This window comes from Candidatus Enterococcus moelleringii, assembly GCF_017377575.1.
In the GTDB taxonomy this organism is placed as follows: domain Bacteria; phylum Bacillota; class Bacilli; order Lactobacillales; family Enterococcaceae; genus Enterococcus_A; species Enterococcus_A moelleringii.
The window spans coordinates 57672-114581 of the sequence record NZ_JAFREM010000031.1 but is presented as its reverse complement, the minus strand read 5'-3'; the positions used below and the strand labels follow the sequence as shown (position 1 = coordinate 114581).

General features: G+C 40.4%; 64 protein-coding genes and 1 other annotated feature (2 of these 65 running past the window's edge). Of the genes, 53 read left to right on the top strand and 11 right to left on the bottom strand.

Annotated features, from left to right (window positions below):
- Window positions 1–185: the 3' portion of a QueT transporter family protein gene (locus JZO70_RS19265; RefSeq protein ID WP_207675315.1), read on the top strand. It extends 292 nt beyond the left edge of the window; 185 of the gene's 477 nt are visible here — the last part of the coding sequence; its start codon lies beyond the left edge, outside the window; the stop codon is at window positions 183–185.
- A 44-nt stretch (window positions 186–229) separates the two neighbouring features.
- Here JZO70_RS19265 and JZO70_RS19260 read toward each other — a convergent pair whose 3' ends face one another.
- Window positions 230–733 (bottom strand): GNAT family N-acetyltransferase, encoded by a 504-nt coding sequence (locus tag JZO70_RS19260; RefSeq protein ID WP_430748904.1) that lies wholly within the window; start codon window positions 731–733, stop codon window positions 230–232.
- Between the two features lie 63 nt (window positions 734–796).
- The gene (gene cbpA, locus JZO70_RS19255) at window positions 797–1435 is read right to left on the bottom strand and encodes a cyclic di-AMP binding protein CbpA (RefSeq protein WP_207675314.1); all 639 of its coding nucleotides are present in this window, start codon (window positions 1433–1435) and stop codon (window positions 797–799) included.
- A gap of 141 nt (window positions 1436–1576) precedes the next feature.
- On the opposite strand from cbpA, the gene rpmG reads away from it, so the two are divergent.
- The 5 genes from rpmG to JZO70_RS19230 all read left to right on the top strand — a co-directional run bounded on the left by rpmG (window position 1577) and on the right by JZO70_RS19230 (window position 4792).
- Window positions 1577–1729, top strand: a complete 153-nt coding sequence (gene rpmG / locus JZO70_RS19250) for a 50S ribosomal protein L33 (RefSeq protein ID WP_207675313.1) — start codon at window positions 1577–1579, stop codon at window positions 1727–1729.
- An 11-nt stretch (window positions 1730–1740) separates the two neighbouring features.
- Window positions 1741–1911, top strand: coding sequence for a preprotein translocase subunit SecE (secE, locus tag JZO70_RS19245; protein WP_207675312.1), 171 nt, complete (start codon window positions 1741–1743; stop codon window positions 1909–1911).
- Between the two features lie 96 nt (window positions 1912–2007).
- Complete coding sequence (gene nusG / locus JZO70_RS19240; protein ID WP_207675311.1) at window positions 2008–2550, top strand: transcription termination/antitermination protein NusG; 543 nt, start codon at window positions 2008–2010, stop codon at window positions 2548–2550.
- Between the two features lie 48 nt (window positions 2551–2598).
- Window positions 2599–3468 (top strand): alpha/beta hydrolase, encoded by an 870-nt coding sequence (locus tag JZO70_RS19235; RefSeq protein ID WP_207675310.1) that lies wholly within the window; start codon window positions 2599–2601, stop codon window positions 3466–3468.
- Window positions 3469–3694: 226 nt separating this feature from the next.
- Window positions 3695–4792 (top strand): lactate oxidase, encoded by a 1098-nt coding sequence (locus JZO70_RS19230; protein ID WP_207675309.1) that lies wholly within the window; start codon window positions 3695–3697, stop codon window positions 4790–4792.
- 56 nt (window positions 4793–4848) lie between these two features.
- On the opposite strand, the gene sdaAA is transcribed toward JZO70_RS19230, so the two are convergent.
- Together sdaAA and sdaAB are read right to left on the bottom strand one after the other, a co-directional pair.
- Entirely contained in the window at window positions 4849–5739 is an 891-nt protein-coding gene (sdaAA, locus tag JZO70_RS19225) for an L-serine ammonia-lyase, iron-sulfur-dependent, subunit alpha (protein ID WP_207675308.1), read from the bottom strand.
- Window positions 5740–5802: 63 nt separating this feature from the next.
- Complete coding sequence (sdaAB, locus tag JZO70_RS19220) at window positions 5803–6474, bottom strand: L-serine ammonia-lyase, iron-sulfur-dependent subunit beta (RefSeq protein WP_207675307.1); 672 nt, start codon at window positions 6472–6474, stop codon at window positions 5803–5805.
- 286 nt (window positions 6475–6760) lie between these two features.
- Between sdaAB and rplK the strand changes: the two genes are divergently transcribed.
- The 4 genes from rplK (at window position 6761) to rplL (ending at window position 9114) form a co-directional block, all read left to right on the top strand.
- Window positions 6761–7183 (top strand): 50S ribosomal protein L11, encoded by a 423-nt coding sequence (gene rplK / locus JZO70_RS19215; RefSeq protein ID WP_207675306.1) that lies wholly within the window; start codon window positions 6761–6763, stop codon window positions 7181–7183.
- 93 nt (window positions 7184–7276) lie between these two features.
- Window positions 7277–7966 carry a 50S ribosomal protein L1 gene (gene rplA, locus JZO70_RS19210; RefSeq protein ID WP_207675305.1) on the top strand — a complete coding sequence of 230 codons (690 nt, stop codon included), beginning with the start codon at window positions 7277–7279 and terminating at the stop codon, window positions 7964–7966.
- Window positions 7967–8020: 54 nt separating this feature from the next.
- Window positions 8021–8148: a sequence feature (ribosomal protein L10 leader region), on the top strand.
- Between the two features lie 43 nt (window positions 8149–8191).
- Window positions 8192–8692 (top strand): 50S ribosomal protein L10, encoded by a 501-nt coding sequence (rplJ, locus tag JZO70_RS19205; protein WP_207675304.1) that lies wholly within the window; start codon window positions 8192–8194, stop codon window positions 8690–8692.
- Between the two features lie 53 nt (window positions 8693–8745).
- Window positions 8746–9114: a 50S ribosomal protein L7/L12 gene (gene rplL / locus JZO70_RS19200; protein WP_207675303.1), complete on the top strand. Its 369-nt coding sequence runs from the start codon at window positions 8746–8748 to the stop codon at window positions 9112–9114.
- A gap of 60 nt (window positions 9115–9174) precedes the next feature.
- Here rplL and JZO70_RS19195 read toward each other — a convergent pair whose 3' ends face one another.
- Window positions 9175–9819 carry a hypothetical protein gene (locus tag JZO70_RS19195; RefSeq protein ID WP_207675302.1) on the bottom strand — a complete coding sequence of 215 codons (645 nt, stop codon included), beginning with the start codon at window positions 9817–9819 and terminating at the stop codon, window positions 9175–9177.
- A gap of 169 nt (window positions 9820–9988) precedes the next feature.
- On the opposite strand from JZO70_RS19195, the gene JZO70_RS19190 reads away from it, so the two are divergent.
- A complete protein-coding gene (locus JZO70_RS19190; RefSeq protein WP_207675301.1) occupies window positions 9989–10390 on the top strand; it encodes an organic hydroperoxide resistance protein in 402 nt (133 codons plus the stop codon).
- 147 nt (window positions 10391–10537) lie between these two features.
- Here the strand turns inward: JZO70_RS19190 and JZO70_RS19185 are convergent, their stop codons facing one another.
- On the bottom strand, window positions 10538–11872 hold the full coding sequence (locus tag JZO70_RS19185; RefSeq protein WP_207675300.1) for an amino acid permease: 1335 nt from the start codon (window positions 11870–11872) through the stop codon (window positions 10538–10540).
- Window positions 11873–12192: 320 nt separating this feature from the next.
- Between JZO70_RS19185 and JZO70_RS19180 the strand changes: the two genes are divergently transcribed.
- From JZO70_RS19180 to JZO70_RS19160, 5 genes are all read left to right on the top strand, one after another.
- The gene (locus tag JZO70_RS19180; protein WP_207675299.1) at window positions 12193–12441 is read left to right on the top strand and encodes a GlsB/YeaQ/YmgE family stress response membrane protein; all 249 of its coding nucleotides are present in this window, start codon (window positions 12193–12195) and stop codon (window positions 12439–12441) included.
- A gap of 169 nt (window positions 12442–12610) precedes the next feature.
- The gene (locus JZO70_RS19175) at window positions 12611–12958 is read left to right on the top strand and encodes a hypothetical protein (protein WP_207675298.1); all 348 of its coding nucleotides are present in this window, start codon (window positions 12611–12613) and stop codon (window positions 12956–12958) included.
- Between the two features lie 152 nt (window positions 12959–13110).
- Window positions 13111–14163, top strand: coding sequence for a DUF871 domain-containing protein (locus JZO70_RS19170; RefSeq protein ID WP_207675297.1), 1053 nt, complete (start codon window positions 13111–13113; stop codon window positions 14161–14163).
- Window positions 14156–15052: an N-acetylmuramic acid 6-phosphate etherase gene (gene murQ, locus JZO70_RS19165; protein WP_207675296.1), complete on the top strand. Its 897-nt coding sequence runs from the start codon at window positions 14156–14158 to the stop codon at window positions 15050–15052. Before JZO70_RS19170 ends, murQ begins: the two co-directional genes overlap by 8 nt.
- A gap of 12 nt (window positions 15053–15064) precedes the next feature.
- Window positions 15065–16990, top strand: a complete 1926-nt coding sequence (locus tag JZO70_RS19160) for a glucose PTS transporter subunit IIA (protein WP_207675295.1) — start codon at window positions 15065–15067, stop codon at window positions 16988–16990.
- A 39-nt stretch (window positions 16991–17029) separates the two neighbouring features.
- On the opposite strand, the gene JZO70_RS19155 is transcribed toward JZO70_RS19160, so the two are convergent.
- Complete coding sequence (locus JZO70_RS19155; protein WP_207675294.1) at window positions 17030–17593, bottom strand: HD domain-containing protein; 564 nt, start codon at window positions 17591–17593, stop codon at window positions 17030–17032.
- A 217-nt stretch (window positions 17594–17810) separates the two neighbouring features.
- Between JZO70_RS19155 and proB the strand changes: the two genes are divergently transcribed.
- The 6 genes from proB to JZO70_RS19125 all read left to right on the top strand — a co-directional run bounded on the left by proB (window position 17811) and on the right by JZO70_RS19125 (window position 25038).
- On the top strand, window positions 17811–18608 hold the full coding sequence (gene proB / locus JZO70_RS19150; RefSeq protein ID WP_207675293.1) for a glutamate 5-kinase: 798 nt from the start codon (window positions 17811–17813) through the stop codon (window positions 18606–18608).
- Window positions 18609–18635: 27 nt separating this feature from the next.
- Complete coding sequence (locus JZO70_RS19145; RefSeq protein WP_207675292.1) at window positions 18636–21881, top strand: M14 family metallopeptidase; 3246 nt, start codon at window positions 18636–18638, stop codon at window positions 21879–21881.
- A gap of 47 nt (window positions 21882–21928) precedes the next feature.
- A complete protein-coding gene (locus JZO70_RS19140; RefSeq protein WP_207675291.1) occupies window positions 21929–22609 on the top strand; it encodes a DUF969 domain-containing protein in 681 nt (226 codons plus the stop codon).
- 12 nt (window positions 22610–22621) lie between these two features.
- Window positions 22622–23566 carry a DUF979 domain-containing protein gene (locus tag JZO70_RS19135; protein ID WP_207675290.1) on the top strand — a complete coding sequence of 315 codons (945 nt, stop codon included), beginning with the start codon at window positions 22622–22624 and terminating at the stop codon, window positions 23564–23566.
- A gap of 11 nt (window positions 23567–23577) precedes the next feature.
- On the top strand, window positions 23578–24225 hold the full coding sequence (pcp, locus tag JZO70_RS19130; RefSeq protein WP_207675289.1) for a pyroglutamyl-peptidase I: 648 nt from the start codon (window positions 23578–23580) through the stop codon (window positions 24223–24225).
- Between the two features lie 114 nt (window positions 24226–24339).
- Window positions 24340–25038 (top strand): LCP family glycopolymer transferase, encoded by a 699-nt coding sequence (locus JZO70_RS19125; RefSeq protein ID WP_207675288.1) that lies wholly within the window; start codon window positions 24340–24342, stop codon window positions 25036–25038.
- An 85-nt stretch (window positions 25039–25123) separates the two neighbouring features.
- On the opposite strand, the gene JZO70_RS19120 is transcribed toward JZO70_RS19125, so the two are convergent.
- Both JZO70_RS19120 and JZO70_RS19115 read right to left on the bottom strand, forming a co-directional pair.
- Window positions 25124–25660 carry a DUF2922 domain-containing protein gene (locus tag JZO70_RS19120; RefSeq protein WP_207675287.1) on the bottom strand — a complete coding sequence of 179 codons (537 nt, stop codon included), beginning with the start codon at window positions 25658–25660 and terminating at the stop codon, window positions 25124–25126.
- Between the two features lie 58 nt (window positions 25661–25718).
- Entirely contained in the window at window positions 25719–26102 is a 384-nt protein-coding gene (locus JZO70_RS19115) for a hypothetical protein (RefSeq protein WP_207675286.1), read from the bottom strand.
- Window positions 26103–26515: 413 nt separating this feature from the next.
- Here JZO70_RS19115 and JZO70_RS19110 point away from each other — a divergent pair, with 413 nt between their 5' ends.
- From JZO70_RS19110 to recN, 14 genes are all read left to right on the top strand, one after another.
- On the top strand, window positions 26516–27787 hold the full coding sequence (locus JZO70_RS19110; protein WP_207675285.1) for a M20/M25/M40 family metallo-hydrolase: 1272 nt from the start codon (window positions 26516–26518) through the stop codon (window positions 27785–27787).
- Window positions 27784–28590: a DUF3100 domain-containing protein gene (locus tag JZO70_RS19105; RefSeq protein ID WP_207675284.1), complete on the top strand. Its 807-nt coding sequence runs from the start codon at window positions 27784–27786 to the stop codon at window positions 28588–28590. The genes JZO70_RS19110 and JZO70_RS19105 overlap by 4 nt, the downstream gene beginning before the upstream one ends.
- Window positions 28571–29059: a hypothetical protein gene (locus JZO70_RS19100; RefSeq protein WP_207675283.1), complete on the top strand. Its 489-nt coding sequence runs from the start codon at window positions 28571–28573 to the stop codon at window positions 29057–29059. Before JZO70_RS19105 ends, JZO70_RS19100 begins: the two co-directional genes overlap by 20 nt.
- Before the next feature lie 163 nt (window positions 29060–29222).
- Complete coding sequence (locus JZO70_RS19095) at window positions 29223–30287, top strand: M24 family metallopeptidase (protein ID WP_207675346.1); 1065 nt, start codon at window positions 29223–29225, stop codon at window positions 30285–30287.
- 77 nt (window positions 30288–30364) lie between these two features.
- Complete coding sequence (gene efp, locus JZO70_RS19090) at window positions 30365–30922, top strand: elongation factor P (protein ID WP_207675282.1); 558 nt, start codon at window positions 30365–30367, stop codon at window positions 30920–30922.
- A 14-nt stretch (window positions 30923–30936) separates the two neighbouring features.
- Window positions 30937–31362 (top strand): Asp23/Gls24 family envelope stress response protein, encoded by a 426-nt coding sequence (locus tag JZO70_RS19085; protein WP_207675281.1) that lies wholly within the window; start codon window positions 30937–30939, stop codon window positions 31360–31362.
- Entirely contained in the window at window positions 31355–31813 is a 459-nt protein-coding gene (gene nusB / locus JZO70_RS19080) for a transcription antitermination factor NusB (protein ID WP_207675280.1), read from the top strand. The genes JZO70_RS19085 and nusB overlap by 8 nt, the downstream gene beginning before the upstream one ends.
- Before the next feature lie 56 nt (window positions 31814–31869).
- Window positions 31870–32724 (top strand): bifunctional methylenetetrahydrofolate dehydrogenase/methenyltetrahydrofolate cyclohydrolase, encoded by an 855-nt coding sequence (locus JZO70_RS19075; protein WP_207675279.1) that lies wholly within the window; start codon window positions 31870–31872, stop codon window positions 32722–32724.
- Window position 32725: 1 nt separating this feature from the next.
- Window positions 32726–34063, top strand: coding sequence for an exodeoxyribonuclease VII large subunit (xseA, locus tag JZO70_RS19070; RefSeq protein WP_207675278.1), 1338 nt, complete (start codon window positions 32726–32728; stop codon window positions 34061–34063).
- Window positions 34063–34287: an exodeoxyribonuclease VII small subunit gene (locus JZO70_RS19065; protein ID WP_207675277.1), complete on the top strand. Its 225-nt coding sequence runs from the start codon at window positions 34063–34065 to the stop codon at window positions 34285–34287. The genes xseA and JZO70_RS19065 overlap by 1 nt, the downstream gene beginning before the upstream one ends.
- A gap of 2 nt (window positions 34288–34289) precedes the next feature.
- Window positions 34290–35168, top strand: coding sequence for a polyprenyl synthetase family protein (locus JZO70_RS19060; RefSeq protein ID WP_207675276.1), 879 nt, complete (start codon window positions 34290–34292; stop codon window positions 35166–35168).
- Between the two features lie 11 nt (window positions 35169–35179).
- Window positions 35180–35992 (top strand): TlyA family RNA methyltransferase, encoded by an 813-nt coding sequence (locus JZO70_RS19055; protein ID WP_207675275.1) that lies wholly within the window; start codon window positions 35180–35182, stop codon window positions 35990–35992.
- 10 nt (window positions 35993–36002) lie between these two features.
- Window positions 36003–36461 carry an arginine repressor gene (locus JZO70_RS19050; protein WP_207675274.1) on the top strand — a complete coding sequence of 153 codons (459 nt, stop codon included), beginning with the start codon at window positions 36003–36005 and terminating at the stop codon, window positions 36459–36461.
- An 11-nt stretch (window positions 36462–36472) separates the two neighbouring features.
- Window positions 36473–38143 carry a DNA repair protein RecN gene (gene recN, locus JZO70_RS19045; protein WP_207675273.1) on the top strand — a complete coding sequence of 557 codons (1671 nt, stop codon included), beginning with the start codon at window positions 36473–36475 and terminating at the stop codon, window positions 38141–38143.
- Between the two features lie 167 nt (window positions 38144–38310).
- Here the strand turns inward: recN and JZO70_RS19040 are convergent, their stop codons facing one another.
- The gene (locus JZO70_RS19040) at window positions 38311–38427 is read right to left on the bottom strand and encodes a DUF4044 domain-containing protein (protein ID WP_207675272.1); all 117 of its coding nucleotides are present in this window, start codon (window positions 38425–38427) and stop codon (window positions 38311–38313) included.
- Window positions 38428–38650: 223 nt separating this feature from the next.
- Between JZO70_RS19040 and JZO70_RS19035 the strand changes: the two genes are divergently transcribed.
- The 17 genes from JZO70_RS19035 to ileS all read left to right on the top strand — a co-directional run bounded on the left by JZO70_RS19035 (window position 38651) and on the right by ileS (window position 56675).
- Window positions 38651–39034, top strand: a complete 384-nt coding sequence (locus JZO70_RS19035) for a DUF3397 domain-containing protein (protein WP_207675271.1) — start codon at window positions 38651–38653, stop codon at window positions 39032–39034.
- Between the two features lie 161 nt (window positions 39035–39195).
- A complete protein-coding gene (mraZ, locus tag JZO70_RS19030; RefSeq protein WP_207675270.1) occupies window positions 39196–39627 on the top strand; it encodes a division/cell wall cluster transcriptional repressor MraZ in 432 nt (143 codons plus the stop codon).
- A gap of 15 nt (window positions 39628–39642) precedes the next feature.
- Entirely contained in the window at window positions 39643–40599 is a 957-nt protein-coding gene (gene rsmH, locus JZO70_RS19025) for a 16S rRNA (cytosine(1402)-N(4))-methyltransferase RsmH (protein WP_207675269.1), read from the top strand.
- Window positions 40600–40604: 5 nt separating this feature from the next.
- Window positions 40605–40985: a cell division protein FtsL gene (gene ftsL / locus JZO70_RS19020; protein WP_207675268.1), complete on the top strand. Its 381-nt coding sequence runs from the start codon at window positions 40605–40607 to the stop codon at window positions 40983–40985.
- The gene (locus JZO70_RS19015) at window positions 40986–43163 is read left to right on the top strand and encodes a penicillin-binding transpeptidase domain-containing protein (protein WP_207675267.1); all 2178 of its coding nucleotides are present in this window, start codon (window positions 40986–40988) and stop codon (window positions 43161–43163) included. It abuts the gene before it with no gap.
- 16 nt (window positions 43164–43179) lie between these two features.
- The gene (mraY, locus tag JZO70_RS19010) at window positions 43180–44142 is read left to right on the top strand and encodes a phospho-N-acetylmuramoyl-pentapeptide-transferase (protein ID WP_207675266.1); all 963 of its coding nucleotides are present in this window, start codon (window positions 43180–43182) and stop codon (window positions 44140–44142) included.
- A 13-nt stretch (window positions 44143–44155) separates the two neighbouring features.
- Complete coding sequence (gene murD, locus JZO70_RS19005; RefSeq protein WP_207675265.1) at window positions 44156–45523, top strand: UDP-N-acetylmuramoyl-L-alanine--D-glutamate ligase; 1368 nt, start codon at window positions 44156–44158, stop codon at window positions 45521–45523.
- Between the two features lie 8 nt (window positions 45524–45531).
- The gene (gene murG / locus JZO70_RS19000; RefSeq protein WP_207675264.1) at window positions 45532–46623 is read left to right on the top strand and encodes an undecaprenyldiphospho-muramoylpentapeptide beta-N-acetylglucosaminyltransferase; all 1092 of its coding nucleotides are present in this window, start codon (window positions 45532–45534) and stop codon (window positions 46621–46623) included.
- Between the two features lie 22 nt (window positions 46624–46645).
- On the top strand, window positions 46646–47725 hold the full coding sequence (locus JZO70_RS18995; protein ID WP_207675263.1) for a cell division protein FtsQ/DivIB: 1080 nt from the start codon (window positions 46646–46648) through the stop codon (window positions 47723–47725).
- Window positions 47726–47885: 160 nt separating this feature from the next.
- Window positions 47886–49205 carry a cell division protein FtsA gene (gene ftsA / locus JZO70_RS18990; protein WP_207675262.1) on the top strand — a complete coding sequence of 440 codons (1320 nt, stop codon included), beginning with the start codon at window positions 47886–47888 and terminating at the stop codon, window positions 49203–49205.
- A 21-nt stretch (window positions 49206–49226) separates the two neighbouring features.
- On the top strand, window positions 49227–50468 hold the full coding sequence (gene ftsZ, locus JZO70_RS18985; protein ID WP_207675261.1) for a cell division protein FtsZ: 1242 nt from the start codon (window positions 49227–49229) through the stop codon (window positions 50466–50468).
- Between the two features lie 15 nt (window positions 50469–50483).
- Window positions 50484–51161, top strand: coding sequence for a YggS family pyridoxal phosphate-dependent enzyme (locus tag JZO70_RS18980; protein ID WP_207675260.1), 678 nt, complete (start codon window positions 50484–50486; stop codon window positions 51159–51161).
- Between the two features lie 10 nt (window positions 51162–51171).
- On the top strand, window positions 51172–51822 hold the full coding sequence (locus JZO70_RS18975; protein ID WP_207675259.1) for a cell division protein SepF: 651 nt from the start codon (window positions 51172–51174) through the stop codon (window positions 51820–51822).
- A gap of 13 nt (window positions 51823–51835) precedes the next feature.
- Window positions 51836–52108 carry a YggT family protein gene (locus JZO70_RS18970; RefSeq protein WP_207675258.1) on the top strand — a complete coding sequence of 91 codons (273 nt, stop codon included), beginning with the start codon at window positions 51836–51838 and terminating at the stop codon, window positions 52106–52108.
- 13 nt (window positions 52109–52121) lie between these two features.
- Window positions 52122–52904 carry a YlmH family RNA-binding protein gene (locus JZO70_RS18965; protein ID WP_207675257.1) on the top strand — a complete coding sequence of 261 codons (783 nt, stop codon included), beginning with the start codon at window positions 52122–52124 and terminating at the stop codon, window positions 52902–52904.
- 18 nt (window positions 52905–52922) lie between these two features.
- Complete coding sequence (locus tag JZO70_RS18960; RefSeq protein WP_207675256.1) at window positions 52923–53633, top strand: DivIVA domain-containing protein; 711 nt, start codon at window positions 52923–52925, stop codon at window positions 53631–53633.
- 252 nt (window positions 53634–53885) lie between these two features.
- Window positions 53886–56675, top strand: coding sequence for an isoleucine--tRNA ligase (gene ileS / locus JZO70_RS18955; RefSeq protein ID WP_207675255.1), 2790 nt, complete (start codon window positions 53886–53888; stop codon window positions 56673–56675).
- Window positions 56676–56723: 48 nt separating this feature from the next.
- On the opposite strand, the gene zwf is transcribed toward ileS, so the two are convergent.
- Window positions 56724–56910, bottom strand: partial view of a glucose-6-phosphate dehydrogenase gene (zwf, locus tag JZO70_RS18950; protein ID WP_207675254.1) — the 3' end only. It continues 1325 nt past the right edge of the window; only the last 187 of its 1512 coding nucleotides appear in the window; the start codon falls outside the window, past its right edge; the stop codon is at window positions 56724–56726.

Sequence of the window (56910 nt, the reverse complement as noted above, 5' to 3'; positions counted from 1 at the left end):
TATTGAATACTTTATTTTTTAGTGTGAGTATGGCACTTATTGCAGCAATGCTTTATTTAACAGCAGGACTGCCTTTCTGGGTAACTTATGGCTGGTTGGCAGTTAGTGAAGCAATCATTATGACTGTTTCTGCACCGCTGATGTATTATTTGGATCAACGTCTGAATTTCAACAAAACACTTTAGTGAGATTGCCCCCGGCCTGATTTGACCGGGGGATTTTTGTATAGTTATTCCTTAATTAAGGAATACATTTGCTGATCCTTGAATTCGCCGTTCTTAAAGACACTTTTTCTTAAAGACCCTTCTAGTTGGAAGCCAGCTTTTTCTAATATGCGGCAGGAGCTGATATTATCAGAAAATGGTTCAGCGAAGAGTCGAACAATATCAGTCGTTTCAAAAATATACTGGCAGATTTGTTTCAAAGCAGCGGTCCCCAAACCTTTTCCCCAATAAGGCTCTCCAAGATAATAGCCGATTTCAGCCGTGCGAACATGAATATTCTCCTGGCGAAAGACACCGATACTTCCAATGACTCTATCTTCAACCACAATTGCTAAAGAAAGTTCCCGATTGGTAAGTAAAGTGGTCAAAATAAATTCCTCAGCATCCGTCTTGCGATAAGGGTAGGGCAGGCCATCTCGCAAATTTGCTTGAATTTTTTGATTGTTCAGAAGAGCTGCCAATTCTTTAGCGTCTTCTAAACGCCATTCCCTAAGGGTACATTCCATCATAATACCCGCCTTTCCTTAAATAAAAAGGTACTGAATATGAAATATACTCAGTACCTCTGTTAATTAATGCAAGCTTAGTGTTTCAACTTCTCTTACTTCGAAATTTTTGCGTTCCAGATGTTCAACAATGGCCGCAAGTTTTTGTTCGTCTACCCCGTTCGGCAAAGTAATCAAGGTTCTTCGCCCTTGCAAATCTTTACCAACGTCTAGAGTAATGCAGCTGGCAATGCTGGAGAATTTTGAAATAATTTTGGTCATCACGGCTAATTCGCCTTTTTTGCCTGAAGATACGATGGTTAAAACGTAACTTCCAGCTTTGACACTCCAAGATTGTGACAGCATGCTTAGCAATGTGCTGTGAGTTAAAATGCCATAAAAATGATTGTTTTCATCCAACACCGTGATATACGGCAACTCTTTAATCGTGAAGAAAATTTTGAAAAAAGAAGTATTAATGGAAATAAACTTGGTTGCATTTTTTAATAGATGTGTAACAGGCAAGTGTAAATCTCCGCCATTGGCTTTATGGCGATAAATGTGCATTTTGTAGATGTTTCCCCGAAAGATTTGTTTGCTTTCATCTAGAATCGGAACACAACGATAACCGGTTTCTTCCAAGATGTCTAAAGCTTCTTGCAGTGTCGCCGATTCTGTAATCGTAGTTAAATCCTTCTTGGGATAAACTAGACTTTCTAATAACATTAAAACGCCCTCCAATAATCGATTCGTTCTTTCATTATACTATCATATTCCTTCTCATAAAGGTAATTAATTTTTGTTCGATTGACAGAAATGGGTTTAGATGATAATGTTACGATGTGAGTTTTTGTAAGGAGGTTCGCTATGGCTACGAAGAAAGCGGCTCTAGCCTGTACAGTATGTGGTTCTAGAAACTACAGCAAGTCTGTCAGTGAAGGCAAACGCGGAGAGCGTTTAGAAATTAATAAGTTTTGCAAACATTGTGGTAAATATACGCTGCATAAGGAAACAAAATAGGAGGAAAATTGGTGAAGTTTTTACGTGGTGTCAGAGAAGAGATGAAGTTGGTTACTTGGCCGTCAAAAAAACAGTTGCGTCATGACTCATTAGTAGTCATTGAAACAGCAATTTTATTCGCTGCTATGTTTTTCATTATGGATACAGCGATTCAAGCATTGATTAATTTAGTCATTCGCTAGTAGCCAAGTTTAAAAAAGCATGCTATACTGTCTTTGAGAAAAAACCTTAGGTATCTGAGGTTTTTTTATTTTAGAACGGGGAGCCGATGGACAAAAATGGAATCTTTTGAGAAACAGTGGTATGTACTGCATACGTATTCCGGCTATGAAAACAAGGTAAAAGCAAACATTGAATCTAGAGCACAAAGTATGGGAATGGAAGACTTTATTTTCCGCGTGGTTGTTCCGGAAGAAAAAGAAAAAGAAATCAAGAACGGTAAAGAAAAAGAGATCGTTCACAAAACTTTCCCAGGTTATGTCCTAGTAGAGATGGTGATGACAGATGATTCTTGGTACGTCGTTCGTAATACACCAGGCGTAACAGGCTTTGTTGGTTCTCACGGGGCTGGAAGTAAGCCTGCACCATTGATGCCGGAAGAAATTAATCACATTTTACGTTCATTAGGTATGAGCACGCGTCAACATGAATTAAAAGTTGGTCTTGGCGAAACAGTGAAGATCATCGAGGGGGCTTTTGCTGGCCTTGAGGGTGTTGTTACTGAAATTGACGAAGAGCGTGAAAAAGTTAAAGCCAACATTGATATGTTTGGCCGTGAAACAAGTACGGAATTAGATTTCGATCAAATTGACAAGATTTAAAACCAGCTGAGGCATTTTGCCTTGGCTTTTTTTGATAGGTGGGATAGGATGAAGAAATTTATTGCTGGAGTTATATTGATAATTGGACTGCTTTTAATTAGCGGATGCCAACGGAATGATAGACAAACTACGGTATCCAGCAGAGGTGAACAAACGACTATTTCAACTGAAACTTTAAAAAAGACTGCAACCCCAACTTTATTTATTCATGGTTATAGCGGTACAGTCAATTCCTTTGGCGGGATGATTAGTCGCTTTGAAGGTCAGCAATTGGCAAAAAAGGAATTAGTTATTACCGTTCAAGCAGACGGAACGCTGCAAGTGGATGGTAGTTTCAGTCACTCAAATAGTAATCCGATGGTTCAAGTATTGTTCGCTGACAATACCAATAATGAATGGAACCAAACAGATTGGATTTATACGGTGCTGAAGTATTTGAAAAATCAAGGAGTAGATCAAACTAACATCGTGGGTCATTCGATGGGCGGAGTCAGCTCTTTGCGCTACTTGACCACTTATGGAGAACCCGAGGATGCTGCCAAAGTGGTTAAACTGATTGCAATTGGCTCACCCTTCAATGATCTTGTTGACACCTCGGATGAACAAACCGTAGAAAATCTGCTGGAAAGTGGTCCGACGCAGAAAGCTAGTCGGTATATGGATTATCAGAACGGTGTCTCTAATATACCTGAGAATTTATCGATACTTCTACTAGCTGGTAAGTTGAATGAGACTACTTTGAATGATGAAACTGTTCCGACAACTAGTGCACTTTCCGTTTATTCTTTATTAAAGGAAAACAGCATCCCTGTAGAGCAACAAGTGTACACAGGACCAAAGGCTCAACATAGTCAATTACATGAGAACTTGGCGGTGGATAAAAAAATTGCTGAGGAGTTGTGGGAGCCGAGAAAATGAGTTTATTTGCTTTGATGGCTAACTATCAAAGCAGCGATTGTATGGTAAGGAGGGGGGATTAAAAAGTTCCCCAAGTGTCCTTATTTGAAAATTGCTAATGGGGAGCTGTCGCCGGAAGAAACGGTGGATATTATTTTGGATTAATTCGTCTTCGAGTAAAAATGTTTGCTTACATTTTGTAAGAGTAGTAGTATGTTGTCGTACTAAAAAGAAAGAAGGTCTTACGATGACTTATCAAGCAAGCAACGAAGAACATCCAATCGAGATTGTTAATATCGCTTCATTAGAGGCTCGAGTAAAAGAACGTATGGATAAAGGTGCGTTCGGCTATATTCGCGGCGGGTCCGAAGATGAATGGACAATGAAAGAAAACACTGCTTCTTTCAATAAAAAATCAATTATGCCAAGAGTATTACGTGGAATTGACCATGCTGATTTAAGTACCAAGCTTTGGGATATTGACTTGAAGACACCAATCATTCAAGCTCCTTCAGCTGCTCAAGGTTTGGCACATGAAAAAGGTGAATCAGACACTGCCAAAGGGGTAGCTGCTGCTGGGTCTATTTTCTCCATTAGTACTTATGCCAATACAACAATTGAAGATGCAGCGGCCGCAGCACCAAATGCGCCGCAATTTTTCCAATTATATATGAGTAAAGATGACGGCTTTAATGAATTTATTCTAGAAAAGGCCGTTAAGTCGGGTGCCAAAGCGATCATCTTGACCGCTGATTCTACCTTAGGCGGATATCGTGAAGAAGATATTATTAATCACTTCGAATTCCCACTACCAATGCCTAACTTGGCAGCTTATAGTGAAAAAGACGCTGCCGGCGACGGTGAAGGCAAAGGGATTGCTGAAATTTACGCTGCAGCAAAACAAGGATTAGTGCCTGAAGATATTAAGAAAATCAAAGATCTGACGAACTTGCCAGTTTTTGTAAAAGGAATTCAATCCCCTGAAGATGCGGAAGTCGCTATTAGTGCCGGAGCAGATGGTATTTGGATTTCTAATCACGGGGGTCGTCAATTAGATGGCGGGCCTGCATCCTTTGATGTATTGCCATTAATTGCCGGTGTAGTAAACAAACGTGTGCCAATCGTATTTGATAGTGGTGTACGTCGGGGAGAACATGTCTTTAAAGCTTTAGCCAGCGGCGCAGATTTAGTAGCAATTGGCCGTCCAGTGATTTATGGATTAAATCTTGGCGGAGCCGAAGGGGTTACTTCTGTGTTTGATCACTTAAACAAAGAATTGTCGATTACTATGCAATTAGCGGGGACTCGAACAATTGATGAAGTGAAAAATACGAAACTAATGTAAAAAGTAAATGAACCGTTGATGCAGGCGATTAAGCCGATCAACGGTTCATTTTTTATTTATACAGGCTGTTCTTCAGCAGGAGTCTCGCCATAAACTTCTTTACTTAAACGCAAACCTGTCGGTGTAGTTGCTACGCCGCCTTCAGCGGTTTCCTTGAAAATGGAAGGCATTGCCCGACCAACTTTGTACATTGCTTCAATCACTTCATCAGGCGGAATTACGCTGCGGATACCGGCTAAAGCCATATCGGCTGAGATGAATGCCTGGGAAGACCCCATGGCATTGCGTTTTACACAAGGGACTTCAACCAATCCAGCTACTGGATCACAAATCAAGCCCATCACATTCTTTAAAGTAATGGCAACTGCTTCAGCCGCCATTTGCGGTGTTCCGCCGTTGGCTGCGACTAAGGCTGCCGCCGCCATTGCACTGGCTGAACCAACCTCGGCTTGACAGCCGCCTTCAGCACCTGAAATAGAGGCACTGTTAGCGATGACTAAGCCAAAGGCACCAGCTGTAAACAGAAAGTCTAATTGCTCTTCATGAGTCAGATTCAATTTTTCCCGGGCGGCCATCAGTACGCCCGCTACGACACCGGCGCTACCAGCAGTAGGCGTCGCGCAAATTAGGCCCATCTTAGCATTAACTTCGTTTACGGCCACTGCGTTGCGGACTGCCCGTAAAATCGTGTCGCCGCTTAGGAAATTACCCGAATCGAGATACTCATTCAACCGTTTAGCGTCACCGCCGGTAATTCCAGTCACAGATTTTACACCAGCAATTCCTTCATCAATGGAATCAGCCATGACTTCCAAGTTACGTTCCATCAGTTCAATAATTTCTTCACGACTGCGGCCAGTAAGTTCTTGTTCTGTTGCAATCATTAATTCACCTATCGTAGGATAGCTTTGTGCTTGTTCTACCAATTCTTTTATCGAAAGAAACATATTCTTGCCTCCTTATAATCTAAACTGCCGTTTTCTTTTCAAAATTTTCTAATCGTTTTATCCTTAATCAAAATAGGTCACACCAAATACATGATCCAGCGAGCGTAGTTTTTCTTTGGTGGAGTTATCGGAAGGTTTGTCGTCAACCTCCAAGACTAAAATACCGTTGTCGCCTTTTTTCTGGCGGGTCATAGTCACGGTACCTATATTAATTCCCGCGTCTGAAATTACTGCTGAGACTTGGGCTAATAAACCGCGTACATCCTCATGGACAACAATAAAGGTAGGTGTTCCCATGGATAAGGAAATACTGAAGCCGTCCAATTCCGATATTTGAATATTGCCGCCGCCAATGGATATCCCCGTTACTGACATTTTGTATTTACCTTTTTTCAAATGCATAGTCACCAAATTTGGGTGCTTGGCTTTTTCTTTTTTTGGAACAAACAAGACTTCAATGCCTTCTTCATGAGCCAGCTTCAAGGATTCAGATAGGCGAGGATCATCTGGATTCATTCCTAAAAGTCCACCGACTAAGGCAATATCAGTCCCGTGTCCGCGATAGGTCTTAGCAAATGATTCGTACAGATCAATTTCAACTGAATCTGGTTTTTCGCCAAAGATCATGCGACTGACTTTGCCAATTCGTGCAGCACCTGCGGTATGTGAACTGCTGGGTCCGACCATAACAGGGCCGATGATATCAAAAACGCTACGATACTTTAAGTTTTCCATTATTTAAAACCTCCTTGATTGTCTACTATAAATTCGTTACCAATTCGATTATAGTTTAACACAAAGAGGCCCGGTACATAGGTAAATTAGCATTTTATTCTGTTATTCTAATCGTATAGGAAGTGTTTGTGAAGAAAATATTTATTGTCTGAAAATTGAAAAGTTCTTGAAATTATGCGAGGAGTTTGCTATCATACTCTAGTGTGCCTTTTGCACGCTGTACCAAGTGGGAGGAGAAATCTTTATCTCCAATTAACCACATCACGGACTCAAGGAGGTATGTCTCGTGGCAAAAAAAGTAGAAAAACTAGTTAAATTGCAAATTCCTGCAGGGAAAGCAACACCAGCTCCCCCAGTAGGTCCTGCACTAGGTCAAGCCGGTATCAACATCATGGGCTTTACAAAAGAATTTAATGCCCGTACCGCTGATCAAGCAGGTTTGATCATTCCAGTAGTGATCTCTGTATACGAAGATCGTTCATTCACTTTCGTTACAAAAACACCACCAGCTGCTGTATTATTGAAAAAAGCAGCAAACGTTGAAAAAGGTTCAGGCGAACCAAACAAAACAAAAGTTGCAAAAGTTACTCGCGACCAAGTAAAAGAAATCGCTGAGTTGAAGATGGAAGACCTAAACGCAGCTGATGTAGAAGCAGCAATGCGCATGGTTGAAGGAACTGCAAGAAGCATGGGAATTACTGTCGATTAATTCCTGAACCTACAGCTTCTCAGTCGTCTCTTGATTGAAAGATCAAAACACGTGGGAGGTTCTACCGTTATAACCACATAAGGAGGAAACAAAATGGCTAAAAAAACCAAAAAAATGCAAGAAGCATTAAAAAAAGTTGACAGCTCAAAAGCATATTCTGTAGAAGAAGCAGTAGCTTTGGCTAAAGAAACAAATATCGCAAAATTCGATGCAACTGTTGAAGTAGCATACAAATTAAGCGTTGACCCTAAAAAAGCAGACCAACAAATCCGTGGAGCAGTTGTACTGCCAAACGGAACTGGTAAAACACAATCTGTTTTAGTATTCGCTAAAGGCGAAAAAGCTAAAGAAGCAGAAGCAGCTGGCGCTGATTTTGTCGGTGACGACGACTTGGTACAAAAAATCCAAGGCGGATGGTTCGACTTTGACGTTGTTGTTGCAACACCAGATATGATGGCTACTGTTGGTAAATTAGGACGTGTATTAGGACCTAAAGGCTTAATGCCAAACCCTAAAACAGGTACTGTTACTATGGACGTTACTAAAGCGATTGAAGAAGTAAAAGCTGGTAAAGTAACTTACCGTGTAGACAAAGCTGGAAACATCCATGCACCAATTGGAAAAGTTTCATTTGACGATGCGAAGTTAATCGAAAACTTCAAAACAATCAATGATACTTTAGTAAAAGCTAAGCCTTCAACAGCTAAAGGTCAATACATCAAAAACATCACAGTGACTACTACATTTGGTCCTGGGATCCACGTTGACCAAGCATCTATGTAAAATTTTTTAAATTAATGATTGACTCGACTGCCGAACCTATGGTAAGGTAGTCGAGGTTAATAATTAACTGTACCGAAGACAGTAGGTGACGCAAGTCTTAATTTCCTACCGAGGACATTTATTGGAGAACATTCAATTGTCCCTCTATGTCTACGGTGGCATAGGGTATTTTTTTGTAGTTTTATAAGAAAATCCCTTCCATCAAAATCAGGAGGTGAAATATAAATGAGTGAAGTAGCAATCGCTAAAAAAGCCGCTATCGTTGATGAAGTCACAGAAAAATTCAGCGCAGCAGCTTCAGTCGTTATCGTTGATTACCGTGGTTTAACTGTAGATCAAGTAACTCGTCTACGTAAACAACTACGCGACGCTAACGTTGAAATGAAAGTCATCAAAAACTCTATCCTATCTCGTGCCGCTGAAAAAGCAGGTCTTGAAGGTTTAGGAGAAGTCTTTACTGGTCCTACAGCCGTAGCATTCAGTAATGAAGATGTTGTTGCTCCAGCTAAAATTATCGACGAGTTCGCTAAAGAAGCTGATGCATTAGAAATCAAAGGCGGGATCATTGAAGGCAAGGTAGCTTCTCTTGAAGAAATTACTGCTCTTGCAAAACTTCCAAACCGCGACGGTCTTCTATCTATGCTTTTATCTGTCCTACAAGCGCCAGTCCGCAACGTGGCTTACGCTGTCAAGGCAGTAGCAGAAAAAGAAGAAGAAGTAGCTTAATCGCTGCATAAGAATACAAACTAAAAAAACATACATTATGGAGGAAATTTAAAATGGCATTGAACATTGAAAACATTGTCGAAGAGCTAAAAGGCGCGACAATCCTAGAATTAAACGACTTAGTTAAAGCTATCGAAGACGAATTTGGCGTATCTGCTGCTGCTCCTGTAGCTGCTGCTGGCGCTGCTGCAGGTCCTGCTGCTGAAGAACAAACAGAATTTACTGTTGAGTTAACAGCTGTTGGCGATCAAAAAGTTAAAGTTATCAAAGCAGTTCGTGAAGCAACTGGCCTAGGCTTGAAAGAAGCTAAAGCTGTAGTTGACGGCGCTCCTGCACCAGTTAAAGAAGGCATTTCTAAAGACGAAGCTGAAGAATTAAAAGCATCTCTTGAAGAAGTTGGCGCAACTGTAACTGTTAAATAATTGCGATAATAAAAGAGCTAGTTCCTGTAAAGGTGCTAGCTCTTTTTGTATGCATTCATTTTATTGTAAAACCTCTTGCATGACATCAGTATCCTCAGGCATTACGTTTCCCGCGTAATTTGGAGTGACTAACGAAAGACCGCCGTTTCTGTTGCGGAATAAGTAGAACGTGTCATTGCCAAAATCTCGCTGCCCATCCCCAGATAAGCGCCCGCCGATTTGCAAGGCGGTATTTACACTGACTGTTCTGATTTGATTATTGTCAGCAGAAAAAACGCGAATTTCTCTAGTTGGAACATTTTGTATCGACATACTGTAGCTTGATGCAGTATTACCATTATTAATAGTAACATTGCCTTGAGCTGGATCAACGGTTACTGAATCAGGAACATTCATTCCGCGAAAGCGAAAGACGGTTACTCCTGGTAATTCTGTTTGATAAGGATAAGCATTCGTATTAGCTGCTTCATTGGCGCTTGGTTCAGTCGTGTCTTTTGTTTCTGAAGTTGCAGCGAATGTACTTTCAGAGGTTTCTTTACTGTTTGAAGTAGAAGATGCAGTTGATTGTGTGCGGGTTGAACTGCTTAGTTTGGAACTTTGATTCGTTTCCACTGTTTGTGTACTGTCGGTTGAAGACTCTGTATTACCCCCGCAACCTGCTAGTAAAATAGAAGTAAATAAGAGTAAAGCTATTGTTTTTTTCATTGATTACGCCACCTTTCGATTTTAGTATAACAAACCTTTAAAAATTACAAAAATGATTTCTATCTATCCTCAGCTGTCGTTGGAGGATAAGCTGGTTGTTATTTGTAGGCAAGTTCATTGTATTCTTCATTGAATAGCTATAGACTGAAATTAGAGAGGGAGATGTCAAATGAAAAAATTGTATGAAACAGCTATGATCAATCATGGCGGAAGAAATGGTGATGTTGAGGCTCCGGGCGGAAAAATGCACATGAAAATAGAGCCGCCTTCTATCCATGCTGAAGGGACTAATCCTGAACAATTATTTGCTGCGGGTTATGCTTCTTGTTTTAATGGAGCAGTTCAACACATGTTGGAAGAACATCAGTTGGAATCTGATTCTGAGGTCAAAGCACGGGTATCGCTTTATCAAACAGAAGACGGTGGATTTCAAATTGGTGTGATTTTAGAAGTTTCATTGCCAGGAATTGAAGCAAAACAGGCAGAGACCATTGTAAAAGAAGCCCACGAATTTTGTCCTTACTCAAAAGCCACTCGTGGAAGCATCGAAGTAGAAGTAGAATTGGTTTAAATATATAAAGCGGAAAATCAGTGCTATATTCAACATGCAGCTCTTCCTTTAGAGCAGGTTGCTGATTTACCATAATTAATTGAATAGAGAAGAAGCCTGACAAATGAGTGCTCTTTACGAGCAGTTGGTTGTCAGGCTTCTTTCCTATTATGAGTGATCGGTCTGAGTTCGATAATGTTTTGATTGATAGCTTAACAGAATAATCAAGTAAATTGCCGCGGTCATGAGTGTTACACTGAGCGGGTTGCTTAATAGGATACCCACAAGGATTAACAGCAATACCAATATCGCTAGACCGCTAAAAATAATTTCGGCTTTCGTGCCTTTTTTTCTGGCAAGTACAAAAGCGGCGAAGGTAATCATCAGCCAAGTGAGCAACACAGAATAAGATAATGAACCTACTAAGTAATTGAAAAGTTTATCTCCTAAAAAGTAGGACAGAATTACTCCAATATACAGTGTTCCGGTGCAGAACAGTACTGCTCGTTGCGGAACTTGATGTTTGTTAAGAACGGCTAAACCTTTTGAAACACCCTTAGCATCCTTTAAGCGAAAATAAAGGGTGCGTGATGAAGCATAGACCCCGGAGTTAATGGATGAGAATAGTGCCAAGACAATCACAAAGTTCACAATATCGCTGGCAAAAGGGATATGCAGTTTTTCAAAGACTAAAACAAACGGACTGACATTGCTGTGAGCCAACATATTCCAAGGGTAAATAATCAAAAGCAGCAGCATGGGTATAATGTAAAACGAGATAATTCTACCCATAACCCCTTTAATTGCTTTAGGAATGGCTGTTTTCGGATCTTCTGTTTCACTAACGGTAATTGCAATTAGCTCCGAACCGCCATAAGAGTAAATAACCACTAGTAAAGAACTAACTAATCCCTTAAGGCCATGGGGAGTAAATCCACCGTGGGCATTCATTCTTTGGAAGGTAGGCAAAACACCCACCGCGTGTATTTCTTGTCCGATTAGAAAAAGACCAAAGATAATCAACAAAACAATAACGGTAATTTTAGCAAAAGCCAGCCAATATTCCGTTTCGGCAAAAAGCTTAACTGAATACAAATTGATCAAGGTTGTTAAAATTGCCAGAAAGAAGACAAACAGCCAGGCTGGAACATGCGGAAACCACAATTGCAGGAAGCTGGCTGCCGCGACTGCTTCGGCAATGATATTGATCATCCATAAAGACCAATACAACCAATCAATAAAATCGGCAGATCGTTCACCTAAAAAGGGTTCGATAATTCCTGAGAGACCATGAACATTGTCGTTGGCGATTACCAATCGGCCTAATCCGCTCATTACAATAAATAAGACAAGACCTCCTAAAAGAAAGGCCAGCAAGACAGAAGGTCCGGCGATACCAATCGCTTCACCGCTGCCTTTGAAAAGACCGGCACCGATCGCTCCGCCTAAGGCAAGCATCGTAATATGACGTGAAGTCATTTGTTTTTGTAATTTGTTTTCCATAAAGCATCCTCTTTTCATTGAATATTCGATAGATTTAAAATATTCTGAAAGTTTCACCAATAATAGCAGATCATACAAAATAATCCAGCTCTATGAAATTATTTTTAGAAAATTTTCACACGGTTTTTAAGCAATAATCATTTCTGCAAAAGGCTGTAGAACTTTAGTGTTTTCTAAGTATTTAGGCTTTCAAATCGGCGGATAAAAACGTCAATTTTCTAATAGTATTTTTATTTTCAAGCATATTCTTCGCGCATTTTTGAAAGAGCGAGTAACATAAACAGTGTAATAAATATTAAATAGAGGGAGGTTGAAGAACTATGGGTTGGCTATGGACATTAATCGTAGGTGCTATTATTGGCGTTATTGCAGGTGCTATCACAAATCGCGGCGGCTCGATGGGCTGGATCGCTAACATTGTAGCTGGACTAGTTGGTTCTGCTATCGGCCAAGGACTATTAGGCTCTTGGGGACCTTCACTTGCTGGAATGGCTCTTGTTCCATCCATTATTGGAGCAATCATCGTTGTAGCAGTTGTTTCCTTTTTTCTTGGTAGAAGTAACGCGTAACAAAGAGTACCACTTGAATTGAGATAACAAATCAGCCGGCATGCCCTCAACAGACGTGCCGGCTTTTTATAAAGAAGGGTCATTTGATTCTTCTACTAATCGGAAGATAATCAGCAGAATTTCAAGTAATTATTTTACACGAAATCAGCTTATTGAAGGAGGAACCACCATGTTAGATGAGAATTGGACAGAAGATTTTGAACGACGGAAGGCGAAAGAAGCTGAAGTAGAAAAACGGACACTGGCCTTTCAAGAAAGCTTTGAAAACGGTGATATCACAGAAGAAGAATATCAGGCAAACCTGAATATGGAATACGACCATACTGAACCTAGCCCTGAATGGGTACCGATTGAAGATCCCTTGGACCCTAATAGTGAAGTTGCTCAAGAAGTTGGTAGTGAACTCTCACAAGAATATCAGGAAGTGATTGATACGGAAGTCCAGGAATCTAGTGATCTTGAGGTTTATGAAGAACTAGTAGACATGCACGAACAAACGCAAATAATCGAGGAATAGAAAATGAATCTCTGCAAAGAGGTTCTTTTTTTGTTGTTTAGAGAAATGCAATTTCTTTAAGATGATAAAATTTGTGGAATAGTATTGCGCAAAAAACGAATTAAAGTTATACTATCATCATGAAACGCTTACAGCGGAATTGGAGGGATAGTATGTTTGGCTTTTCTATCTTCCTTACAGAAGAAATGACAGAACAGAAAAGTACTTATATTAAAAAAATGGCATCAATTGGGTTCTCAGGAATATTCACTTCGCTGCATATCCCGGAAGAGAATCCCGAAATGTATCAAGTCAGACTAAAGCAATTAGGCTTAATAGCCAAAGACCTTCAGTTGAATCTGATGGTAGACATTTCAGGAAACGCTTTAGAAGCTGCGGGTTTTTCTTTAGAAAGAATCAATGAATTAAAGGAAATTGGTGTGACTGGTCTAAGGATGGACGATCGAATTACCACTAAACAGATCGCTGAAGCTTCACATCAAGTAACCGTGGCCTTGAATGCATCCACCATATCTGAAAAAGATGTGGAAGAACTACAAAAGTATCAAGCGAATTTTACTAATTTAGAGGCTTGGCACAATTATTACCCGCGACCTGAGACTGGTTTGGATCAAACTTGGTTTGATGAAAAGAATCAATGGTTGAAGCAATGGGGATTTACCATCCAGGCATTTGTTCCTGGCGACGGTGAAAAGCGTGGCCCGCTTTATGAAGGATTGCCAACCTTGGAAAATCATCGTCACCAGCATCCGCTAAGTGCTGCACTAGATTTGAATGTGGATTTAGTCTATATTGGGGACGGTGATTTAGCAGCAGGAACACAAAAGCAGTTTGCTTTGTATAACGAGGAGCAAACAGTTTTATTACAGGTTGAGCCCTACGATGAACAGATTGAGCTGGTTCTTGGCAATCACAAAAATCGAATGGATGAGGCTCGTGATGTCATCCGAAGTGCTGATGCACGTTTTAATCAGCCGTCGTCTGTCCTAGCTTTACCAGCGCAAAAACGCGAGGTTGGCATGGTGACGATAGATAATGTAGAATACCTGAGATACATGGGAGAAATTCAGGTAGTTAAACGTCCATTGTCCGCCGACGAAAAAGTAAACGTGGTAGGACGAGTTATTGAGAAGGATCGCTCACTGTTGTCAGCGATTCAAGCAGGTACGAAATTTATTTTGGAGAGTGTAGAAAATCATGAATAGTTTGAATTTAGATAATTTAACTACAGAACGGAGAAATGAAAAAACCTTTGGCTTGGACGAAATGTCAGTTGCTGAGGCGTTAGATTTAATGAATCAGGAAGACCGGAATGTTCCAGCTGCTGTAGCTGAATCTTTGCCGGAGATTGAAGGCGTGATTGAGCAAACGATCCAATCTTTTAAAAAAGGTGGTCGTCTGATCTATATGGGTGCTGGAACAAGTGGCCGGTTAGGTGTTTTAGACGCTGCTGAATGCGTTCCTACTTTTGGCGTTAGCCCGGAATTAGTTATTGGGTTAATTGCCGGCGGCAGCGAGGCGATGACCGTGGCTGTAGAAGGTGCTGAAGATTCGCTGACACTAGGACAGGAAGATCTGGAGCAATTAGCGTTAAATGAAAATGATATGGTGATCGGTATAGCTGCCAGCGGACGGACGCCGTATGTGATCGGTGGACTAGATTATGCCCGTTCAGTGGGCGCTTCTACGGGCTCAATTTCATGCAATAAGAATGCTGAAGTTAGCCGTCATGCCCAATATCCGATTGAAGTGGATTGTGGACCGGAATTCTTAACCGGTTCTACCCGCTTGAAATCTGGAACAGCGCAAAAACTGATTCTAAATATGATCTCAACCATCAGCATGATTGGTATCGGCAAAGTCTATAACAATTTGATGATTGATGTGAAACCAACCAATGAAAAATTAGTTGAACGTTCTAAACGGATTATTATGGAAGCAACCGAGGTTGACTACGAAACAGCAGCCGCTTATTTTGTTGAAGCGGAGCAAAATGTGAAGTTGGCAATTGTGATGATCTTGACTCAAAGCGACAAAGAAACAGCCCAGCAAAAACTAAACAAAGCAGATGGCTTTGTCAGAAAAACATTATAAGGAGTTAAAACAATGGCCGATTTATCTTTAAATGAATTAGCGAAAGAAATATTTTCCGGTGCAGGCGGCATGGACAACGTCCAAAATGTCGTTCACTGTATGACGCGCGTACGGATGACCATCCGAGACGAGAATAAAGTAAATAAAGAGCAGCTGCAGAAAATCCCTGGTGTCTTAGGCGTGGTGGATGACGAACAGCTGCAAGTAATTATTGGTCCAGGAAAAGTAAATAAAGTTGCCCAAGCAATGGTGGATATAGCTGGTGTAGAGTTAGGTGAAGATCTTCCTGAAGCATCATTTGGTGGTAAAGATAAGGTACAAGCAAAAGCGGAAGAAATGAAGGCGGCACAAAAAGCTAAACAGAAACCATCACGGATGAAGAGAGTTTTAAAGGATATTTCTAATATCTTCGTACCGATGATTCCAGCTTTTGTTGGAACTGGGATTGTAGCTGGTATTGCTTCGGTCATTACGAATATGATCACTGCTGGAACATTAGATGCAGCGGTTTGGCAGCAGTATCTGGATGTAATGAACATCCTGAAAAATGGTTTGTTCAGCTACTTGGTAATTTACACTGGTGTGAATGCGGCACGGGTGTTTGGCGCGAATCCTACAATGGGTGGGGTTATTGGTGCCGTTGTAATGTTAACGGGTATGAATCCCGAGGCGCCCCTAATGAACTTGTTTACCGGCGAACCGTTGTCGGCAGGTCAAGGTGGGATCTTAGGAGTCATTTTCGCCGTTTGGTTATTATCAATTGTCGAAAAGAAATTGCACCAAGTCGTTCCTGATTCTCTTGATATAATTATCACGCCGACCATCTCTTTATTAGTGATTGGTTTAGCTGAAATTTTTCTAATTATGCCGTTGGCGGGTTTTATTTCCAACAACATGGTTAGTGGGATTACTTGGGTGTTGAATATCGGCGGGGCCTTCTCTGGTTTTGTTTTAGGATTGCTGTTCTTACCAATGGTCATGTTTGGTTTGCATCAAATTTTGACACCTATTCATATTCAAATGATTAATGAAACAGGAAGCACGCTGCTGCTGCCAATTTTGGCAATGGCGGGTGCTGGACAAGTCGGAGCCGCTTTAGCTTTGTGGGTTCGTTTGCGCAAAGACAAAGAGCTTTCCGAAATGATTAAAGGTGCTTTGCCGGTGGGGATCTTAGGAATTGGTGAACCTTTAATTTACGGAATCACATTACCGCTGGGTCGTCCGTTTATTACTGCTTGTATTGGCGGAGGTATCGGTGGTGCGGTCATTGGAGCGATCGGCGGAGTAGGATCAATCGCTGTGGGTCCTTCAGGTGCAGCATTAATTCCGTTAATTGCTAACGGTCGCTGGTGGGGCTACGTCTTAGGCTTATTAGCAGCCTATGCCGGTGGTTTTGTCGCAACTTTCTTCTTTGGTATTCCGAAAGAAAAATTAGCAGAAGAAAAAGCTGCTAAAGAAATGACAACGACTGAATCAGTAACAACTGAAATTTTCAGCTCGGTGGCTGCAGGATCAATTCATCCTTTGGAAGAAGCAAGTGATCCGGTATTTGCTGAAAAAATGATGGGTGACGGCTATTTCATCGAACCAAAGGATGGTAAAATTTACTCTCCGGTAAAAGGAAAAGTTTCAACTATCTTCCCGACAAAACATGCGATTGGGATTACCACTGATAGTGGCTTGGAAGTACTTTTGCATATGGGAATTGATACTGTAGATTTAGCAGGAAAACCTTTTGATATCCATGTTCAAGAAGGTCAATCATTGCAAAGCGATACTTTGTTGGCGGACGTTGACTTAGCTGCGATTAAGCAAGCCGGTAAGGGAACTTCGATGCTGGTGATGATTACTAATATGGATCATGTATCTTCACATGCTTTGGAGAAAAAAGGCGAGGTACTTTCTGGCGTAGAAGTCATGAAGGCTACTACAATTTAAAGAACAAGGGACGTAAAATTCGTTTTTACGTCCCTTCTTTTAAATTTTATCCGAAGTAGCCTGATCCAGTATCCTTCGTAAATCTTTTAAGAAAGGATCGGAAAAATATTCTTTTCCATAATCCAGATTGAACTGGTAATTGAAGTCCGGGGGATTTTTGCCTTGAACATGCTGCAAAATGGTTTCAGCCTTATCTAACGCTTTTACTAAGCGAGCTTCTTCGGTTCTTCCTAATTGATAGTCCAAAAAAAGACGATCGTAGTGAGTGGCCATTTCTGCAGGTAAAACAGCTGTCAGACTGTTAAAAGCTAAGGTTTCCTGTTCAGCTTTCTTTTGGGCATCTACTTGATCGATTGCGGGAATATCACCGGTTTTTAATTCGGCTAAATCGTGAATCAAAGCAATCTCTAAAGCTTCAGCCTTATTCAAGTGAGGATAAAAAGAGCAAAACAAAGCGACGAACAGGCTAAGCCGCCAAGTATGTTCAGCTGTCGATTCAGCCTCTCCGTCGGTTTTAAACGCGAAACGTTCGGTCTCTTTTAACTGTTCACTTTCTGAGATGAAATGAAGAATTTGATTGATTATTTCTGCTTGGTTGTCCATAAGTAACCTCCTATTTAGTTTCCATTTTAACATGTTGACGAAAATAGGTATTGATTTGAATGGCCATTTCTAGTAAAATGTTGAAACGCCGTTCTGAAGTTTCAGAAAATTCAATTTTTAAGTGAACTTTGCTTGGGATTTTTGAATCATTTCTTTGGAACTGTCGACTAAAGCAAGAATAAAAGAGGATTTTTCCTTTTAAAAATAAGGTGTGTATATGAGAAAAGATATCCAGAAAGCAACTGTAATTGTGGTAAAGATCGGCACAAGTGCACTAATCTCTGCTGATGGAACCATCAATTATTCGGTTATGCAGCAATTGGTTTTTGTAATCGCAGAACTAATGAGACAAAAAAAGCAGGTCATTCTTGTTTCGTCGGGAGCAGTGGCGATTGGCCGAACACAATTAGGATTCGCCGAAGCACCACTTACCGTTTCTCAACAAAAGGCTAGTGCAGCTGTCGGACAAACATTGCTGATCCAAGCCTACCAAGAAGCTTTTGACGATTATGGTAAACAGGTCGGTCAACTGCTGCTTACACGAGATATTTTAGATTTTTCTGAAAGTCGTCAAACGTTTGCTGAAACGATCAAGCAATTATTGGCTTCCGGAGTGGTGCCCATCATTAACGAAAACGATGCAGTATCAATTGATGAAGTGCATCAGCAACGTCAATTTGAGGATAATGATGAGGTTGCTTTAAATGTGTCACTACTGATGAAGGCAGATTTATTCATCATGCTTTCCGACGTAGAAGGCTTATACTCTGACAACCCAGTACATAACGAAGACGCAGAGCTGCTGCAACATCTTAGAGAAGTGGACAGTCAGTTGCTTGCTTCATCCAGCACACAAAGCGGCCCTTATAGTCGCGGAGGTATCCACAGTAAATTGAAAACAGCTGATGCAGCGTTGTCGGCTGGCTTGTCGATGGTTTTAGCTAATGGCAAGGAGCCGACAGTTATTTTCAACATTCTAAAAGGTGAAGAAGTAGGAACCTTATTTCAAAAGTAGTCATTGAGTATGGAATGGAGGAAGCCCATGTTAAAAGTACCAACAAACACTAGCTGGCAAGAGCAAAAAATGTTGATTCAAGCAGCATTAGTGAAAGGTTTTTCCAGTGAATCAGCAACATTTCCGATAGCTTCTCTGACTGGCGATGAAGAAGTTTCCGCAGACGAGAAAAAGTTGTTCGCTCATTTTTCAGAGTATTCACAGTTGTTGCCTGAAGACTATCAGGCGGCTTCAGATCACGCTCAGCCGATTCCAAGCTTTGATTGGCGCAGCAAAAAGGGCTTAGAAACACTCTTTCAAACGGGAACCTATTTGAAAGATGAAAATCTCGATCAATTGCCAGATAAGCTAGATTTTAAGCTGGTTCTTCCAGTGGCCGCTAGTCCATCGATCTTAATTGCTGCCTGTAATTTTGCTTTTCGTTTTGGCATGGAAACAACTCAGATTGATGATTGGCTGTTAGCTAAAGAGTATACCAGCGGGAACGCACTGGTATTCCGTGAATCAGCGGAGTGTCTGATAAAAGAAGAACCAGGTAGAGATGGAACGATATTAGTTGTTCAGGGACAAGGGACAGACTTAGAAGAATTTTCAGCGCTGGTTTGTGAGCATTTTCCAAAGCTTTCAGCCTTTGAGACTTGGAGCAGTTACCTTCAGTATATTGCCGATGGTTTCTTAATGAAGAATCTTGATGGTCAGCTCAGCTATCTGCACTCACTGTCGTCACAAAAAGCAACTGCTTATTTTTCGCCAGAAATACATTCATGTTTGAAAGAAGTTCAAGCCTATTTTCCAGAGACAACCTTTAAAAATTATAAGGATGTGCAGCCGGTATACGAAAAGAAGTATGAACTTTCTTGGGAGGTAGACGATTTTTGCCAATATCTTGCTAAAGAAGTTTATCCGACTTTGAAACCAGCTGACCAAGTGGAAATAAGCGGCGTACTAAGTGAAGAAAAAGCAGTCCGAAAATCTTTAAAGGAAGAAATCACAGCAGAAGTGGCTGGAAAGGGAGCTCAGTTAACCAATATCCAATTGGTTTGTGCTCATAAGCAAGGTTACTCTTGGATGGACGAATATGTTATTCCGGCACTGAAGGATCAGGCTGTTGAGAAATTAGTCATCGCTTTTAAACCGTTTATGCCTGAAGGTTTTACTGAGTGGACCACAGAATCAGGTGCGGTTCCCAGTTATAACAATTTAGATAGTCAAGACCCTGAAAAATGGAATGATCTGCCAATTCGTTATCTCCAAGAGCTGTATCCGATTCAAGACAGATTAGTCAGTGAATTAGGTCTTAGTGAAGAGCAAGTAGCGTTTACTACTTATGAGGGGGACGAACCGCTTACTTACTTGATTTCCGCGAAGGACCAGCAGGGAGAAGTCATTTTTGAAGATCATTATGCAGCTAGTTACGCCGAGCGGCCCTATTTGGATGCTTATCCGGGTTTAGGGAAAGTTCATCCACCAACCGGTAGACTTCAAGCCAAGGTAAATGGCGAGATCGTTTTGGAAAAGCGAATCGTCACCGATGTCGAAAAAATTTGGGATCTTTATCAGAGTGAAGTGTTGGTTGACTGTAAAGCTTTTGTTTTAGAAAAAGCTGAGGGCGAGTTATCTAAAGAACAACAGCCCTTCTTTGCTCAGTTAAAAATTGAAGTGATTGCAAGCGAACCGGATCATTTGCTGCCTAGCCGCAACGATATGATCTCCAGCTTGAATGCCTTGCACGAAGATCTGTACTTCGCTGGGGCTGACTATTTCAAAAATTTTGGCTATCAAGTGTGCGGAGAAATGTTTGAAGAACCAGGCCTTATCTTACCGGTAATCAAACAAGGAACCGGGAAGCCTACTTTGAAAGTCACTTTGTTGGAACAATTAGCAAATGAGCCGAGGATTTTAAACGAAGGTTCTATTGTCAAGCATCCGAAAAAACGAGAAGAAATTTCTGTCTTTTTACAGGAAATTGGCTACAGCGATCAACGGCTCACCGCAAAAATTGCGGTCGAAGGGGTCGATGATACGGTCCTGCTCGCATACTCGGAATTACTTAATCAGCGGCTGGTAGCCCAAGGATTTGATTTTTCTTTCTTCAAAGAAATTACTTTTATTGGCAGAGAGAATACTTTTGATGCAGAGATACCGGAAAAAGTTCAAATTGAACAAACAAGAAAGATTGAAACCGTCGATTTTTACGAAGATCAAGTGATTGGTTATGAGCAATATCTGGAGATCATCCAACAGCTGAAAGAAGTACCAGAGCTATCCGTTTATCGGATTGCGACTTCTTACTTAGGTCGAGAAATTTATGCAATCGAACTAGCGCCTAAAACCAAAGGCTATCATTCTAGAACCAAACGCTTAACTAATTACCCGTCGTTGATTATTAATGCTCGTCACCATGCCAATGAAGTAGCTGGCACTAACGGTGCTTTCCTATTGATTAAAGAGCTTTTAACGAACAAAAATTATCACGAGACAGCGGAGCAATTAAATCTAGTTGTTGTTCCTTTAGAAAATGTTGACGGTGCAGTGATTCATTACGAATTGCAGCAAGACAATCCACATTGGAAGCTGCACGTTGCTCGCTTTAATGCAGTGGGAAAAGAATTCTATTATGACTACTTCAATTTGGATACAAAGCATCCTGAGGCTTTAGGGATGACTAGACTGTATGAACGCTTTCTGCCGGATATCATGATTGACAATCACGGGGTACCAACCCATGAATGGGAACAACCATTTTCAGGTTACACTTCACCTTCGTATAAAGGATTTTGGCTGCCAAGATCCTTATTATATGGCTATTTTTGGATGGTTTCTGATGAGGAATACCGTTGGAATCGTCCGTTAAATAAAAAGTTGGAGGATGTGATTGCAGAAGCAATTGCGAAACAGCCGGAAATGCGTCGTTGGAACTTAGAATGGGCCAGACAATTTGAAACGTATGCTCATCGATGGCTGCCTGAGATGTTCCCAGCGGAGTATTACAAAGAAATGATTAATTACTGGATTGAGTTTGCAGCCGATCCGACCCATCGATATCCGTCGATTCGCTTTCCGTGGATCACGTCAGCAGCTTATACCAGTGAGGTGGCAGATGAAACAGCTCAAGGAGATTATTTGAAGCTGTGTGCGAATACCCATCTAGTACATGATTTGGCAACAATTGATATGCTTTTAGCTGCGAGGAAGGCCTATCGTCATCAAGCAGCACTCACCAATGATTCATTCGAACTTTGTCACACACGGCTACGGCCGATAATTGCCTAAGCAGGCAGATAAATTTATTAGATTAGGAAAATCATGGAGGAAAACACATGGAATATTTAAAGCTTTTAGGAATACTGATTGTTATTATCGGTTTTGCACTAAAAAAGGATTCAATCTTGATTATTTTAACGGCAGCAATTGTGACAGCGTTAGTTGGCGGTCTGGGAATTGAAGGACTGCTGACAACATTAGGAACAAGCTTTGTTGCTAACCGTGCAATGGCTATTTTTATTATCATCATGCTGATTACTGGAACACTTGAGCGTAATGGTTTGAAAGAATCGGCAGCGGCCTTAATCGGCAAGTTCAAAAACGCCTCTGCTGGGGCGGTAATTGGGGCGTATGGAATTATGCGAGGAATTTTCGCTGCCTTCAACATCAGCTTTGGCGGCGTTGCCGGCTTCGTTCGTCCAATTATCATGCCAATGGCTTTAGGTACAGTCGAATCAAAAGGCAAAGAAGTGGACGAGGATTATGCCGAAGAACTAAAAGGAATGTCTTCTGGTATGGAAAATATTGCTTGGTTTTTCTGCCAAGTGTTGTTTATCGGCGGACCTGGAGCGCTTCTGGTTCAAGCAACTTTGGATGACTTAGGGTACAAAACCAACCTGATTGATTTATCAAAGGTTGAAATTCCGGTAGCGATTTTTGCTGTAGTGTTAGCAATTGTATACTACTTCTTAAAAGACAAACGTTTATTCAAAAAATATTATGGTAACGGAAAATAGGGAGGAAACAGGATGTCATTTTTTACTAGTCCAGAAGTACTGTTAGGCGAAAAATTATTAGAAGTCATCTACATGATTATGGGACTGATTTCCATATATACGGGCATTAAAAATGCGAGAGATAAAGAAAATCCAACCCCAATTGGAACAGCCGTTTTCTGGTGTTCATTAGGTTTGGTGTTGACGTTTGGCCGTTGGATTCCGCCAATGATTAATGGTGTACTGGTTATCATCATGACCTTGCCAGCTATCTTGAAAAAAGTCAGCAAAGGAAAAGATACTACTCCTAGTGTTGAATTTACCCGTAAAATGGCTGATAAAGTTGGGATGAAGATTTTTATTCCTGCCCTTTCTATGGGGATTTGCGCAATTTTGTTTGCTTTGTTTACAACACTGGGTGCTTTAGTAGGTGTTGGCGTCGGCGTGGGTGTTTCAATTATCATTTTAATGCTGTTTTCCAACGAAAACAAACCTCACGTTTTCTTAGATGATGCTGAACGGATGCTGTCGACTGTTGGACCATTGAGTATGTTGCCGATGCTGCTAGCTAGTTTAGGCGCAATCTTTACAGCAGCTGGTGTTGGTGAAGTGATTTCCAGCATGGTAGCAACAGTTATTCCCAAAGGCAACGTCAATGTTGGGATTATCGTGTTTGCCATCGGTATGATGCTGTTCACTATGATTATGGGAAATGCCTTTGCCGCTATTACAGTAATGACGGTAGGTATAGGTGGACCATTCGTTCTAGCTTATGGTGCTGATCCAGTATTAATCGGTATGGTTGCATTAACCTGCGGATATTGTGGTACTTTATGTACACCGATGGCCGCGAACTTCAATATCGTTCCCGTGGCAATGCTGGAAATGAAAGACCGCTTTGGCGTAATTAAAAATCAGGCGTTGTTAGCAGTCGTTTTCCTGGTTTTTCAAATTAGCTATATGATTCTATTTAAATAGGAGGAATTTATATGACGAAAGTATTAATCACCGGATTTGATCCCTTTGGCGGAGCAACTATCAACCCGGCATTTGAAGCAGTGAAACTATTACCAGAAACAATTCAAGATGCTGAGATCATCAAAATTGAAATTCCGACTGTCTTTAAAAAAGACGGAGAAGTGTTAGAAGCTGCAATCAAGGAACACCAGCCCGATATCGTTTTATGTGTTGGACAAGCTGGCGGACGCTCAGGAGTTACGATCGAAAAAGTAGCCATCAACTTGATGGAAGCTCGTATTCCTGACAATGACGGACAGCAACCTTTAAACCAGCCCATCCACGAAGACGGGAAAAATGCCTATTTTGCAACCATCCCTGTAAAGGCAATGGTGAATAGCGTAAAAGCGCAAAATATCCCATCGAGTGTTTCTTACACAGCAGGTACTTTTGTCTGCAATGATATCATGTATCGTTTGCTGTACTTAGCAGAAAAAGAATACCCGGCTATGCGAGGAGGCTTCATTCACGTTCCGTATCTGCCAGAACAAGTGACTGAACTGCCTGAAGGCACACCAAGCATGTCAGCTGACCTTATCAGCCAAGCCCTGGCTGCAGCAATTGAGGCAGCTATCAGCAATACCCAAGATGAAAATATTGCAATGGGAACCATCATGTAAGAAACTTAGACTTTGATCTAATATAGATCAAGGTCTTTTTTTCGGTCTTTTGACGGATAGCTTTTCCAGTAACAATTCTTTATACTGTAAGAATCTTCGAAAGGAAGTGCAGCAATGAACGTTTTATTTATCTTTGACGATAACGAAAAATCCAGCTTCTTTCTCTACAATTTAAAAAAGGGTAATAATCGTTTGGCCCGTTTTTCTCCTGAATTACCTGTAGGAAAGTCTGTACTGGGAAATTTATACATGACAGTACCCATTGAACAGTTTCTTCAATTGTTTTCCGAAGCTTTCTCACTAGATGTCCAAAAATATTTAATTTTGAAGAAAACAGATAGTCTGCGTGCAGTAGCAGAAGCCGGTCTAGAAGCGGATGGGAAAATTCCTGTTACGGTTTATAAAGAATTCACCGCCGCAAAAAACAATCAGCACTTTAACCCTGGACAGCAGCGTCTATCGCTTGAAGAATTAGATGCGTATATTTCTTATCAAGTTGATGACGACGGTCGTTTGGATGTATTTGAACGGCAAGAGGATGTCATTCGTTTAATGAAACAAAAGACAGTTCGTCCTAAATTATCTTCTATCACGAAAAATTATGGCACCGTCAAAGAGTTTTCTGGCAATAACTTGAGCTTAAAAGATATGCTGAAAATGGGAGCTGGCTATCTAGCGAAAGGCAGCGCGCATATGGATAAGCTAACTATTCCAGTACCAGGGACTTATCAGCTGGCAGGTGAATTTCCTTATCAAATAAACAAGGTGAACATGACCGAAAATGTGAAAGAGATACGTCAGAGGCTGCTCTAGAAATAGCCGATGTACAAGAGCATTATCTTGCGACACACACTAGCGAATTATTCAGTTGTCAAGGAACATGACGGGTGTAGGGAAATTAATGAATTGGCGGATCAGGCGGACTCTTGCGTTGACGTTCTTTCAGTGTGCGCCTGATCTTTCGTTGGGCCAGCTCTCTAATACGATTGTAGGATTTTATACGTTTGATAGAGGGCTCGGTTACCTCTACCTGTGGTTCATGACTTGAATATTTTGTCTGTTGTTCTAAAAATGTTCTTTGTTCTGGTAAATTAATTTGAATCAAATAGTTAGCCGGAAGTTCTGCCATCACTGGAGCAGTAGGCAGTTTTTGCCAAGGCAGCTGTAAACTTGCTTGATTGAAAGCAATCGATTCATCTGGTTCCCCAAATAATTTCTCTTCATTAAAAATCGGTGTTTCAATTGTTTCCACGTATTTAGCACTGACGACCTCTTGAAATAAACCAACGCCATCTTTTTCAAATATATCCAAAATTGTCAGCAATTCTAAAGCTTCTTTGATCTCTTCAGGACTCTTCTCAGTATTAGGGTCTTTCACGTTCAATGTGTGTTTGTTCCCCTCGCTATTTAGGAAAGTGCTAACTAGTTTGATCATTTCGATAATCTCCTTTCGTTAAATTATTGTGTAAGTGACAGGTAATAATTGACGTTTCTCAAGGTACAGCCGTTTCAGTCGGCAAAAATTTGGTTATTTGCGACTTGACGATTGATTTGGCTTTCTCAATAAAATTTCTGACAGGGAAGAGCTTCAAGGTCAATTTTTCCCATTCTAAAACTTCAAAGTAATCCACAAAATAGTAGAAAAAGCGCTTCATGCTGCGACTGACTTTGGTACGCGTGAATAAATGATGGACCAGATCTTTTAAGACTAAGTCAAACTCTTCTGCTCCTAATTGATAGCGAACCCGCAAAGCTAAAAGTAGTTGAATAGTCGTTGCGCCATCCTGGGATTCTTCATAATACTCGGTAATTCTTTGTTCTAAAGTTTCAAGTTTTAAGTTAAATAGCATTTGGGGTGAAAAAGGTTGTTTTTCCATAAGTAGTTCCTCCATTTTATTTTATCTTCGGCCGATAGGTAGAATTTACACTAGATTTTTAAAAATGCAAAATTCGCTAAGTTGCAATGGACCCCTCTAACTTGCAAGGTCATTTTTGGGAAATGTTGATTTATCAAGTTTATTACGCTACTGCTCCAAAAAAAGGTGCAAGTTAGCCGGTATGAAATTTTTTTAGAAAAAACTGAATGTTCGAAGGACTTTTTTTATTTATGGTTATTTTAATAGATGATTCTGATTGATTACGTTACTGCTATTCATCCTTTCAAAAAAGTCGGAATATCGCCATCTTTTATGGTTAGTAAACAAAAAGAATTCATCTTTACCTTGAAGTGATTGAAATTTCTCATGGATATCGGTAATATAAAATAGATTCATTTAATAGGAGGTAGAATATGACAACTTTTTCTCAGTACTATGAACAATTATTACCGTTTACCGAAGACTTGTTTTTGCATCCAGAGCTAGGGTACAAGGAACAGCGAACATCTCAAAAAGTTATCGAAGAGTTAAGAAGAATCAATCCAGAGATTGAATTTTCGCAATTTTCAGACACGGGTATTAAGACTTACTTGTCCCAAGGCAAGGAACGAACCATGTGTTTTATCGCGGAATTGGATGCTGTATACGCCCCAACTCATTTTCAGGCTGATCCGGAAACGGGAGCCGCCCACAATTGTGGACACTTCACTCAAGTGGCAATTGCATTAGCGTTATATAATCATTACGTAAAAACTAAAGAGTATGAGCGCTTAGACTTCAATCTCTGTTTCGTTTTTGTACCCGCGGAAGAATATTTAGATTTAGATTTCCGCAAACAACTTCGTGAAGCTGGCAAAATTCAATTTCTTGGTGGAAAGCCCGAAGCAATGTCGTTGGGGATTTTTGATGATATTGATTTTGGTGTATGTGTGCATGCGATTGGTGAATTGTTTGAACGGCCAACCATTGAGGTGAATTGCGATTTAGCTGGATTTTTGTATAAAAAATATTATTTTTCTGGAAAAGCCGTTCATGCCGGGTTTGATCCGTTTTCTGGAATCAATGCATACAGTATCTCAACCTTGTTTAATACTGCAATTGGTTTGAGCCGTCAGCAATTTAAAGACACAGAATCTATTCGTGTGAATCCGATTGTTATGGAAAGCGACATGTCTACGAATGTTATTCCGAATCGGATCACTGTAGGAACTGATTTGCGTTGCAAAACATTAGAATACATGCCAGAAGTTGCTAAAAAATTAGATCACGCGGCTCAAGGAAGCGCCTATGCTTTGGAAGGTGGAGTTTCAATTGAAACGGAAATGGGCTATTTACCATTTGTTCAAGACCGCTATTTGAATACTTTTGTGGAAACGGCTTTTTCAAAATGTGACGCTATTCCAGATATTATTGATGATCGTGGAGGTATAGCTGCGGCTGGCGATATTGGGGATCTTGCTTTTATGCGGCCGTGCATCCAAATCAGCTATGGTGGTTTTGAAGGCACCATTCATGGGGATGATTTTAAGATGATTGATCCAGATTTTGTTTTGAAAACTTTCCCAGAATTTTTAGTAACAGTTTTTGCTGAAATGTCTGGAAATTTGGATTCGACGAAATTCTATCGTCGATCATTTGAGGAGTATAAAAAATTAATTGATTCGATTGATGGGGGAGTTGTATGAAAAAGCAGTTAGTATTTTTAATTGGTTTTGTTGTTGTAGTGGTTACTATTGCCGAGATGATTGGTATGCAATTTATTTCCATCGGTAATACGACTATTACTGTTTTACCTTTAGTTTTCTCCGTGTTAATTGCGATGCTGTTAGGGTTGCCGATGATTCGTAAAGGGCTAATAGCCAAAATATATTCTAAAACTAATATTCAATTTTCGGCCAAATACTTGTTGTACATTATGCTGCCGTTAATGGCTCGCTACGGTGCCGATGTAGCACCTCGGTTGCGGGAAATTTTGAGTGTGGGATGGGTCTTTTTATTCCAAGAATTGGGAAATGTAGGGACAGTTATTTTAGGCTTGCCAGTTGCTTTATTCCTAGGACTTCGTCGGGAAGCAATCGGTGCTACTTTAGGTTTAGGTCGTGAAGGGGAGCTAGCGTATATTTCAGAAAAATACACACTAAATTCTCCTGAAGGAAGAGGCGTATTGTCACTTTATTTGATCGGAACGCTTTTTGGCTCAATTTTCTTTAGTATTTTTGCGCCAATTATGGCAGGTCTTGGTTTGGATTACCGGGCGTTAGCTATGAGTTCGGGGGTTGGTTCTGCAAGTATGATGACTGCGGCATCGTCATCTTTAATTGCTTTGATGCCTGAAAATGAAACAACGATTGCGGCTTATGCGGCTGCCAGCCAGTTGCTGACCAGCTTTTTAGGAACTTATACAATGGTGTTCATTGCCGTTCCTTTGCAGCGCTTTATGTACAATTTATTAACAGGAGGATCACGTCGTGGAAAAGAAACAAACTAATGAATACATCAAAATTTCTTTTGTTTTACTATTGAGTGTTAGTCTGATTTTGTTTACGCAGGCTGTGAAGCTAGTCAAAAATCCAGATTCAACTCCAATCAACATGCAAACCATTCAAGGGTTAGTTGTACTTTGGGTATTTTCCATGATTGGTGTTTTCGTTTCAGCAATGGTGAAGAAAACGGGAATTAAGATACTAGCTGATTTTCCCATTTTAGGTTGGGTTTCTTTAGTGTCATTATTCTTTTGCTTAATGTCAGACTTTTTTGTTCAAGCGATTGCCGGGGTTGATTTCTTGTCGATCACAACACCTATTTTAGCTTTTGCGGGATTGTCAGTGGCAGATAGTCTGATGGATTTGAGAAAAACTTCATGGAAAGTGGCCATTGTTGCTATCTTTGTCTTCATCGGAACGTATTTAGGAAGTGCTATTATTGCTCAAATTGGGCTAATCCTTTCTGGAAGGTAGCAGTATAATTGCTTTCTATAGAGAGTAAATTAGCTGTTTGCAAATATTTTAGTATTGTTATCAATTTCCATAAATCGTCACTGAAACAGGAGTTTTTGCTCCTGTTTCTTTTTGTGTTTGATTAGTTTTTGTTATAATAGGTAGGGAAATGAGGCGGTAAATGATGCTAGAAAGAATCAATAGATTAAGGGATTTAATGAAAGAAGAAATACTGGACGGTTATTTGGTTACAAGCCCAGCGAATTTGCGCTACTTAACTAATTTTACTGGAACTGCTGGCATAGCAGTTGTCACGTTAGAAAATGCTTATTTCATCACAGATTTTCGTTATGTTGAACAAGCTGCCGAACAGGTACACGGTATGACGATCTTACAACACCAAGGGATAATTGGTGAAGTGGTAGCTGATCTAGTTGAGAAGGATCAAATTTCTTCATTAGGCTTTGAAGATAGTTTTATCACTTTTGCAGAATATTCAGCTTATGAAGAGATTCTTGAAGCAGAATTTGCACCAGCTAGTGGCTTAATCGAGCAGTTGCGAGAACAAAAAGATGAATCTGAGTTAGCTATTATCGAAAAAGCTTGCAGTATAGCTGATGCTGGTTTTGACCATGTGTTGAAAATGATTCGGCCAGGTATGACAGAGATTGAGGTAGCCAATCAATTAGACTTTTACATGCGTTCTTTAGGAGCGACGGGGACTTCTTTTGATACTATTGTCGCTTCGGGTGTTCGTTCAGCCCTTCCTCACGGTGTTGCTAGTGAGAAAATCATTGAACGCGGCGAAATGGTTACTTTGGATTTTGGTTGTATTTACCAAGGGTATGTTTCTGACATTACTCGGACATTCGCAATTGGTGACCCCGGAGAACAATTAAAAGAGATTTACGAAATCGTGCTTGAAGCACAGCTTAATGTTATCGCACAAGCAAAAGCTGGAGTTACCGGACAACAGTTAGATGACGCTGCTCGTTCAATCATTGCCGAAGCTGGCTATGGCGATGCTTTTGGTCACTCAACAGGTCATGGGATTGGACTGGACATTCACGAGGGACCTAACTTGAGTTGGGTGAATGAAGAACCTTTAAAAGTAGGGAATGTTGTCACTGATGAACCTGGAATTTATATTAGTGGATTAGGCGGCGTTCGAATCGAAGATGATTTAGTTATTCTGGAACAGGGGAATCGTATATTAACCCATTCACCAAAGGAGCTAATCATTCTCTAGTAGTGGTAGCGTAAGCGTCCAAGAAATGATAAACTAGTAACAAATCTCTAGTTGATATGAATCAAGGAGGAATAGTAATGATCTCAGTAAATGATTTTAAAACTGGGTTAACAATTGAAGTAGATGGTGGTATCTGGCGCGTCGTTGATTTCCAACACGTAAAACCCGGAAAAGGTGCTGCTTTTGTTCGTTCGAAATTAAAAAATTTGCGTACGGGTGGGGTGCAGGAAAAAACCTTCCGCGCAGGTGAAAAAGTAGCAAAAGCTCAAATCGATAATCGTAAAATGCAATATTTGTACGATGATGGCGGCAACTACGTATTCATGGATATGGATAATTATGAACAAATCGAGATTCCGCAAACACAGATAGAAGATGAGATGCGCTACGTATTAGAAAATACTGAATTAAATGTAATTATGTACGGCAGTGAAATCTTAGGTGTCGATTTACCAAATACCGTTACTTTAGAAGTAGCTGAAACTGAACCAAACATCAAGGGAGACACTTCTTCTGGTGGTTCAAAACCAGCGATAATGGAAACTGGTTTGACAGTTAATGTTCCATTTTTCGTTAATCAAGGAGATAAACTGATCGTTAATACCCAAGACGGTAGTTATGTCTCACGGGCATAAAGGAGAGAGTTAATATGGCAGATGAAAAAAATTTAGTTTTACGGGAAAATCAAGATCTTGGCGAAATTATTATTGCTCCAGAAGTCATTGAAGTTATTATCGGAATTGCTGCATCAAAAGTAGCAGGTGTCTATGGCATGCGGGGATCATTTGCCAACAATGTCACTGAGCTTTTAGGAAAAGCTGCTCATGGAAAAGGTGTTTACTTAACCAACGATGAGCAAGGACTAAAAGTCGATATCTATACGTATCTTGAGTATGGTATTTCTGTACCTAAAGTAGCGATGGATATGCAGGAACGTGTGAAACAGCAAGTTTTATTTATGACGGATGTTGCGCTAAGCGAAGTAAATGTCCATGTGGTTGGTGTAGTAGCGGAGAAATTGGAACAACCAACCCTTGAAGAACTATTCAATGATGAAGAGGAAAACGATGAGTAAAGAGTTATCACGTCATGAAATCCGCGAAAAAGCCTTGCAGGCACTTTTTCCGTTGGATTTTAACCAAGAATTAACTAAAAAAGATGCAATCAATCACGCGTTGAGCTTAGATCAGGCTGAATGGGTTAGTGAAGAAGAAGATGCATTTGTGCCTATCTATTTAGACGAATTAGTAGGTGGTGTCCTAGACCAAAAAGCTGAATTAGATCAAATTATCCAAAAACATTTGCGTTCTAATTGGTCGATTCAACGAATTGCCAAAATGGATTTGATTATCTTGCGAATTGGTATTTATGAAATGCTTTATAACGAGAAAGTACCTAATCGTGTAGTATTAAATGAAGCAATTGAATTAGCTAAAACGTTTAGCGATGACCAATCAAGAAAATTCGTGAATGGTATTTTATCGAATGTAATGAAAGAAATTAATGAAGCTGGGGAAAATAGCTAATTGAGCTATTTTTTCCAGCTTCATTTCAAATCACACAGATGTACAGGGGTGGAAGTATGGGAACAATTATCAATGGAAAAGAATTAGCGGAGAAGCTTCAAGATGCTACCGCAGTAGAAGTAAAAGAACTAGAAAAAGCCGGACTGCGTCCCGGGCTTGTCGTTTTATTAGTTGGGGAGAATGCTGCTAGTCAGACTTATGTAAAAAACAAACAACTGGCTGCTCAACGCATCGGTATCCATTCAAAGGTTATGCGCTACCCAGCTACAATTTCAGAGGATGAATTGTTAAAAGAAATTGAACATTTTAACCAAGCAGAAGAATTTCACGGTATTTTAGTTCAATTGCCATTACCAAAGCATATTGATGAAGAAAAAGTACTTTTAGCGATTGATCCGATTAAGGACGTTGATGGGTTTCACCCAATGAATTTAGGGCGATTATTTGCCGGAGCACCTCACATGATCCCATGTACCCCATATGGCATCATGAAAATGTTTGAAGCTTATGAAATTTCTTTAGCTGGAAAACAGGCTGTAATTATCGGACGCAGCAATATTGTAGGCAAACCGATGGCGCATCTATTATTGGCAGAAAACGCAACGGTAACCATTGCCCATTCTAAAACGGCCAACTTGCCGGAATTGGCAAAAAAAGCCGACATTTTAATTGTTGCAATTGGTCAAGGGCATTTTGTGACGAAAGAGTTTATTAAGCCGGGTGCTGTAGTCATTGATGTAGGAATGAACCGTAACGAAGCGGGAAAACTAATCGGTGATGTTAAATTTGACGAAGTGGAACCAATAGCTGGTTTTATCACGCCTGTTCCTCGGGGAGTAGGTCCAATGACAATTACGATGCTAATGCAGCAGACAGTTGAGGCGTGTCGACGGCAGAAACTAGGTGAATGATGTGGCACAGGAATATTTAACAGTTAGTGCCTTAAATAAATATATCAAGCGTAAATTTGATGTCGATCCTTATTTGGATCGTGTCTACCTTACCGGTGAAATATCGAACTTTCGCTTAAGGCCTAACAATCACCAGTATTTTAGTTTGAAAGATGAACAATCAAAGATCAACGCCATTATGTTCAAAGGTGCTTTTCAAAAACTGAAGTTCACTCCTAAAGAAGGAATGAAAGTTTTAGTTGTCGGCAGAGTCGCTTTGTATGAAGCAAGCGGAATGTACCAAATTTACATCGAACATATGGAACCTGATGGAGTAGGTGCGCTATATCAAGCATTGGCTGAACTCAGAGAGAAGCTAAACAAAGAAGGCCTTTTCTCCTTGCCTAAGAAACCTCTTCCTAGATTTCCTAAACGGATTGCGGTATTAACAAGTCCCAGCGGCGCGGTTATCAGGGATATCATTACGACAGTCAAACGACGTTATCCAATTGCACAATTAGTGCTGTTTCCAACCGTTGTTCAAGGGGACAAAGCAGCTGAAAATATTGTAAAAAATATTAAGCGGGCAGAGGCTGGCGAATTTGATACGATGATCATCGGTCGAGGTGGCGGGTCGATTGAAGACTTGTGGCCTTTCAATGAAGAGGTTGTTGCTAGAGCAATTGCTGCTTCACCACTGCCGATCATTTCATCAGTTGGGCACGAAACGGATACAACTATTGCTGATTTAGCAGCAGATGTGCGAGCAGCTACGCCAACAGCAGCTGCCGAGCTGGCTGTACCCGTTTTAAACGAAGAACTATTAAGACTGAAGGAAAAGCAAAACCGTTTAGAACAAGCCTATTTGAACCTGCTGGAACGCAAAAAAGAACGATACCAGCGAATCATGCAGTCTTATATCTTTAGACAGCCAATGCGGCTCTATGAAGCGCAAAGTATTCAATTGGATCGTTTGACTCAACGGCTGCAGCAGGAGACGACTGTTTTAGTCAATCAACGAGAAAAACAATTGCTTCAAGTAATTGGACGTTTTGAGCAAGCAACACCGTTGAATCGTGTGAAAAACACCCAGCAACAGGTTGACTATTTAACCAATCGATTACAGCAGCAGATGACAGTATTAATGGAAAATAAGGGACAGAAGATGGCGCATGCAATTGCCTCTTTAGACCTATTGAGTCCTTTAAAAATAATGGGGCGAGGGTACACTTATACTACCCAAGAGAATCAAGTCATTCGCTCTGTCAAAGAGTTAACAGAAAAAGAATTAACGATCCATTTTGTTGATGGAACGGTTCAATCAACCATTGATAAAATTGTTGAAAAAGGAGAAAAATAATGGAAAACGCAACATTTGAAGAATCTCTTGCTGAATTAGAAGCCATTGTTGCTCAATTAGAGCGGGGAGATGTCCCGTTGGAAGAAGCCTTGGAAGTGTTCCAAAAAGGCATGCTTTTAAGCAAACAATGTCAAGATACCCTAAGCAAGGCAGAGAAAACATTGACGAAGATGATGACGGATGATAATGAAGAAGTGCCCTTTACAGGTGAGGAGGAAGCCTAGACATGCTGCAATCTTTCAGAGCAAAAGAACTGCCGAAAGTAGAAGAAGCTATGTTGACTTTTATTGAGGAACATACAAGCAATCAGTCGTTGGCTGAAAGCATGGCGTACTCGGTAAAAGCTGGTGGAAAAAGAATTCGACCGTTAATCGTGTTAACTACAGCAGCTTCCTTTAGTAACAGCATTGATGTGAATACATACCACGTTGCTGCTGCCTTAGAAATGATTCATACCTACTCACTAATTCATGATGATCTGCCGGCAATGGATGATGATGACTTAAGAAGAGGCAAGCCCACTAATCATAAAGTTTTCGGTGAAGCGTTGGCTATTTTAGCTGGAGACGGTTTATTAACGGGTGCCTTTCAGTTAGTAAGTGAAACCTCTTTGGAATCTGACAAGCAAGTACTGCTGGTGCAATTGTTGGCTAAAGCAGCTGGCTCGGAAGGAATGGTTGCGGGTCAGGCTGGCGACATGGCTGCTGAAAAACAGCAGGTTTCGCTAGAAGAGCTGATGGCTATTCATCGTGCTAAAACGGGTGCACTGCTAACCTATGCTTTCGTCGCGGGGGGAATCTTGGCTAATCAGACCGACTATGTGATTGAACAATTGCAAAAACTTGGGGAGCACATCGGACTGGCTTTCCAAATTAGAGATGATTTGTTAGATGTAGTAGGGACAACAGAAGAATTAGGGAAAAATGTTGGCCAGGATGCTAAGCAGGAAAAAAGTACTTACCCTGCTCTTTTAGGGGTATCAGGAGCAAAAGAGGCTTTGCAAAAAGAGTTAGATCAAGCAACACAAGTGATCGAAGAATTAAAAGAAGCCGAAGATTTTGACTCTGGTCTTTTTCAAGAATTAATTAGATTGTTTGCATTGTAGAGGAGCGCATCATGAAAAAAGAACGTGTTGACGTTTTAGCCTTTAACCAAGGGCTATTTGAAACAAGAGAAAAAGCGAAACGGGCGATCATGGCTGGCCAGGTATATGATCAAAATAACGAACGTCTGGATAAACCGGGAGAGAAAATTGCTGAAACGACCCAATTGCAAATAAAAGGACAAGGTTTGGCATATGTTTCTCGTGGAGGGCTAAAGCTGGAAAAGGCTTTGCAGGAATTTGACCTTTCGATTGCAGGAAAGCATGTTTTGGATATTGGTTCATCGACTGGCGGCTTCACTGATGTAGCTTTACAAAATGGTGCCCAAATGAGCTATGCTTTAGATGTCGGCTACAATCAGCTGGCCTGGAAAATTCGCCAGGATGAACGAGTAGTCGTGATGGAGCGCACCAATTTTCGCTACTCAAAACCGGAAGACTTTACTAAAGGTCAACCAGACTTTGCGACGATTGATGTTTCTTTTATTTCGCTGAAATTGATCTTGCCACCCTTAAAGGAAATTATTTCTTCTGGTGGAGATGTAGTAGCGTTAATTAAGCCGCAATTTGAAGCAGGTAAAGCCTTTGTTGGGAAAAAGGGCATCGTAAAAGAACCTTCGACCCACTTCAATGTGTTGGATGACATTACCCACTTTGCTTTGCAAGCGGGCTTTGATGTAGAAGCAATTACTTATTCACCTATCACAGGCGGTGAAGGGAATATTGAGTTTTTAGCTCATTTAAAAGCTGGCGGTCCATTAGGTGAAATGAATCCTGCAATTGATTTGAAGGAAGTCGTTGCTCAAGCCCATCAACAATTACGTTAGGAGGTTCCACATGCGAAAGCAAGAACGACATCGTTTGATTACTCGTTTGCTTAATGAAAACGATATTAAAAGACAAGAAGACTTCGTAAGCGTTTTGGCCAATGAAGGTGTAAATGTTACGCAAGCGACCATTTCTCGTGATATTAAAGAGATGAAACTGATCAAAGTTCCATCAGTGAACGGCGGCTATCGTTACAGTGTCCCCCATAAGAACGAAGAAAATTTATCCGAGCGCTTGGCTGATCTGTTGCAAGAAGCCTTTTTGTCAGCTGATCAAATGGAAAAGATGGTTGTCTTAAAAACTCTTCCAGGAAATGCATCAGCCGCAGCGAATTTAATTGAGAAATTTTTCAGCAAAAAATTGTTTGCGGTGTTAAATGATGATGACAGTGTGCTGATGGTGGCACGATCAGAAGACAATGCCAAAGAACTGTACCAAGAAATTAACAGCAGAAGTCAAAAAGAGTAGGAGATTATAGTATGCTGCAGGAATTGACAATCAAAAACTTTGCGATTATTTCTTCTTTGCATCTAACTTTTACCAATGGGATGACGGCGTTAACTGGTGAAACAGGAGCAGGGAAATCTATCATTATTGATGCAGTCAGCTTATTAGCAGGCGCACGCTCTTCAATAGAGTACATTCGACAAGGCAGTGATCATTGCTTGCTGGAAGGGATTTTTGATTTACCCCAGCAAGTCGAGTTTCAAGAGCTGGCTGAAGAATTAGGAATTGATATCGAAGACAATATGTTAATTGTTCAGCGAGATATGAACCTGTCGGGGAAAAATATTTGCCGTATTAATGGACGAACCGTTACATTAGCCAGTCTGCGTAAAATCGGTCAATACCTAGTGGATATTCAAGGGCAAAATGATCATCAAGAACTGATGAATCCGGACTCTCATTTACGCTTATTGGACAGCTTCGGTTCAAAAGCTTTTCAAAAGAAGAAACGCGCATATCAAACCGAATATAAAAATTATATGGATCTAGCGAGAAGAGTGAATAAGTATAAGCAAAACGAACAGTCTTTTGCCCAACGAATTGATATGCTGACTTTTCAGCAGGAAGAGATTGGAAATGCTCAGCTGGAAGACGGCGAGGAAGCGCGTTTAATAGAAGAAAGAGACAAGTTGATGAACTTCCAACGGATCGTTGACACGCTCTCTTACAGCTATCAGGGACTGTCTAACGACGAAGCTGGTGCATTGGATTCGATTGGATCGGTTAGTCAAGAATTACAATCCATCGCTTCCTTAGATAGTGAGTATCAAAGCATCTCGGAAAATGTCAGCAGTGCTTACTATTTGCTGCAGGACGCGGCTAGCGAAATCAGCCGTCAGCTGGATGTTTTAGAACTGGATGAACAGAGATTGGAGATCGTCAACGAGCGTTTAGACCTTATTCATCAGCTAAAACGCAAGTATGGCGATTCAATTGAAGCCATCCTGGCTTACTATCAGAAAATCAGTCAAGAGCTGTTGGACTCGGATTTCTCAGAAGGGAAATTGGAGCAATTAGAAAATGAACTGTTGGAAAAGGAAAATGTCCTAACTGAACAAGCTCAAGGGTTACATGATGAGCGGGAAAAAATGGCTGAAAAGTTAGAAATAGCTATTCAGCAGGAACTTAAACAGCTGTACATGGAAAACGCACGCTTTCAAGTGATGTTCAAGGCAACTGCTTTTCAAGAAGATGGTTTGGATCAAGTCGAATTTTACATCACTACTAACCCAGGTGAACCTCTTAAGCCGCTTGTTAAGGTTGCATCCGGTGGAGAAATTTCACGAATAATGTTAGCGCTAAAAACGATCTTCTCCAAAACACAGGAGCTAACAAGTATCGTATTCGATGAAGTTGATACCGGTGTTAGCGGCAGAGTAGCTCAAGCGATTGCTGATAAGATTTATCAAATTGGTGAGAACTCTCAAGTACTGTGTATTACTCACTTGCCGCAGGTTGCTGCTAAAGCAGATCATCAGCTTTTTATTCAGAAAGAAATCGTAAATGGTCGAACGATCACCAAAGTGGAAGAATTACCTGAAACTGAACGAACAAATGAAATTGCTAGAATGCTTGCCGGAGCAGAAATCACCGAATTAACGCTTCAGCATGCTAAGGAGCTATTGGCCATGGCTAAGCAATAAAAAATACCGCTGTTCCACAATTTAAAGGAACAGCGGTATTTTTTACTGGTGATAAAAGCAAGATTTCCCACGGCTGATGAGCCTGCTTAGAGAATGTTAAGAAAGTCGGATTTACAGCTTGGTTTAGTCTTATAACACTGAGACTAAACGGATATTCAAAGACTTTCTTACATAATGCTGATGAGACTGCTGATTACAACCGATCCTACCATCAAGATCAGCATAACCCAAATAACGATTTTAGTGATTTTAGAAAACGTGCTGGTTGACTTTTTTTCCTTCAATTTTGTCACCGTCCTTGTACATATTCACAGATATGATACTCTATAATGGTGGTCTCTGCAAATTTACGCGGAGCATTATAGAAATTGTAAACAAATCTTGAGAAGTATGAAGAAAAATTGTTCTTTGTTAAGAGTTGCTAAATCTACTAGATTTTAAATAAACTGAAACAAAAATGTAATGATAATGAAGTATAGTGTCGTTAGTAGTTATAAGTAGGAAGGAATGGGTGTGTTGGGTTCATTTTCACCAATTTTGTTATTGTGGTATGTTTTTCCAGTCATCATACTGCTAGGTTCAGATTATATTGTAAGTATCCTAAAATTAAAGCAGCGTTTTAATATTAAAGTTCCAGATATCTCTGTACCATTTTTGTTTGTAGGGATGCATGAGATTTCAAAGCATATCAGCACGTTTTCAATTTTACCGTATTTCTTGCTGACAATTCTGTTATTGGGAATTGCCGTCGTTTTATTTCAAGCATATCGGTACCGAGAAATCGTATATGGACGATTTTTCAAGATGTTTTGGCGAATGACATTTTTATTATCGGTAGTCATGTATTTTATCTTGATTATTGCTAGTTTTATTCGCTTAGTTCTTAGATAAAAGACTTTAAAAAAACTGGCAGAATCACTTGATATCATTGACAATACAATATGGTTAGTGAAGGTCAGACAACTCGGGTTTTAGTTTCCTAGAAAATGTGGTAGATTGTGGGGGATTGTGGTAGACTAAACTCATGCAGTGGTAGATAGGGGTGAATCTGGATGTTCATGGGAGAATTTCAGCACAATATTGATGCAAAAGGTCGATTGATTGTGCCTTCGAAATTGCGTGAACAACTAGGTGAAAAATTTGTAGTCACTCGAGGTATGGATGGCTGTTTATTTGGTTACCCTATGACTCAATGGAATGAGCTGGAAGAAAAATTGAATGAGATGCCGCTATCTAAAAAAGATGCAAGAGCATTTGTCCGTTTTTTTTACTCTGCTGCAACCGAATGTGAAATTGACAAACAAGGTCGAATTAACATTCCATCTACTTTGAGAAGTCACGCTGCTTTAGAAAAAGAGTGTGTGATTATTGGAGTAGCAAATCGAATTGAAATATGGAACGAAGCGCGTTGGCGTGAGTTTACAATAGAAACAGAAGCTAATTTTGATGACATTGCGGAGACAATGGTAGATTTTGGATTTTAGGGAAGAGGATTTTTGATGACGGAAGACTTTCAACATATAACTGTTTTATTACATGAAACAGTTGATGGATTAGCTGTTAAACCTAATGGCACTTATGTTGACTGTACACTTGGTGGTGCTGGGCATAGCGAGTATTTATTGCAGCAATTAAATGAAAAGGGTCATCTTTATGCGTTTGATCAAGATCAAAAAGCAATTGATAATGCGGCTGTCCGCTTGAAAAAATATGTCGAAAAAGGACAAGTTACTTTTATTAAAGCCAATTTTAGAGAGTTAGCCGATCAGCTTGCTCTTTTAGGTGTAAATGCCGTTGACGGTATCCTATATGATCTAGGTGTCTCATCCCCGCAATTAGATGAAGCCGAGCGTGGTTTCAGCTATCATCAAGATGCACCGTTAGATATGCGAATGGATCAAAACGCTTCTTTAAGTGCATACCATGTCGTAAATGACTATTCCTATCAACAATTAGTGAAGATTTTTTTCCGTTATGGGGAAGAAAAATTTTCTAAACAAATTGCTCGTTTGATCGAGCGAAAAAGAGAAGCAGCGCCTATTGAAACAACTAGTGAACTAGTGGAGCTTATTAAGGAATCTATCCCGGCTCCTGCTAGAAGAAAAGGCGGTCATCCGGCTAAGCGAGTTTTCCAAGCAATCCGGATTGCTGTTAATGATGAACTAGGTGCGATTGAAGCTTCTCTGGAGCAGGCAATTCATTTGTTGGCTCCACAAGGCAGAATTAGTGTGATTACATTTCATTCATTAGAAGACCGAATTGTAAAAACGATATTCAAAGAATATAGCTCGCCTAAGGACATGCCTCCAGGACTTCCGATAGTTCCTGAAGAGTTCCAGCCGATATTAACTTTGGTGAACAGAAAACCAGTTGTTCCAACAAAAGAAGAACTAGAAGAGAATAACCGCGCACGAAGCGCGAAATTAAGGATCGCAGAAAAAACGAAGGAAGGATAAGAATTATGGCTGAATTAAAAAATAATCAACACCAGCAGTTTGATTATGCACAACCTGAACAACCAATCCAAACGCCAGATTCTTTTGAAGTCTTTGTTTCCCCGGCAGATCGCTTAAAGAAAATCTCTCGTATTGAAAAGATTGTTGCAGTGGGACTTTTAGCTATGCTGATTAGCATGGCAATTGTCATGGTGAATACACGTAATGAAATTAGCAAAACGCAAAATGACATAACGAATACACAAACTGAAATTGATCAAAAAGAAAGAACAGCGACACAACTACAGCAAGAAAAGAATGAATTATCTCGTTCGGATCGGTTGAAAGAAGTTGCTGAGAAGGACGGACTTTCAATTAACGACGAGAACTTAAGGAAAGTGAAGTAAATGAGCTTTAAAAGGATTAAGCGCAAAATCCGTAAAAAAAATTTAACTCCGATGAACAATCGCAAAAAAGTAGGTATTATTTTGTTTGCTACGAGTATTGGATTGTTCTTTTTATTTGCCGGGCGAATGATTTTTGTCGTTGCAGGCGGACATGTAGCTGGGACCTCGCTTGAGGAGAAGACAGAAGAGCTTTACCGCGGTGAACAGGTCATACCAGCGAAACGTGGTACAATTTATGATCGAAACGGAGAGGCGATCGCTGAAGATGCGACCTCTTATTCTATCTATGCCGTTCTATCTGAAAGATACACTTCAGGAAAAGAAAAATTGTACGCTCAAGAAAAAGATTTTGAAAAACTAGCTGAAATTATGCGCGACCAATTGGGCGCCAAAAAGAGCAGTGCTTTAAAGAAATTAGAAGATGGGAAAAAAGATAATTTGTACCAAGTAGAATTCAACCCTTGGGGCAAAAATATTTCAGAAGAGAAAAAGCAGAAAATCGAAAAAGCGATGAAAGATGCAGGTATACAGGGCCTCTATTTTGAAGATCATACGAAGCGTATGTATCCAAATGGCGCGTTTGCCTCCCATTTTATTGGTTATGCCTCTCCTGATAAAAATGAAAGGCTTAGCGGGGTAACTGGATTAGAAGCCGCTTATGATGATGTTTTAAAAGGCAAGGATGGAAAAATTGTTTACCAAAAGGATAACAACCAAAATCCATTGCCAGGAACAGTTGCTGAGCAAAAGCCTTCTGAAGATGGTGAAGATATCTATACTACTTTGGACGCTGGGTTACAAAGCTATTTAGAAACCCTGCTGGATGAAGTAGATGAAGAAACCAAACCGACAGAAATGACAGCTACTTTAATGCAGGCTAAAACCGGTGATATTTTAGCTATGTCACAACGGCCGACTTATAATCCGGAAACAAAAGAAGGGTTGGATGATGACTCTGTTTGGCGAAATATTCTAGTTGAGGATACATATGAACCTGGTTCAACAATGAAAATCTTCACGACGGCAGCAGCTGTTAATGAAGGGATCTTTAATGAGAATGAAAGCTTTACTTCTGGTAAGATCAATGTTGCTGATGCTACTATCAACGATCATGACTTGGGAGCAAAAGGCGTATTGACCATGAGACAAGCCTTATCTTGGTCAAGTAACGTAGGTATGGTTATGCTGGAAGAACGTCTAGGTGACAAATGGCCAGAGTATTTGAAACAGTTTGGTTTTGGTCAAAGTACCTATTCAGGTCTGCCAGGCGAAAGTAAGGGTACCATGCCAACAAGTAATATTGTGGACCAAGCGATGAGTGCTTATGGACAATCTATTGGTGTGACTAATTTTCAAATGATGCGGGGCTATACGGCAATTGCCAATGATGGGAAAATGCTTCAGCCTCATTATATTAAAAAAATGGTCAATCCAAATACAGAAAAAGAAATCGTCACTAAACCAGAAGTTGTTGGCGAACCAATCACAGCTGAAACGGCGGAAAAAGTCCGGGAATACATGCGTGATGTAGTGGAAAGTCAAAACTATGGTTCGGCGTATGACCAATACAATGTGCCAGGATACAATATTTCAGCGAAAACGGGGACAGCACAAATTTTCCAAGATGGTGCTTATTTGTCAGGTTCTACGAATTACATTTATTCGATTGCCTTAATGCTGCCATCTGAAGATCCAGAGTTCATTTTGTATCTGACCTTGAAACAGCCGGAAAGCTACCCTGAAGGTGTACTTGGTAAAATAGCGAATCCGCTATTAAATCGTGCAATGGAATTTCAAGGAGAAGACGCTGACACAGATGATGATTCAGAGGCTCAACAAGTAACAGTGGAAGATTACCGTAATCTTAATACTGAAACAGCCGTTAGTGATGCCAATAAGCGTGGTGTTAATGCGGTGGTTGTCGGAGACGGCAGCAAGGTTGTAAAACAATCTGCTACACCAGGTGAGAAAGTAATGACTAATGAACGGTTGATTTTGTTGACGGACGGAACGAAAGAATTACCTGATGTACGCGGCTGGTCAAAAGCCGACATCTTGAAATTGTCAAATTTACTTGATATAGAAGTGGAGTTTACTGGCGAAGGGTATTGTACAAAGCAAAGTATTGAACCCTATACGGAGGTCTCCAATCAAAAATTGAAAATTACTTTAAGTTAGGACTGGAGAGAAAAGAATGGAACCGGCACAACTATTTATTGCCTTTGTCAGTAGTTTTGCAATTACTGTCGCTTGGATGCCTTTTTTAATCGGCTATTTCAGAATGAAAAAACAAGGTCAAGCAATTCGTGATGAAGGACCGGAATGGCATAACGTAAAAGCAGGAACACCTACAATGGGAGGAGCAGGCTTTTTAACAGCTGCTGCAGTTACTATTGTATGGTTCAGCATTTGGCAAGGCCAAATGACAACTTCGTTATTGCTGCTGTTGTTTGTTCTTTTACTATACGGAATCATCGGCTTTTTAGATGATTTTCTAAAGTTGGCTCGTAAACAAAATGAAGGTTTGACTTCCAGACAAAAATTTGTCGGACAAGTAGTTGTAGCCATCCTGTTTTATTTTGTCTATCAGATGGAAGGTTACAGTAATACCCTGAACTTTTTTGGTTTAGATTTACCCTTAGGTATTTTCTATGGACTATTTGTCATCATTTGGTTAGTGGGCTTCTCTAACGCAGTAAACTTAACCGACGGGATTGACGGCTTAGTATCAGGATTAGGAACAATTTCTTTTGCAGCCTATGGTATTATGGCTTGGCATCAACAACAATATGAAGTATTAATCGTTTGCCTCAGTGTGATTGGCGGACTAGTTGGGTTCTTTCCATATAATAAGAAACCTGCCAAAATTTTCATGGGTGATGTGGGATCTTTATCCCTAGGTGGATTATTAGCAGCAGTATCTATTATGCTTCACCAAGAATGGACCTTGCTATTGATTGGACTTGTTTACGTTTGTGAAACAGCCAGTGTGATGATTCAAGTCACTTCATTCAAGTTAACGGGTAAGCGTGTCTTTAAGATGTCACCGCTGCACCACCATTTTGAAATGTCTGGTTGGTCGGAATGGAAGATTGATGGGATTTTTTGGTTAATTGGTCTAGTTGTTTCGATACTAGTTTTAGTGATCGTACTGTAGGAGATGAAAAAACATGAAACAAATTAAACGTTATGAAAACGAAAAAGTTCTGGTCTTAGGATTAGCTAAGAGCGGGTTTAGTGCGGCCAAGTTGCTACATCGCTTGGGCGCGCTTGTTACTGTAAACGACGGAAAACCTTTTGAAGAAAATCCAGCAGCTCAAGATTTGCTGGAAGACGGTATTCGGGTAATTACAGGAAGTCATCCGATTGAATTGCTAGATGAAGACTTTGCCTTAATGGTTAAGAATCCGGGGATCCCTTACAACAATCCTTTAGTAGCAAAAGCTGAGTCGTTACATATACTGATACTGACTGAGGTAGAATTGGCTTACCAGATTTCTGAATGTCCGATTATTGGAATTACTGGGACGAATGGTAAGACGACGACAACTACAATGATCGGTCTTTTATTGAATCAAAACAGAGAATCCGGCAAAGCGTATTTAGCTGGTAATATTGGCTTTCCTGCCAGTGAAGTAGCCCAAAAAGTTTCTGATGATGACGATATTGTGATGGAAATGTCTAGTTTTCAATTAATGGGTATTGATGAATTTAGACCTCATATTGCTGTAATTACCAACATATACGAAGCGCACTTAGATTATCATGGGACACGGGACAACTACGTAGCAGCAAAATGGGCCATCCAAAAAAATATGGACGCTTCGGATTATTTAGTGATTAACTGGGATTCTAAAGAGTTGCAAGAGCTGAGTCGTAAGACTAAGGCAACGATTGTTCCTTTTTCAAGTGAGTCTACTTTAGAAAATGGGGCCTATTTGAAAGACGGTGTTCTGTATTTTAAATCTGAGAAAATCATGCTTGCTAGTGATTTGGGAGTACCAGGAAAACACAACGTTGAGAATGCTTTGGCCGCTATTGCTGCTGCAAAATTGATGAAGGTATCCAATGAAGCAATTTGTGAAGCGCTGACCAACTTCCACGGCGTTCCTCATCGCACACAATACGTGACAGCTGTCAATGACCGTAAATTTTACAACGATTCAAAAGCTACCAACAGCTTAGCAACCGAGATGGCTTTAAGTGGTTTTAAAAATGATCAGGTTGTCTTATTAGCGGGTGGGTTAGATCGAGGCAATGGTTTTGATGAACTGATCCCAGCCTTCAAAGGTCTAAAAGCCGTTATCTTATTTGGCGAAACTAAAAATAAGCTGGCTGAAACGGCTAAAAAAGCGGAAATCGAAACGATTATACTAACTGAAAATGTAGAAACAGCGGTTCCGTTAGCTTATGAGCACAGCGCAGCCGGAGATAGTATTTTGCTTTCTCCTGCCAATGCCAGCTGGGATCAATATCCTAGCTTTGAAGTTCGTGGAGACAAATTCATGCAGGCTGTTGAAAAGCTTAAAGAGAAGTAGGAGACAAAATGAAAATACTTGTAACTGGCGGTGGAACAGGCGGGCACATTTATCCGGCACTTGCTTTTATCCGCTATGTGGAAAAAATACATCCTAATGCTGAGTTTTTGTATGTAGGAACCCATCGTGGTCTAGAAAATAAAATTGTTCCCGAAACGGGAATTCCTTTTAAAACTATTAAGATTCAAGGATTCAAGCGGAAACTTTCCATGGATAACATCAAGACCTTACAAATGTTTATGGAAAGCTTGAAGCGTTCGAAGGAAATTTTAAAAGAATTCCAACCAGATGTAGTCATTGGTACTGGTGGTTATGTTTCCGGATCCGTGGTGTACGCAGCGGCTCGGCTAAAGATTCCTACGATTGTTCATGAACAAAATAGTGTGCCTGGAATCACTAATAAGTTTCTCAGCCTCTTTGTAGACAAAGTGGGAATTTGTTTCCCGGATGCTGCACAATATTTTCCAGAAAAGAAAACAGTGCTGGTGGGTAACCCCCGAGCACAAGAAGTCATTGCAAATGGGAAGTCAGAAGTGCTTTCTGACTACGGCTTAACACCAGATCGTCCGACTGTTTTGATTTTCGGCGGCAGTCAAGGAGCGTTAAAAATCAACCAGGCGGTAATCCAAGCATTGCCGCAATTAGCAAAAAAAGATTATCAAGTACTTTATGCTTCAGGTGATCGCTATTTTCAAGAGCTTAATGAGAAATTTGAAGCCGGAAAAACTTGGTCAAATATCTCGTTACAACCCTATATAAAAAACATGACTGATGTGATGGCTAATGTTGATCTGTTGATCGGCCGGGCGGGGGCTACTTCAATTGCGGAATTTACCGCTTTAGGACTTCCGGCAATTTTAATCCCGAGTCCTTACGTTACCAACGATCATCAAACAAAAAATGCGCAAAGTTTAGTAGATGCAGGTGCTGTCAGTATGATTAAAGATGATGAGTTGACAGGTGAGCGCCTGACAACCGCGATTGATGATATCATGGACGACCATACTCTTCGAGAACAGATGGCGGATGCTTCAAGAAAAGAAGGCATTCCCGATGCAGCAGAACGCTTATGGCGCATGGTGAATAGTATCGTGAAATAAATGAGGCAGGAGGTGACTAAGCTTGAGTAATCAAGATACGCCTGAGAATAACGAAGAATCAAAAAAGCTAACGCCATGGCAGTTGGCGAATCAAGAATATTTAAAACAACATCCAAATGAAAAAGAAGTCCCTCCTGAAACTGAAGCTGATGAAGAGTTGGTTAGTGACGAGGAAGATCTTGAGAACATTGAAGAAGAACCAGAGCAGTTAGATGATGCAGAAGATCTTGAAGAAGAGGTTCCAAAAAAGAAATTCAAAGGACCTGTAAACGGATCGTTTTTAGAACGACTGCCTAATGTGCGTCATGAAAGGAATAGACGCTTGTATCGACGGTCTACTACTTTGATTCTCTTATTTTCGATTCCTGCGTTAATTTTACTATATTATGTTTCGCCGCTTAGTCGATTATCCAGTATTTCGATTGAAGGAAACGATCAAATCTCGTCAGAAGAAATTGCAGAGAAATTAAATTTTTCAATTGGCAATAACTTGTGGTCCCAATATTTTCATCGTGATGAGCACGTGGACCGCTTAAAAAAACAAGAATTGCGAATCGAAGATGCCAGTGTGCGTTTTAATGGCGTCAATAAATTTGCCATCAATGTGAAAGAATATAAAGAAGTTGCTTATTTGGAACATGACAAGGAATACTCACCTATCCTAGCAAATGGCAGAGTCATTCCGACTAGTGTTGAAAATACTCAAGGATCGTTGCCAATTTTAGAAGGCTTTACCGGGCCGAAAAGAATTCGGGCGGTCTTGAAACAGTATGACGCGCTCCCTGAAGAGGTACGACAAGGAGTTTCGCAAATTAAGTATGCTCCTACCGATGAAAATAAAAGCCTCCTGCAAGTATTTATGAATGACGGCAATCAAGTCATTGTAGCTATCCAAGAGATGTCGCAAAAAATGAAATACTATCCACAAGTTGTTGAGGAAATGAATGTTCAAGAAATGAAAGGTATAGTCGACATGGAAGCTGGAATTTACAGCTACGCTTATCCTGAAGAATCATCTTCAGATAACACCGAACAAAGCACAAATGAAAGTACAACCGAAAGTACGGCAGAAGAAACCAGTCCATCTGCCGAAAATGATTAAAATTATCCGAAGAAAATACGGATTCGCCTTTTTAATTCCGTGTAAAATGTGGTAAAATTGGTGGCAGTGAGTATATTTGAAAGAAATATATGACGTGCTTACTGAAAGCAGATATTTTCAATCTAGATAATGAAATTTTAAGTAGGAGGGAATCCCATTCATGGCAAAAGCAGGAATGTATGTGGGCCTTGATATCGGAACGACATCTGTAAAAGTTGTAGTTGCCGAATACATCGATAGCCAAATGAATATAATTGGTGTTGGAAATGCAAAATCAGAAGGAATCAATCGTGGGATTATTGTGGACATTGACAAAACCGTTCACGCAATTCAACGAGCAGTAAAACAGGCCGAGGAAAAAGCCGGGATTCAAATCAAAAGTGTCAGTGTGGGATTGCCAGCAAACCTTCTGGAAGTTGAGCCATGCCAAGGCATGATTGCTGTTAACAACGAATCTAAAGAAATCACTGACGACGACGTACGCAACGTTGCTTCTGCCGCAATGGTTCGTTCAATTCCTCCTGAAAGACAGATCGTCGCTCTATTACCGCAAGAATTTACTGTAGATGGATTCGACGGAATCAAAGATCCTAGGGGTATGATTGGTGTCCGACTAGAAATGTTTGGTCTGGTTTTCACCGGTCCTAAAACAATCATTCATAACATTAAAAAATGTGTCGAAACGGCTGGATTAACAGTTGCGGAAACAATTATTACGCCGCAAGCTTTGACCGAGTCAATTCTCTCTGATGGAGAGAAAGATTTTGGTACAATTGTTATTGACATGGGTGGCGGACAAACAACGACTGCGGTTATGCATGATAAGCAATTGAAATTTACACATGTTGATCAAGAAGGTGGAGAATACGTAACGAAAGATATTTCGATCGTATTGAATACTTCTTTCAATAATGCGGAAGCGTTAAAAATCAATTATGGCGATGCTTACCCAGCCAGAACATCTTCAGATGAAGAGTTTCCAGTAGATGTTATCGGGAAGACAGAGCCGGTAAAAATTGATGAACGTTATCTAGCTGAGATCATTGAGGCTCGTTTGGAACAAATCTTCCGTAAGGCTAAAAGTGCCTTGGATGAAATTGAAGCATTAGACTTACCAGGAGGAATCGTTCTGTCAGGCGGGGCTGCCAGTATTCCAGGCGTAGTAGAGTTAGCGGAAGATGTTTTTGGTACCAATGTGAAACTGCATGTGCCAAATCAAATGGGCTTACGAAATCCAGTATTCACCAACGTGATAAGTATTGTTAATTATTCAGCTGAATTAAATGACGTGTATCACTTGGCTAAATCAGCAGTGACTGGTGAGAAAGTCACCTTGTCACCGCAAGTTTCAGCTGTATCCACTACACCAGTCTATGACGACTATGATGCTGTGGAAGAATATGAAGAAGAAACAAAACCAAAAAATGATGAAAAAGTAACTGGGAAGATCAAAGACTTCTTCTCTAATATTTTTGACTAATTCACACAGGAGGAATAAAACATGGAATTCTCAATAGATAACAATATTAACGAAGGCGCAGTTATTAAAGTTATCGGCGTCGGCGGCGGCGGCGGCAACGCAATTAATCGAATGATCGAGGAAAACGTTAAAGGCGTTGAATTTATTGCTGCTAACACTGATGTGCAAGCGTTAAAAAATTCAAAAGCTGAAACGGTTATTCAATTAGGTCCAAAATATACACGTGGACTAGGAGCTGGATCTCAACCTGAGGTAGGCCAAAAAGCTGCTGAAGAAAGCGATCAAGCGATTCAAGAAGCATTGCAAGGTGCGGATATGGTATTTATCACTGCTGGTATGGGCGGTGGAACAGGTACTGGAGCTGCTCCAATCGTAGCTAAAATTGCGAAAGATTTAGGAGCCTTGACTGTAGGCGTTGTAACACGTCCATTCAGCTTTGAAGGACCAAAACGCGGTCGTTTTGCTGCCGAAGGTATTTCGTTGTTAAAAGAAAACGTGGATACATTGCTGATTATCTCTAACAACCGCCTATTGGAGGTTGTTGATAAGAAGACGCCGATGCTTGAAGCATTCCGAGAAGCTGACAATGTGCTTCGTCAAGGGGTACAAGGTATTTCAGATCTGATTACAGCACCTGGTTACGTTAACTTGGACTTTGCTGATGTGAAAACTGTGATGGCCGATCAAGGTACTGCTTTGATGGGAATCGGGGTTGCCAGCGGTGAAGAACGCGTTGTAGAAGCAACTAAAAAAGCGATCTCTTCTCCATTGTTAGAAACATCTATTGATGGGGCAGAGCAAGTCTTGTTGAACATCACTGGTGGGTTAGATATGACATTGTTTGAAGCACAGGATGCATCTGATATTGTGGCTCATGCTGCTACTGGAGATGTAAACATCATTTTGGGTACTTCAATCAGTGAAGAATTGGGCGATGAAATTCGAGTAACAGTAATCGCAACAGGGATTGACCCAACAAAAAAGGAACGAAAGGCTAGTCGCAGCAGCTCTCAACGCACTAGTCAAGTTCAATCAGTACCACAAAAACCAAATTTGGACATTGAACCAACAAAAAATAATGAATCGCAATCAGCGTTTGGTGAATGGGACATTCGCAAGGAAGACAACGTTCGACCAAAAGTAGACGATACTCAATTTGAAAATATTGAAAAGAAAGAATTCGAAACTTTTACTCGCGAAGAAGTAAAACCTGAAAAAGACGAAGAACTTGATACACCACCATTCTTTCGCCGTAGAAAATAAAAAGGGGGAGAGCACATGATCGCTGATAACTTGCATACTGTAGAGCAAGAGATTCAGGAGTCGTGTGCTCTTGTTTCACGTAACCCAGAAGATGTTACGCTGGTCGCGGTAACAAAGAGTGTAGACTCATCAGCTGCTGAAGAATTAGTGAGACTTGGAGTGACCAACTTAGCTGAAAATCGGGTTGACAAACTTCTTGAGAAAAAGGAAAATTTAAGTCAATATTCGGATATTTCTTGGCATTTGATTGGTAATTTGCAACGACGCAAGGTAAAATCTATTATTAATCATGTTGATTATTTCCATGCATTAGATAGTTTGCGTTTGGCGCAAGAAATTCAAAAACGAGCGGCACATAAGATTAACTGTTTCATTGAAGTCAATATCTCAGGTGAAGAATCAAAGCATGGCATTAGCCCCGAGGAATTGCTGTCATTTGTTTATGAGTTAGAAGATTTAACCAACGTACATATTGTTGGTTTAATGACGATGGCACCATTTGATGCAGATGATGAAACGATCCGGAGCATTTTCGCCTCCTTGAAGAAATTACAGGAAAAGATTTGTTCCTTAAAACTGAATTATGCTCCTTGCACAGAACTTAGTATGGGGATGAGCCAGGATTTCCCACTGGCAATTATAGAGGGTGCAACCTATATTCGTGTGGGAACTGCATTATTTAAGAAAGGATAGGACAGAATCAATGGCCATTAATCTTGAAAAGATCAGCGATTTTTTCGGTCTAGCTGATGAAGATGAAGTATATGAAGAACCTGTTGTTACGCGACAGCCAGTCGTAAAACAACCCAAAAGAGAGAAACGGGCACAAAAAAAGCCGATGGTGAATAAATCGCAACAACCAACAAGAAAAGAACCTGTGAAACGTACGACAGAAAGCGTACCTGCAGCTGTCAAGCAACCTGCAAAAGTTCGACAACCGGAGAAGTCAGTGATAACCAAACCAGCGAATGCTGTTCCATCTGCAAAAAGGACAGAAAAAGTGATCAATATGCCAAATAATGAAGCGATGCAAAGAAGAGCAGCGACACAAGCTGCTGCAACTGCAAAAACGCGTAAACGAATTTCAGTGGTAGAACCTAAAGCCTATAATGAAGCAATGGTAATAGCAAAGCGTATTGCCCAAGGCGAAGCGGTATTGATTAACTTTCAATCATTGGATGATGGGCGTGCCAGAAGAATCGTTGATTTTTTGACAGGTGCGGTGTTTATGATCGATGGAGATATAAAACGAGCCGGAAATGAAATGTTTCTTTGTATCCCAGCGAATATGGAGATAGATAATTCTACTTTGCAGTCAATGGGTGATCAAGACATTTTTGGACTCGAACTATAAAGGAGACAATTAATTGATATTATTTAATTTGTTATACTTGATCAATCGTTTGGTCAACCTGTATACGGTATTATTAGTCGTATATGCATTGCTTTCTTGGTTCCCCGGTGCGTATGAATCCGCTTTGGGAAGACTGCTGGGCAAAATCTGCGAGCCATTTTTAGATTTATTTCGTCGTTTGCCATTACAGTTTGGCGGCATCGATTTTTCGGTTATGGCCGCAATCATTGCGTTAAATTTTATTGTGCGAATTCTCAATCAAGTAATTTACAGCATGATTTATTAGAGGGGGTGAGGGTATGAATGAGAATGTCTATCAGCATTTTCGACCTGAAGAACGCCCATTTATAGATGCAGTCGGTGACTGGTTAGAACAAGTGGAAAGCCAATATGCTCCATATTTAACAAATTTTTTAGATCCGCGTCAAGCATATATTCTTGAGGTGTTAACTCGTGAAAATAGCGACTTGAAATTTATGTTTTTTGGTGGATATGAACAAGCTGAGCGTTGTCGCTGTATGATTTATCCAGAATACTTCGAACCTACTAAGGACGATTTTGAAATCATCATGATCGAAATAAAGTATCCGCAAAAATTTACTGAGCTTTCTCACGGTAAAGTATTAGGTACTATGATGAGTGCAGGAATGAAGCGGGATTACTTTGGGGATATTATTTCTGACGGTGAACGTTGGCAAGTTTTCTTGGCCCGTGAAACGTCGAACTACATTGAATCACAAATCACAAAAGTTGGCCGTGTCACTGTTCATTTAGAAGAAAGACCGTATACGGAGATTATCGTCCCCAAAGACACTTGGTCTGATGAAAGTGCGACTGCTTCTTCATTAAGGCTTGATGTGATCATCTCTACCGTATATAATATTTCCAGACAGCGATCCAAACAATTAGTCGAGACTGGAAAAGTAAAAGTAAACTGGAGCGTTAATGAGCGCCCCGATTACTTGTTGGATTTATTGGACGTTATATCGATTCGCGGTTTTGGACGAATCCAGGTTCAAGCAATTGAAGGAAAAACAAAGAAAGAAAAAATCCGTTTGCGCCTAGGCGTTTTACGAAAATAAACTGATGAGGTGACATGAATGGCTTTAACTCCACTAGATATTCAAAACAAAAGTTTCTCTACCAAAATGCGTGGGTATAATCAAGACGAAGTTGATGACTTTTTAGATATGATCGTTCGCGATTATGAAGACAGCATCGCGAAAAATCGCGAACTTGAAAAAGCATTAAAACATGCTGAAGAAAAATTAGAGTACTTTAACGAACTGAAGGAAGCATTGAATCAATCAATCGTTGTTGCTCAAGATACTGCGGATAAAGTGAAATCGTCTGCCAGCAAGGAATCAGAAGTAATCGTGACCTCCGCTCAAAATAGAGCAGACGAATTGATTACCAATGCTGAGAAGAAAGCTCACTTGTTGACTTCAACTGCGGAAGAAAGAGCTAGAGAAATTTTAAGCGATGCCACAAGCCAAGCTCGTGAATTAGCGGCTGAAACGAATGACTTGAAGAAGAAAACTCGTACCTTCCATCAACAATTACTATTGCTGTTAGAAACACAATTAGATCAAGCTAAGAGCGGCGATTGGGAAGAAATTCTAAAACCGATGACTGCTTACGTGAGTGACAGCAATGACCTTATTAAGGAAGTCTTAGCTGAAGAGCTTGACAATGATCCGGGCTTTACAGTACACTCAGGTGAGTCAAGCGTTGACGCAGCTCATGATGATATGGGATTAACCATTGATATTCCTGAGTTGATTAAAACAGATCAAACAGACGAAAACTAGAACAGAAAAGCTGATTAGATTCTTTTAGCGAGTCACTGACGGTGGAAGTGTGGCAGACCCTCTAATGAGAGAGATCCTCTAGTTTAATTTTACAGGTGAATGGTAAAGTAGCCTGTAACGATTCATCTCGTTATCGATGAAGAGGAAATCAGTATGATTTCAAATCTGGGTGGTACCACGACAAGTTCGTCCCTTTGCGGGATGCACTTGTCTTTTTTTATGTTTATATTTAGGAAAGGAAGTCGAAGTAGCGTGAAAATGAAAGAAACCCTGCTATTAGGAAAAACGGCTTTCCCCATGCGCGGCAATTTGCCTAATCGCGAAGGCCAATGGGAGAAAGACTGGGAAGAAAATAAAGTATATGAGAAACGCCAAGAAATCAATGAAGGCAAACCAACCTTCGTTTTACATGATGGACCTCCTTATGCCAATGGAAATATCCATATCGGACATGCCTTAAACAAAATCAGTAAAGATATTATTATTCGTTCAAAATCGATGTCAGGATTCCGGGCACCATACGTTCCTGGTTGGGATACCCATGGTTTGCCAATCGAGCAGGTTTTGACGAACAAAGGGATCAAACGTAAAGAAATGACGATGGCTGAATACCGCCAAAAATGTTATGAATATGCGTTGACGCAAGTTGACACTCAACGTGAAGATTTCAAACGTTTAGGCGTTGCAGGTGATTGGGAAAATCCTTACATCACATTGACACCAGATTACGAAGCTGCTGAGATTCGTGTATTTGGTAAAATGGCTGAAAAGGGCTATATTTACAAAGGATTGAAACCTATTTACTGGTCACCTTCAAGTGAATCATCTTTAGCTGAGGCTGAAATTGAATATAAAGATGTAAAATCTGCTTCAATTTATGTGGCTTTTCCAGTAAAAGACGGTAAAGGGTTATTAGATACAGATACGTCATTTATTATCTGGACGACCACTCCTTGGACCTTACCTGCGAACCAAGGGATTGCAGCTAATCCTAGCTACGTTTATGCTTTAGTGGAAGCTGACGGTGCAAAATACGTGGTTGCGAAAGATTTAATTGAAACTGTTCAAAAAGAAATTGGCTGGGAAGAAGTCAGTGTACTAAAAGAGCTTAAAGGTACTGATTTAGAATACATGACAGCAACTCATCCATTCTATGACCGTGAGTCACTAGTAATCTTAGGAGACCATGTTACGTTAGAAGCCGGTACTGGTTTGGTTCATACTGCTCCTGGACATGGGGAAGACGACTATTTTGCCGGTAAGAAGTACGGTTTGGAGGTATTATCTCCAGTTGATGACCGTGGAGTATTCACGGATGAAGCGCCTGGCTTTGAAGGGATCTTTTACGATAAAGCGAACCCTATGATTACAGATATGCTGAAGGAAAATGGGAAGTTATTGAAATTAGACTTCTTCACTCATAGCTATCCTCATGACTGGCGTTCGAAAAAACCGGTTATCTACCGAGCAACGCCACAATGGTTTGCTTCAATCGATAAATTCCGCCAAAATATCTTGGACGAAATCGAAAAAGTCGACTGGATTATTCCTTGGGGCAAAACGCGTTTGTACAATATGATTCGTGATCGCGGCGACTGGGTTATTTCTCGTCAACGTGCTTGGGGTGTGCCATTACCGATTTTCTATGCTGAAAATGGTGAAGCGATCATTACACCAGAAACGATTGATCATATTGCTAATTTATTTGCTGAACACGGCTCAAATGTCTGGTTCGAGAGAGAAGCGAAAGATTTGCTGCCGGAAGGATTTACTCATCCTGGTTCACCAAATGGCGAATTTACCAAAGAAAACGACATTATGGATGTTTGGTTTGATTCTGGTTCTTCTCACGAAGCAGTCTTGCGTCAACGGCCTGAATTAACATTCCCGGCTGACATGTATTTGGAAGGTTCTGACCAATATCGCGGCTGGTTTAACTCAAGTATCACGACAAGTGTGGCAATCAATGGAGTTGCTCCTTACAAAGCGGTGTTATCACAAGGGTTTGCTTTAGATGGTGAAGGACGTAAAATGTCTAAATCACTAGGAAATACTATTGTTCCAGATAAAGTCATTAAACAAATGGGTGCTGACATCCTGCGCCTTTGGGTAAGCAGCGTCGATTATGAATCAGACGTACGTGTTTCGATGGATATTCTAAATCAAATCTCTGAAGTTTATCGTAAAATCCGCAACACGATGCGTTTCTTATTAGCTAATACGACTGATTTTAATCCTGAAACAGATGCAGTCAGCTATGAAGAAATGCGATCAGTGGATAAATACATGATGGTACGCTTGAATCAAGTAATCCAAAGTGTCAGAGATGAAGGCTACGATAAATACAATTTCGTGCATATCCATAAAACGATCGTTAACTTCTTAACCACTGATTTATCAGCTTTCTATTTAGATTTTGCTAAGGATGTTGTTTACATTCAAGCAGAAGATGATTATGAACGTCGTTGCATGCAAACAGTCTTCTATCAAGCGGCTGTGGCTTTGACAAAATTATTAACCCCAATTTTGCCGCATACAGCTGAAGAAATCTGGTCATTCTTGAAAGAAGAAGAGGAATACGCTCAGTTAGCTGAGTTGCCAAGCTATCAAGAGTTTGCTAATCAGGCAGAATTAGTGGATACTTGGAAAGCCTTCCTGGATTTCCGCGACAAAGTTTTGAAGGCTCTAGAAGCAGCCCGTAACGAAAAAATTATCGGACGTTCTCTGGAAGCGAAACTGACAGTTTATCCAAATGAGCAAGTGAAGACTTTATTAGCAGCTGTTGATGCCAACTTGCCGCAATTGCTGATTGTTTCTCCGGATTCTTTCAGTATTTCTGATGAACAAGCGCCTGATAATGCAATGAAATTTGACGACGTTGCTTTATTAGTCGAAAAAGCAGATGGCGAAGTCTGCGATCGTTGCCGTCAAGTTCGCACAACTGTAGGGCAGGATGAAAAATTACCAACTCTATGCGCATCTTGTGCTGAAATTGTTGAAGAAAACTACCCTGAAGCAGTAGCAGAAGGCTTCGAAAACTAAAAAAAATAAGGCGAGTGGATCAACTATACGATCCACTTGCCTTTTCTTTTAGTCTAATTTTCCTCGTTCACGGTACCAAGTATCGGGTTGCCAAATCCATTCATGACCATTTTTCTCAAGTAAATCAAACGCTGCTTTTGGTCCCATCGTTGCAGCTGCATAATTTGGGAAATCTGGAGTTGTTTGATCCCAAGTTTCGCGAATCCGATCTACGATTTCCCATGAGTTGGCAACC

Bases quoted from the DNA above. Each gene is read 5' to 3' on its own strand.
- JZO70_RS18965 (WP_207675257.1), top strand. From the start codon at position 52,122: ATGAATGAGAATGTCTATCAGCATTTTCGACCTGAAGAACGCCCATTT.
- rplL (WP_207675303.1), top strand. From the start codon at position 8,746: ATGGCATTGAACATTGAAAACATTGTCGAAGAGCTAAAAGGCGCGACA.
- cbpA (WP_207675314.1), bottom strand. From the start codon at position 1,435: ATGTTATTAGAAAGTCTAGTTTATCCCAAGAAGGATTTAACTACGATT.
- JZO70_RS19065 (WP_207675277.1), top strand. From the start codon at position 34,063: ATGGAAAACGCAACATTTGAAGAATCTCTTGCTGAATTAGAAGCCATT.
- JZO70_RS18980 (WP_207675260.1), top strand. From the start codon at position 50,484: ATGATCGCTGATAACTTGCATACTGTAGAGCAAGAGATTCAGGAGTCG.
- JZO70_RS19085 (WP_207675281.1), top strand. From the start codon at position 30,937: ATGGCAGATGAAAAAAATTTAGTTTTACGGGAAAATCAAGATCTTGGC.
- efp (WP_207675282.1), top strand. From the start codon at position 30,365: ATGATCTCAGTAAATGATTTTAAAACTGGGTTAACAATTGAAGTAGAT.
- JZO70_RS19110 (WP_207675285.1), top strand. From the start codon at position 26,516: ATGACAACTTTTTCTCAGTACTATGAACAATTATTACCGTTTACCGAA.
- JZO70_RS19155 (WP_207675294.1), bottom strand. From the start codon at position 17,593: ATGGACAACCAAGCAGAAATAATCAATCAAATTCTTCATTTCATCTCA.
- ftsZ (WP_207675261.1), top strand. From the start codon at position 49,227: ATGGAATTCTCAATAGATAACAATATTAACGAAGGCGCAGTTATTAAA.
- JZO70_RS19125 (WP_207675288.1), top strand. From the start codon at position 24,340: ATGAACGTTTTATTTATCTTTGACGATAACGAAAAATCCAGCTTCTTT.
- murG (WP_207675264.1), top strand. From the start codon at position 45,532: ATGAAAATACTTGTAACTGGCGGTGGAACAGGCGGGCACATTTATCCG.
- JZO70_RS19195 (WP_207675302.1), bottom strand. From the start codon at position 9,819: ATGAAAAAAACAATAGCTTTACTCTTATTTACTTCTATTTTACTAGCA.
- JZO70_RS19075 (WP_207675279.1), top strand. From the start codon at position 31,870: ATGGGAACAATTATCAATGGAAAAGAATTAGCGGAGAAGCTTCAAGAT.
- murQ (WP_207675296.1), top strand. From the start codon at position 14,156: ATGAATAGTTTGAATTTAGATAATTTAACTACAGAACGGAGAAATGAA.
- JZO70_RS19140 (WP_207675291.1), top strand. From the start codon at position 21,929: ATGGAATATTTAAAGCTTTTAGGAATACTGATTGTTATTATCGGTTTT.
- pcp (WP_207675289.1), top strand. From the start codon at position 23,578: ATGACGAAAGTATTAATCACCGGATTTGATCCCTTTGGCGGAGCAACT.
- rpmG (WP_207675313.1), top strand. From the start codon at position 1,577: ATGGCTACGAAGAAAGCGGCTCTAGCCTGTACAGTATGTGGTTCTAGA.
- JZO70_RS19185 (WP_207675300.1), bottom strand. From the start codon at position 11,872: ATGGAAAACAAATTACAAAAACAAATGACTTCACGTCATATTACGATG.
- JZO70_RS19230 (WP_207675309.1), top strand. From the start codon at position 3,695: ATGACTTATCAAGCAAGCAACGAAGAACATCCAATCGAGATTGTTAAT.
- JZO70_RS19145 (WP_207675292.1), top strand. From the start codon at position 18,636: ATGTTAAAAGTACCAACAAACACTAGCTGGCAAGAGCAAAAAATGTTG.
- JZO70_RS18975 (WP_207675259.1), top strand. From the start codon at position 51,172: ATGGCCATTAATCTTGAAAAGATCAGCGATTTTTTCGGTCTAGCTGAT.
- rplA (WP_207675305.1), top strand. From the start codon at position 7,277: ATGGCTAAAAAAACCAAAAAAATGCAAGAAGCATTAAAAAAAGTTGAC.
- JZO70_RS19015 (WP_207675267.1), top strand. From the start codon at position 40,986: ATGAGCTTTAAAAGGATTAAGCGCAAAATCCGTAAAAAAAATTTAACT.
- JZO70_RS18960 (WP_207675256.1), top strand. From the start codon at position 52,923: ATGGCTTTAACTCCACTAGATATTCAAAACAAAAGTTTCTCTACCAAA.
- ftsA (WP_207675262.1), top strand. From the start codon at position 47,886: ATGGCAAAAGCAGGAATGTATGTGGGCCTTGATATCGGAACGACATCT.
- sdaAA (WP_207675308.1), bottom strand. From the start codon at position 5,739: ATGTTTCTTTCGATAAAAGAATTGGTAGAACAAGCACAAAGCTATCCT.
- JZO70_RS19260 (WP_430748904.1), bottom strand. From the start codon at position 733: ATGATGGAATGTACCCTTAGGGAATGGCGTTTAGAAGACGCTAAAGAA.
- murD (WP_207675265.1), top strand. From the start codon at position 44,156: ATGAAACAAATTAAACGTTATGAAAACGAAAAAGTTCTGGTCTTAGGA.
- JZO70_RS19095 (WP_207675346.1), top strand. From the start codon at position 29,223: ATGCTAGAAAGAATCAATAGATTAAGGGATTTAATGAAAGAAGAAATA.
- JZO70_RS19120 (WP_207675287.1), bottom strand. From the start codon at position 25,660: ATGATCAAACTAGTTAGCACTTTCCTAAATAGCGAGGGGAACAAACAC.
- JZO70_RS19105 (WP_207675284.1), top strand. From the start codon at position 27,784: ATGAAAAAGCAGTTAGTATTTTTAATTGGTTTTGTTGTTGTAGTGGTT.
- nusG (WP_207675311.1), top strand. From the start codon at position 2,008: ATGGAATCTTTTGAGAAACAGTGGTATGTACTGCATACGTATTCCGGC.
- JZO70_RS19180 (WP_207675299.1), top strand. From the start codon at position 12,193: ATGGGTTGGCTATGGACATTAATCGTAGGTGCTATTATTGGCGTTATT.
- mraZ (WP_207675270.1), top strand. From the start codon at position 39,196: ATGTTCATGGGAGAATTTCAGCACAATATTGATGCAAAAGGTCGATTG.
- JZO70_RS19190 (WP_207675301.1), top strand. From the start codon at position 9,989: ATGAAAAAATTGTATGAAACAGCTATGATCAATCATGGCGGAAGAAAT.
- JZO70_RS19235 (WP_207675310.1), top strand. From the start codon at position 2,599: ATGAAGAAATTTATTGCTGGAGTTATATTGATAATTGGACTGCTTTTA.
- ftsL (WP_207675268.1), top strand. From the start codon at position 40,605: ATGGCTGAATTAAAAAATAATCAACACCAGCAGTTTGATTATGCACAA.
- rplJ (WP_207675304.1), top strand. From the start codon at position 8,192: ATGAGTGAAGTAGCAATCGCTAAAAAAGCCGCTATCGTTGATGAAGTC.
- JZO70_RS19175 (WP_207675298.1), top strand. From the start codon at position 12,611: ATGTTAGATGAGAATTGGACAGAAGATTTTGAACGACGGAAGGCGAAA.
- mraY (WP_207675266.1), top strand. From the start codon at position 43,180: ATGGAACCGGCACAACTATTTATTGCCTTTGTCAGTAGTTTTGCAATT.
- JZO70_RS19050 (WP_207675274.1), top strand. From the start codon at position 36,003: ATGCGAAAGCAAGAACGACATCGTTTGATTACTCGTTTGCTTAATGAA.
- JZO70_RS19160 (WP_207675295.1), top strand. From the start codon at position 15,065: ATGGCCGATTTATCTTTAAATGAATTAGCGAAAGAAATATTTTCCGGT.
- recN (WP_207675273.1), top strand. From the start codon at position 36,473: ATGCTGCAGGAATTGACAATCAAAAACTTTGCGATTATTTCTTCTTTG.
- JZO70_RS19055 (WP_207675275.1), top strand. From the start codon at position 35,180: ATGAAAAAAGAACGTGTTGACGTTTTAGCCTTTAACCAAGGGCTATTT.
- JZO70_RS19035 (WP_207675271.1), top strand. From the start codon at position 38,651: ATGGGTGTGTTGGGTTCATTTTCACCAATTTTGTTATTGTGGTATGTT.
- JZO70_RS19135 (WP_207675290.1), top strand. From the start codon at position 22,622: ATGTCATTTTTTACTAGTCCAGAAGTACTGTTAGGCGAAAAATTATTA.
- rsmH (WP_207675269.1), top strand. From the start codon at position 39,643: ATGACGGAAGACTTTCAACATATAACTGTTTTATTACATGAAACAGTT.
- proB (WP_207675293.1), top strand. From the start codon at position 17,811: ATGAGAAAAGATATCCAGAAAGCAACTGTAATTGTGGTAAAGATCGGC.
- JZO70_RS19115 (WP_207675286.1), bottom strand. From the start codon at position 26,102: ATGGAAAAACAACCTTTTTCACCCCAAATGCTATTTAACTTAAAACTT.
- JZO70_RS19170 (WP_207675297.1), top strand. From the start codon at position 13,111: ATGTTTGGCTTTTCTATCTTCCTTACAGAAGAAATGACAGAACAGAAA.
- JZO70_RS19060 (WP_207675276.1), top strand. From the start codon at position 34,290: ATGCTGCAATCTTTCAGAGCAAAAGAACTGCCGAAAGTAGAAGAAGCT.
- nusB (WP_207675280.1), top strand. From the start codon at position 31,355: ATGAGTAAAGAGTTATCACGTCATGAAATCCGCGAAAAAGCCTTGCAG.
- sdaAB (WP_207675307.1), bottom strand. From the start codon at position 6,474: ATGGAAAACTTAAAGTATCGTAGCGTTTTTGATATCATCGGCCCTGTT.